We start from the raw sequence: 55419 nt of genomic DNA, 5'->3' as shown, positions 1-55419 counted from the left end.
TGGCGGCTCCCGGCGTGTCTGGTGGCAGCGCCTGGCACATGTAGTCCTCGCGGCAGAAATGCTCGGCCGAGCATGCAGGGCGGTTGCCGCGATTGACAGCCCCGCCGAGGCACTGGTCGAAATTGTTGGTCGCTACGCAGATATCGAACTTCTTGCCACCGACCAGGCCGCAGACTTCGCGGGGCATCGGCTTGCCGGCCTTGAAGCCGGTGAACGCACGATCCTTTTCGTCGCAGCCGCGATAAGCGAAGCCAGCCGGCACGCCGATCTTGGGCGGGCGGCAGGTGTAGTCCGTGCGTGAAATGCCCGGTGAGAAGGCTGCGAACTGGCCGGTGATCATGTAGCGGTCGTTGAACGGCTGCGACTGATTGCTGTGGATCGAGCCGGTCAGGCACGGGTGCCCGGAAAACATCGCGGTGCTATTCTTGGGCAGCAGGCATTGCGCGAGTTTGGTGCGCACCCCCGAGGCAGTTGCGATCGGCGTGCAGACCGTGCCGCCTTCGCATTGCCAGGTTCTGCCGAAGCGGACAGCGTCTTCCGGCATCAGGCATGGCATGGCCATCTCGGCAGAGGCGTAGTCGATCGTGCCGTCGTCCGTCCAGGCAGCGGCCGGCGCAAAGGACAGCGGCCGGAACCGGTTAGGCTCCCTGCCCTGGATCGTCGCCGCCAGCCACGCCTCGCGCCGGGGAATCTCGGCATGGAGATGCGGCGAGATGCCGACTTGGATGCGGTTGAGTGGCGAGGTCGTGCTGTCGTCGAGTCCGATGAAATGGAACCCGGCGGTCGAGCCGGCCTGATGGCACCCCTGGCAGGCGCCGTTGTCCAGCCGCTCGACCAGGGCTTCCGGCGTGCGCGCCAGGGCCAGCTTCGAATAGTCCAACCCGGCGAAATCCTCGGGCTTGAACAGCGGCGTGAACGGGTGGTTGGCCAGCCTCGCGCTGCCGAAGGTCGACCAGGAGATGACCTTTTTCGCCAGGAATTCCTCGGGGATTTCGTAGACGCCAAGATCGATCGCAGCTGCATTGGCGCGGACATAGTCGGCGAGCCGGGCCTTGAGTGCGTCGTCCTCCGAAAGCCGTGTGGGATCCGGCGTGTTTTCCAACGGCTCCTCGGTGACTGCCGTGCCGTCGATACCGAAAATGCGCATCAGATAGGCGGCCTGGCCGCCGAATTCGGTCTCCTGGCCGGATGGAAAGCGCACCACCTGGGCGTTGAGTTCGAGCTGCTTGAAGGAGAGGCTCGCCTTGTCCAGTGGTCCGCCGGTCAGCCAGCCGGCATCGACGCTCTCGTCGAGTTGCGGCATCCAGCGCCCGGCAACCCCGGTGCAGCCGCCATCGGCATCCGTAGCGGCACGGTAGACGGCGCTGAAGTTGAACGGCAGGCGGGAGGCCAGAACCTTGCCGTTCTTCTTGAAGCTGTAGGCAAGGCGATAGATGAACCGCACCTCGCCGCAACCTGCTTCGTTGGAAAGTCCGCCAAAGTCGCGGCGGTCGATCCGGTTGACGACGCCGACCAGCCGGAAGCGCGCCGCATCGGTCTTCAGCCAGCGCATGTCCATGATGCGACCGACGTTGCCGTCGGTCACTTCGTAGAGCGGCCGGCCGCCGGCCTTCATGTCGGCGCGGAGCGCCGCGACGTCGGCGGCCACGGTCTCGACGATGGCGTGGTAGGCCGGCGCATTGTCATAGAGGGTCTTGAGGTCGTCCTTCCCATCCAAGCCGAAGATGCCGGCGAAGCCGAACCCCTTGGCATCGAGCGTGGCGAGAATGCGTGGATCATCGACGATGGTCACCGGACGGCCTTCTGCCGAGGCCGGAAGCGCTGCGAGCACCGCGGCGGCGATGGCGCCGATCAGAGGAAAAACGAGCTTCATCCGGCAGCCGCGTATCCGACAAGCTCGCGCAGCACCGGCACCAGCGCCAGAGGCAGATCCTCGGCGATCAGTCCCGGGCCGAAACGGCTGCCCGCCTCGGCATGGACCCAGACCGCGGCGCAGGCCGCCTCGAAGGCTGGCGTGCCTTGCGCCAGGAACCCGGCGATGACCCCTGCCAGCACGTCGCCTGAGCCGGCAGTGGCAAGCCAGGGCGCGCCGTTGCAATTGATCGCGGCCCAGCCTTCCGGCGACGCGATCACCGTATCGGCGCCCTTGCAGACGATCGCGGCACCGGCGCGCTGCGCGGCCGCGCGCGCCTTGCCCAGCTTGGACAAAGCCTTGTCCGCCATGATGTCAGGAAACAGCCTGGCGAACTCGCCCTCATGCGGGGTCATCACCAACGCCGGCGCATTCGGACCTCGAGCGGCTTCGAACAGACCGGTCGGGGCATCGCGGAATGAAGTGATGCCGTCGGCGTCGAGCACAAGGCCTTCGATCGCTGCAGGTTCTCTCGTGTTGAGCAGCGCCAGGGCAAATTCGCGCGCCTTTTCGCCAATCCCGAACCCTGGGCCGAGCACGAAGGCCGAGGGACGTCTTTCCCTGACGAACGTGCCGATCTCATCGACCGTATCGGCCTTGCGCAGCATGATCGAAGTGAGATGAGCGGCATTCACCTGCATGGAGTTGCCGGGAGACAGCACCGTCACCGCCCCTGCCCCGCTCCTTGCCGCACCAAGCGCCGACAGGCGAGCCGCGCCGGTTGCCGAAGGTCCGCCGGAACAGATGCCGACATGACCTCGCTCGTATTTGTGCGCATCGATTGCCGGAACCGGCATATGCCTGCGCCAGACGGCTGGTGTGTTCTCGAAGGTTCGCGGCGCGACCTGAGCGATGATCCTGTCATCGATGCCGATGTCGGCGAGTACGATCTCGCCGCATTGCTCGCGTCCGGGCAATAGGAGATGTCCGGGCTTCTTGCGTGCGAAAGTGACGGTGACATCGGCCCGAAAAGCCGCGCCGAGGATGGCGCCGCTTTCGCCCGAGACACCCGAGGGCAGGTCGACGGCCACGACCGGCAATCCCTTCGCGATATCGACGGCGCGCTTGGCCTCGCCCGACAATGGCTTCGACAGGCCTGCGCCATAAAGCGCGTCGACCACCACCGAACCCGGTTCCGCCGCGAAAGCCGACAACGGACGCCGCTCCAGAGCGCAATCCGCCGCTGCGATTGCGGCGTCGCTGCCTGCCCGCGGTTCGCCGGATACCCACAAAGCGACATCGACGCCGGACTCGGCCAGCAACCGCGCCACGACATAGCCGTCGCCGCCATTGTTGCCGGGGCCGCACAGCACGTGCACCCGCGTCGCTGCCGGGTAGCGCTCCAGCACCACCGCCGCCACCGCCTCACCGGCGCGCCGCATCAACCCATAGCCATCGAGCGGACCTTCGCTGATCGCCAGCCGGTCGGCCTCTGCCATCTCTGCCGGCGAAAGAAGTTCATTGCTCATGGGATTGCCGATCTTCATCCTATCGAGCATTGTCCGATTTGCTGTTCGAAGCAAACATCGGCGACCCAATACTCACCTGAAACGGTGGCGCCGGAGGGGAATCTGATCGCGGGTTGCGCTGTCTGCCCAATTTTTACGCAGAAGGATGGAGGGACGATGTATACGCTTTGGGCGTTCATGACGCTTCCGACGCAGCGGACGACGCGAATTTGTGTTCGGGTGCAGCATGGCGTGTAAATCGCCCGATACCGCTTCCAATCTCCGGAATTTGGCACAGTTCGTGCTTGATGGAGGCGCAAGCGGGGCACACAACCCGTCTTTTTGGCAGTGGAGGCCACTTTTTACATGAAAAAGATCGAAGCGATCATCAAGCCATTCAAGCTCGACGAAGTGAAGGAAGCGCTTCAGGAGGCCGGACTGCAGGGCATCACCGTCACCGAGGCTAAGGGCTTCGGCCGCCAGAAGGGCCATACCGAACTCTATCGCGGCGCCGAATATGTCGTCGATTTCCTGCCCAAGGTGAAGATCGAAGTGGTGCTCGGCGACGACGCCGTCGAAGGCGCCATCGAGGCGATCCGCAAGGCGGCGCAGACCGGCCGCATCGGCGACGGCAAGATCTTCGTGTCCAACATCGAGGAAGTCGTTCGCATTCGCACCGGCGAGACCGGCATGGATGCCGTCTGACACCCACCATTCTGCAACGTCATCATCAAAAAACGTCATCACACAGGGATACATGACATGACGACAGCCAAAGACATCATGAAGCAGATCAAGGACAACGACGTGAAGTTCGTCGATCTGCGCTTCACCGATCCGCGCGGCAAGCTGCAGCATGTGACCATGGATGTCGTCGAGGTCGAGGAAGACATGTTTGCCGACGGCGTCATGTTCGACGGTTCCTCGATCGCGGGCTGGAAGGCGATCAACGAGTCCGACATGGTGCTGATGCCGGATCCGGAGACGGTCCACATGGACCCATTCTTCGCCCAGTCGACCATGGTCATCCTGTGCGATATCCTCGATCCGGTTTCCGGCGAGGCCTACAACCGCGACCCGCGCGGCACCGCCAAGAAGGCCGAGGCCTACATGAAGTCGGAAGGCATCGGCGACACCATCTATGTCGGCCCGGAGGCCGAGTTCTTCGTGTTCGACGACGTCAAGTACAAGTCCGATCCCTACAATACCGGCTTCCGGCTGGACTCCACCGAGCTGCCCTCGAACGACGATACCGACTACGAGACCGGCAACCTCGGCCATCGTCCGCGCATCAAGGGCGGCTATTTCCCTGTGCCGCCGATCGATTCCTGCCAGGACATGCGCTCGGAAATGCTGACCGTTCTGGCCGAGATGGGCGTGCGCGTCGAAAAGCACCACCATGAGGTCGCCGCCGCCCAGCACGAGCTCGGCATCAAGTTCGACACGCTGGTGCGCAACGCCGACAAGATGCTGATCTACAAGTATGTCGTGCACCAGGTCGCCAATGCCTATGGCAAGACGGCCACCTTCATGCCGAAGCCCGTCTTCGGCGACAACGGCTCGGGCATGCATGTCCACCAGTCGATCTGGAAGGGCGGCAAGCCGACCTTCGCCGGCAACGAATATGCCGGCCTGTCGGAAAGCTGCCTCTACTATATCGGCGGCATCATCAAGCATGCCAAGGCGATCAACGCCTTCACCAACCCGCTGACCAACTCCTACAAGCGCCTGGTGCCGGGCTACGAAGCGCCGGTGTTGCTCGCCTATTCGGCGCGCAACCGCTCGGCCTCCTGCCGCATTCCGTTCGGCTCGTCGCCGAAGTCGAAGCGCGTCGAGGTCCGCTTCCCCGACCCGGGCGCGAACCCGTATCTCGGCTTCGCCGCCATGCTGATGGCCGGCCTCGACGGCATCAAGAACAAGATCCATCCCGGACAGCCGATGGACAAGGATCTCTACGATCTGCCGCCCAAGGAGTTGAAGAAGATCCCGACCGTCTGCGGTTCCCTGCGCGAGGCGCTGCAGAGCCTCGACAAGGACCGCGGCTTCCTGAAGGCGGGCGGCGTCTTCGACGACGATCAGATCGACTCCTACATCGAGCTGAAGATGACCGAGGTCATGCGCTTCGAGATGACCCCGCACCCGGTCGAGTACGACATGTACTACTCCGTCTGATGTCCCCAGACCCGTATTGGCGCCAACCAGAACCCCGGCGAGAGCCGGGGTTTTTTCATGGGCAGCTCATTCACCAGAGCTCAAACAGCAAGAAGCCCCGACGTTTCCGCCGAGGCTCCTTGGCAAGTTCGACAGGCGCGGAACTGATAGCTCCGCGCCGCAAGAAATCAGGCGGCGGCCGAGACCGACGCGTCGGTCGGGACCTGTGAGATCGTCTTCAGCACCTGGGAGGCGATCTGGTACGGGCACCCCTGCGAGTTCGGGCGGCGGTCTTCCAGATAGCCCTTGTAGTCGTTCTTTATGAAGGAATGCGGAACGCGGATCGAGGCGCCGCGATCGGCGACGCCGTAGCTGAACTTGTTCCACGGCGCGGTCTCGTGCTTGCCGGTCAGGCGCTTGTCATTGTCCGGACCGTAGACGGCAATGTGATCCATCAGGTTCTTTTCGAACTGCGCCATCAGCGCCTCGAAATAGGCCTTGCCGCCCACTTCACGCATGTACTTGGTCGAGAAGTTGCAGTGCATGCCCGAGCCGTTCCAGTCGGTGTCACCAAGCGGCTTGCAGTGGAACTCGATGTCGATGCCGTATTTCTCGGTCAGACGCAGCAGCAGATAGCGGGCCATCCAGATCTGGTCGGCGGCTCTCTTGGAACCCTTGCCGAAGATCTGGAATTCCCACTGCCCCTTGGCAACCTCGGCATTGATGCCTTCGTGGTTGATGCCGGCGGCGAGGCAGAGGTCGAGATGCTCCTCGACGATCTGGCGCGCGACGTCACCGACATTCTTGTAGCCGACGCCGGTATAGTAAGGGCCCTGCGGCGCCGGATATCCGCTCTCCGGGAAGCCGAGCGGGCGGCCGTCCTTGTAGAAGAAATACTCCTGCTCGAAGCCGAACCAGGCGTCCTCGTCGTCGAGGATGGTCGCACGGCTGTTCGACTCATGCGGCGTCACGCCATCGGGCATCATGACCTCGCACATGACGAGCACGCCGTTGGTGCGGGCCGGATCCGGGTAGAGCGCCACCGGCTTCAGCACGCAGTCGGAGCTGCGGCCTTCGGCTTGGTTGGTGGAGGAGCCGTCGAAACCCCACAGCGGCAGCTGCTCGAGCGTCGGGAACTCGGCAAATTCCTTGATCTGGGTCTTGCCGCGAAGATTGGGGGTCGGGGTATAGCCGTCGAGCCAGATGTACTCGAGCTTGTACTTGGTCATTCCTGTGCCTCTCGTTGCTGGGACACCGCGCGCCACGGCGGCGTCGACGCATGGCCGGACCGACCCGACCTGCCGATCGTCAAAAAGCAATTCGTATGCCACTCCCCGGTCAATGGGTGCGGCAAAATGGTCGCGACATCGTCCTGAATCCGATGAGCCGACCAGGCGATGCGCCGAGATCAATCAGAAGTGCGGTTTGCACAAATCCTAGGCAAATGCTGAGATTTTTGTAGGCATATTGCCTAAAGGACTCGCAGAATCTATGTTGTAGAAAGTTGAATCGCTCCGATCCTGGAGACGGAAGGAGGCCGCCATGGAAGTCATCACGTCGCGTCCCTCGGCAAAGATTCTGACGTTCCGGCTTGCACGACGAGCACCTGCCTCAAATTTAGGCGCAAAGGCGAAATTCGCGGCAGAACTTGCCTCGCTGCGCACTACGCAGGCCGATTTCGACAGCTGGTACCATGAGGCGGCGATCGAGGAAGAGAACCAGCAGCGCAAGAGCTGACACGCTTTTTCGATTTTCGATACGAAAGAGCCCGGCGCGATCGCTCGCGCCGGGCTTTTCATTGCGGAAGATTCGGGCGGCTATTCCTTGGCGTGCAAGTTGGTGCCGAGCGTATCCCTAACGAAGATCATGCCGATGATGAGCGACATTGCCGCGATGACCACCGGGTACCAGAGGCCGTAGTAGATGTCGCCCTTATAGGCGCTCAGCGCAAACACCGTCGCCGGCAACAGGCCGCCGAACCAGCCATTGCCGATATGATAAGGCAGCGACATGCCGGTGTAGCGGATGCGGGTCGGGAACATCTCGACCAGGATCGCCGCGATCGGACCATAGACCATGGTCACGAACACCACCAGGATGAACAGGATGCCAATCGTCATCGGCCAGTTGACGGCGGCCGGATCGGCGGTCATGGCGAAGGGCCCGCCACCTGGAATGTTGTAGACGGTGATCTCGGGCGCGCCCGCCGCCTCGTCCTTGGTCAGCAGCTTGTCGGCAACGGCCTTGTCGGCGGGAACCGTCGTCTTCTCGCCGCCGCGGATCGTTGCGGCATCGAGCTTCAGTTCCGGATTGGCCGCGATGAAGGCGTCAAGCTTCTGGTCCGGCACCTTGGCCGCGGCGCGCTTCAGCGGGTAGCCACCATCCCGCAGCGACATGTTGACGGCCTTCTGGAAGGTCGCCTCCTTGGCCTTGGCCTGGTCTCCGGCAGCGATGGCGTCGTAGGACTCGACCGTCTCGTTGCCGATCTTGACCGTGGCCGCCGTTCCGGGCGCGGCCGTCGTCACCACGTCATAAGGCACCGAGTTCTTCGTCAGGAACGAGGTCGCGATATCGCAGGAGGTGGTGAACTTCGCCGTACCGACCGGGTTGAACTGGAACCGGCAGTCGCCGGGAGCCGCCGTCACCGTCGCGCGCGTGTTCTGCTGGGCGGTGGCCAAAGCCGGATTGGCGGCCCAGGTCAGTGCCTTGAACAGCGGGAAGGTGCAGACGATTCCCAATGCGAGGCCGGCCATGATGATCGGCTTGCGGCCGATCTTGTCGGACAGCCAGCCGAACACGACGAAGAAGATCGAGCCGACGGCAAGCGCGATCGCGATCATGATGTTGACCGACTGCGGATCGACCTTGAGCACGTTCTGCAGGAAGAACAGCGCGTAGAATTGCCCGTTGTACCAGATCACGGCCTGGCCGGCGGTGAGGCCGAGCAGCGCCAGAAGGGCGATCTTGGCGTTCTTCCACTGGCCGAAGGCTTCCGACAGCGGCGCCTTGGAGCCCTTGCCCTCCTCCTTCATGCGCTGGAAGGTCGGCGACTCCGAGAGCGACAGCCGGATCCAGATCGAGATGGCGAGCAGCAGGAAGGAAACGATGAACGGAATGCGCCAGCCCCAGGAAGAGTAGGTTTCCTTGCTCATTGACCCCTGCACGATCAGGATCACGATCAGCGACAGGAACAGGCCGAGCGTCGCCGTCGTCTGGATCCAGGAGGTGTAATAGCCGCGGCGATCGTCCGGAGCGTGCTCGGCGACATAGGTCGCGGCGCCGCCATATTCGCCGCCGAGCGCCAGGCCCTGCAGCATGCGCAACCCGATCAGGATCACCGGTGCGGCAATGCCCAAGCTGGCATATCCCGGCAGCAGGCCGACCAGGAACGTCGACAGGCCCATGATGGTCATGGTGACCAGGAAGGTGTATTTGCGGCCGACAAGGTCGCCGATACGGCCGAACACCAGCGCGCCGAAGGGACGGACGAGGAAACCGGCGGCAAAGGCCAGCAGCGCGAAGATGTTGCGCGTCGCCTCCGGAATGGTCGGGCTGAAGAAGGTCGTGCCGATGAAGGCGGCCAGCGAGCCGTAGAGGTAAAAGTCGTACCATTCGAAAACGGTGCCGAGCGAAGAGGCGAAGATGACCTTCTTTTCCTCCCGCGTCATGCCGCGGCTTGTCCTGCCGGCGGTCGAAGCCATTGCCATTGATCTATCCTCCCGTGGGATTCCGTCTGTCCTCGAAAGCTGTGCGCCGCGGTCCGCAACTCCTCCGGAAGGCGGACTCAGACGCAACCAACGGGCAAAAAATGACAGAAAGCGCCGCCGAAAGGCATCGAGACGATGGGATTATGACTTTCGTATTAGGTGCGATGCGAAGGCTGCGCGCGCTGCGCTCAGGCCTGGAGCGCTTCGAGCAGACTGACCGCTGCCATCATGTCGCGCTTGCGGGCCGCGCGCCGCGCCACGGCCTCCGCATCCTGGCCCCAATGCTCGATCTGCCAGTCCTCGTCGACATGGGCGGCTGCCCACGCCTGCTCGCCGTCAAGCTCGCCGAAATCGACGGCGAGCGCCAGCAATGCCGAGCCGGTCAGCGAGGTCATGACATGGATGGCGGCCAGCCGCAGCGGTTCGGTGCGCTGGGCAAGATGCGCGCCAAGGACGGCAATCGTCTCGCGCGGCTGCTCGATATGGATTATGCCCTCGGCAAGATTGAAGCGTGCGCCCAGCTTGCTCCTCGCCCAATCGAGGACGGGATCCCAAAACCTGTTCTGCCGCTCGACCAGGCCTTGCGGGCCATCGGCGCGGTAGCAAAGCAGATCGGACGAAGCGAAGCGCAGCACGTCCTCCAGAACCGCCTGCGGGTCGCTGGCGACACCGTCGAGGGCCGTGTTGACGAGGCGCATGACCGGCATCGTCACGGGATCGATGACGTCGCCTTGCGCCGAAAACTCGTCAGCCACCAGGACCGCCGCCTTTTCGGTGGGCACCGCCAGTGGCGCTTTTCCCGGCGTGCGGACCGATTTGCCGTCGAGATGGACGGCAAAGCCCTTTTCGACCGGCACGACCGAGACAGTCTTGTAGAAGCGCTTCGGCAGCGGCGTCTTCATCTGGATCTGAGCGCGGCGGACCGGATCCGGATCGGAAAGCTGCTTTCCCGCTTCGAGGTCGTTGAGGATGTCGCGCATACCGAACTCCTTACGCTGGAACCTGCTTGCGTGACGGCCGGTTGACGATGATCAACCCGGCGGCGATCAGACCGAGCGCGAGGAAGATCCTGACCGTCAGCGGTTCGCCCAGCAGCAACGCTCCGCACAGCACGCCGAACACCGGCGATAGGAACGCAAAGCTCGACAGGCCGGCGGCAGGATAGCGCGTCAGCAGCCAGAACCACAAAACATACGTAAAAGCGACGACATAGAAAGACTGGAACAGCAACGCCAATGTCGGCAATGCGGCAAGTTGGCGGATTGGCGGGCCGGCCAAGGGCAGGACCAGCGCGCCGACGACGGCGGCGCCCGCCAGTTGATAGAGCAGAAGCTTTTCGGCGCTGGTCCCGGCCAGCTTCGAGCGCTTGATGACGATGCTGGTGAGCGCCCACAGGATGCCCGAGCCGAGACTGAGCACATCGCCCATCAGTGTCGCGTGATTGCCGGCGAAAATTCCGTCGGAGAAGACCGCCAGTAGCCCACAGAAGGCAAGAACCAGCCCGCCAAGCTTGCGCGCGTTGATGTGCTCGCCAAGCAGGAAGTGGCCGCCGATCAGTACCCAGAACGGCATGGTGTTGACGAGCAGGGTGTTGCGGGCGACGGTCGTGTATTCCAGCCCGATGTAGAGGCACAGGAACTCTACCCCGAAAAGCACGCCGACGGCGATCCCTGCGATCAGTGTCCCGTCCGCTTCGAACAGCTTGATGCCGCGTAATCGGCACCAGCCGAACACGCACAACCCGCCGAGGATGGAGCGTGCGATCGACACGAAGACCGGATCGTAACCGGCATAGGATATCTTGGCGGCGACGTAGTTCAGCCCCCAGGACAGCGTCAGCCCGACCATGATCGCGGCCGCCGCCATGTCGACCGCGTCGCGGCGGTCCATTTGGCTTGCCGTGGTCATTTCTCAGATTGGCTTTCCAGTTTCGCGAGCACCGCCTTAAGCGCTTCCGTGTTCTGCCTGACGGCCTCGGTATTCTCGCGACCAATCTCGGCCATTGATCCCTGCCTGGCAGCGATCCGGCGGGTGTAGACGAGCCACACGACAAAAATCAGCATGAACGGCAGCCATCCGGTCAACTGACTGGTGAGAGCATTTCCCTCCATAGGCTCTGCCTAGGGCTCCCCGCTTTGTTCGTCGAAGCCGAGCAGGTTCCAGCTCTGGCGCATATGCGGCGGCATTGGCGCGGTGATGTCGATCGCGCCTTGATCGGGATGCGGAATGACGATGCGGCGCGCATGGAGATGCAGGCGGTTCTGGATGCCGCCCGGGAATTCCCAGTTGGTGTCGGCTTCGAAATATTTAGGGTCGCCGATGATCGGGCAACCGATATGGGCGGCATGGACGCGAAGCTGATGTGTGCGACCCGTATACGGCTCCATCTCCAGCCAGGACAGCGCCTGCGCCGCCTGCTCGACGATGCGGTAGTAGGAGACGGCGTGGTCAGCGCCCTTCTCGCCATGCTTGGCGATCCGTACGCGGTCGCCGTCCGGCGTTGCCTCCTTGACCAGCCAGGTCGAGATCTTGTCCTCGCGCTTCGGCGGCACACCCTTGACCAGAGCCCAATAGGTCTTTTTCGTCTCACGCGCCCGGAACGCTTCCGAAAGCTTCATCGCAGCCAGCCTGGTGCGGGCGACGACCAGCACACCGGACGTGTCGCGGTCGAGGCGGTGAACAAGCCGCGGCTTCTCGCCCTTCTGGTTGCGCCAGGCCTCCAGCATGTCGTCGACATTGCGGGTGACGCCGGAGCCGCCTTGGACGGCCAGGCCCGCCGGCTTGTTGAAGACGAAGACTTTCGGATCCTCGTGCAGCAGCATCTTGGCGAGCACGTCGGCATCGCCCTGGTTGCGGATCGAGTGGCCGGTGAGCCCGGCATCGCCCTTCTTGTCGACCTCGAGCGGCGGGATGCGCACGGTCTGGCCGGGTTCGACCCGCGTATCGGCCTTCACGCGGCCGCCATCGACGCGGACCTGGCCGGAGCGCAGGAGCTTCTGCAGATGGCCGAATCCGAGTCCCGGATAGTGGACCTTGAACCAGCGGTCGAGCCGCATGCCCGCCTCGCCGGCCTCCACCGTGATCTGTTCAACACCTGCCATGACTTCGCTTTTCCGTTTGAAAGCGGCGCCATAGCACTAAGGCGAGCCTGTTGCGAGGCAAAGGCCCAACAAAGCGCGGCGATTGCCCCAATCAATCGCGTTGGCCACCAGACCACCATGCTGGCGCGGCGCAGACGGTGGATCGCGTCAGGAACCGCTTCTCGCGGCCATTGTGTCGAGCAAGAACATGCCGCCTCTGCCCGGCACAACGTCGATAGTCGGTATGCTTCCACGCCTCGAATTGCGCGGCGCTGATGTAGACCGGCGTCTCGCCGCTTCTGCTTGGTTCAGCTGACCGGCGCCTTCGGCTTGGCTGAGCCAATCATCTTCCAGTTCTTGTAGAAGACCGAGTTGATGCGCTCGACGCTGACCGAGACAATCGCCAGAAGCCCTGCGATCAGGCCAGGGAACGGGGACGGGCGGACGATGTCGACAAAGACGCAGTAGCGGCGTCCGTCATACTCGTTGACCGAGCGGTGGAAGAGCGTGTCGTCGAAGATGAACAGCGGATTGTCGTGCCAGTAGTTCTTCCTGCTGCCGCACTGGACGAAGATTTCCGCCTTTACCGGGATCAGATTATAGAGCAGGCGCAGGCTGAGCCGCAGCGGTCCGAAATGCCAGGACGTCGACTCGCGGCCGCTGAAAACCGAGACCGCGATGGTCTTGACGTATGTGAAGTCCTTGTTGAACTCGGGGACGCTGTCGATCTTGTGCTTGCCATACCACTGATAGACGTACATGCCGCGGCGGCCGCCGCCGAAATTGGCGTCGATGTCGGCGATGATCTCGTCCTTGCGCGCCTTGAAGACATCCAGCACCTCGTTGATCTCACGCTGGTACTCTTGCGGAAACTGATCGAGCGTCCAGACGCCGGGATTTCTGTAGCAGAGAAGGTCCACAACCAGATTGAACGGCGAAAGCAGCCAGGTGAACAGGCCGTTGCCGAGGAAGTAGCGCTCGAACAGCATCGCGTTCTTCTGATCGTTTCGCATGACGTCGATCAGGCCGCAGACGATGAAGACCGTCGTCACCAGGGGAATGAAATAGAAGCCGAGCGCAAGAACGAGGGCCGCGACCGCAGCCTTGCGAATTGTCTTAACCGTCTGCTTTGTCATCGTCTTTCGCGGGGAGCGCGATCCTGTTCGCACGAGCCAAATAACGGCGACCCCCGCCAGCCGTGCGCCTTAATAGGATTTTTCGTGGTCCTGCACAATCCGCGCTGCAACAGGCCCGGCGCTTACTCCCGCTCTTTGCGCAGCTTTGCCCAGTATTCCAGCCGCTTCCGGACCTCGCGCTCGAAACCGCGCTCCGGCGGATCATAGAAGGTGTGGCGGCCCATCTTTTCCGGGAAGTAGTCCTGGCCGGAAAACGCATCCGGCTCGTCATGGTCGTAGCGGTAGCCGGCGCCGTAGTCCTCCTCTTTCATCAGCTTGGTCGGCGCATTGAGGATATGTTTGGGCGGCAGCAGCGACCCATGCTCCTTGGCCGCTCGCGTCGCCGCCTTGAAGGCGGTGTAGACGGCGTTCGATTTCGGCGCCGTGGCGAGATAGACGGCCGCCTCGGCGAAGGCCAACTCGCCCTCGGGAGAGCCGAGATAATCATAAGCGTCCTTGGCGGCGTTGGCGACGACCAGCGCCTGCGGATCGGCGAGCCCGATATCCTCCACCGCCATCCGCACCAGCCGGCGGCCGAGGTAGAGCGGGTCCTCACCCGCATCGAACATGCGCGCGAGATAGTAGAGCGCTGCGTCAGGGTCCGAACCGCGCACCGATTTATGCAGCGCCGAGATCAGGTTGTAGTGACCGTCCTGGCCCTTGTCGTAGATCGGCGCGCGGCGCTGGATCACGCGCTGAAGGCCTTCCGGACCGAAGACTTCGCCGGGCTTGGCGGCGCGCCAGACTTCCTCGGCCAATGTCAGCGACGCCCGGCCGTCGCCGTCGCTCATGCGGATGAGCATGGCCCGCGCCTCGTCGTCGAGCGGGAGCGCCCTGCCCTCGGTTTCCTCGGCACGTTCGAGCAGCTTGGCGATGCTCTCCTCTCCGAGTGAGCGGAACACCAGCACTCTGGCGCGGGAGAGCAACGCCGCATTGAGTTCGAAGGATGGGTTCTCCGTGGTCGCGCCGACCAGAACCACAGTCCCGTCTTCCATCACCGGCAGGAAGCCATCCTGCTGGGCGCGGTTGAAGCGATGGATCTCGTCTACGAAGAGCAGCGTCTGGCGGCCATTGGCCCGGCGCAACCTCGCCGCCTCGAACACTTTCTTGAGGTCGGCGACACCGGAAAACACCGCCGATATCTGCTCGAAGGCAAGGTGGGTCTCGCCGGCCAGCAGCCGCGCCACGGTCGTCTTGCCGGTGCCCGGTGGGCCCCAGAAGATCATCGAGCCGAGCGAGCCGGAATTGATCAGCCGCGTCAGTGCGCCGTCGGGCCCGGTCAGATGCTCCTGGCCGACGACCTCGCCGAGGTTCTTCGGGCGCAAGCGGTCGGCAAGCGGCCGCCCGGGCGGCGGCTTCTCCGGTTCATCGGCACTGAACAGGTCGGCCATGGTACTCTTCAGCCTGGAGCGCGACCTCTCCGATCGGGCTCAGTAACGCAATACTTGCCGCAGTATCTGCCCGCCGCGTTCGACGGTAAAGCGCCACCAGCGCGTGTCCTGCTGGGCAATCTGGGCCAGCGTCGCTGCTGTGTCGATGCTCGTGCCATTCACCTCGCGCACGATGTCGCCTGGCTGGAAGCCAAAATCGGCGGCCGGGGAATCGCGGTTGATGTCGACGACGGTGACGCCTTTGATGTCGCTCCGCAGGCCAAGCCGCTGCGCCAGCCGCGGCGACAGTTCCGCCACCTTGGCGCCGGCGAACGGACTGCGGCCATGCAGCGTCACTTCCGTGGCCTTTGCCCCTTCCGGCGCACGCTCCAGCGCGATCTCCATCGTCGCCTGCTGGCCCTTGCTCAGCACTGCGAAGGTCGCCTTGGAGCCGATCGACAGCGTCGCCATCCGGTAATCGAGCGCCTCGATGCTTTCCACCGGCGTGTTGTTGAGCGACAGCACGACATCGCCGGGCTTGAGCCCTGCCTTGCCGGCCGGGCCGGTCGCGTCGACCGAGGAGACCAGCGCGCCGGTCGGCTTTTCCATCCCGAGCGATTCCGCGATCTGCGGCGTCACCGCCTCGAATTCGGCGCCGATATAGGGCCGCTCGAAGAAATCGAGACCGGCCTTGGCGGCGTCGGCGAAAGCGCGAACCATATTCGCGGGAATAGCGAAGCCGATGCCGATCGAGCCGCCGCTGCGGCTGTAGATCGCCGTGTTGATACCGACCAGCTGGCCGCCCATGTTGATCAGCGCGCCACCGGAATTGCCGGGATTGATGGCAGCGTCCGTCTGGATGAAATAGCCCGAATCCGACACACCGATATGGCTGCGCGCGAGCGCCGAAACGATGCCGCTTGTGGTGGTCTGCCCGACACCGAACGGATTGCCGATCGCCAGCACCAGATCGCCCACCTCGAGCGCGTCGGAATCGCCGATGGCGATCACCGGGAACGGCTTGTCGCCCGAGATCTTGAGCACGGCGAGATCGAGCGTCTCGTCCTTCAGCATCACCTTGCTGGCAAATTCGCGCCCATCGGCGGTTGCTACCTTCACCTCGTCGGCACCCTTGATGACGTGATAGTTGGTGACGATGACGCCGCTCGGGTCGACCAGCACGCCGGATCCGAGGGAGGACTGGGCGCGGGGCCGGGTGCGGCCGAAGAACTCCTCGAAGAAGGGGTCGCCTTCGAAAGGCGATGTCACCTTGGCGGTCTGTGATGCATAGACATTGACGACGGCCGGCGCCGTCTGCTTGACCAGCGGAGCAAAGGAAAGCTGCACCTCTTCGCGGCCGAAGGGCACGCGCTTGTCCGGACCGGAGGTGGCGTTCTCGCCTTCGACGCCGTGCAGCAGATCGGTCAGCACGTCGGACAGGCCGGGATCAGCCGGCTTGGCAGCGTCCTCGGCCAACGCCTGTCTCACGGCGGGCGCCGCGGCAAAGGCGGCCAGCGCGCAAATTGCAACCAGAAACAGACGTTTGAACTGCATTCCGAATCCTCCAGTCGGGCGCCATTGTCCCGACGATTGTGCAGAATGAAAGGCTAATGCACTGAAATGCGACAATTGTCGCGCAAAACCATACGCTTGGCAGTGTCAACACGGCTCCGTCGGGCACTGCCGCCCAAATGCAAAAAGGGGCCCGAAGGCCCCTCGATGTCATCGGCGAACGCCAAGCCTCAGGCGGCTTCGGCTTCCTCGTTGCCGCCTTCGGCCTCGAGGCGGGCGCGGTCGGCGGCACCTTTGGCCGACGTGTCGCGGTCGACGAACTCGATGACCGCCATCGCAGCGTTGTCGCCGTGGCGGAAGCCCGCCTTCATGATGCGCAGGTAGCCGCCGTTGCGGGTGGCGTAGCGGGGGGCAATGGTCTCGAACAGGCGCTTGACGACGCCTTCATTGCCGATCTGCGCGATCACCTGGCGGCGGGCGTGCAGGTCGCCGCGCTTGCCGAGCGTCACCAGCTTCTCGACGATCGGACGCAGGTCCTTCGCCTTCGGCAGGGTTGTGACGATCTGCTCGTGCTCGATGAGGGACACGGCGAGATTGGCGAACATCGACTTGCGGTGGCTTACGCTGCGGGCGAACCGGCGGCCTTTAAATCCGTGGCGCATGGCTCTTCTCCTGGTGTTATGGGCGGTTGCCCGGCTGTTTCGATTTGTGAATGGTCAATAGTGAATGGTGAATGGAAGGGCTCTACGTCTCCGAAGCCGCCGATCGGCGACCATTCACCATTTCACCATTCTCAATTCACCGCTCAGTATTGATCTTCGTAACGCTTGGCGAGGTCTTCGATGTTTTCCGGCGGCCAGTCCGGCACTTCCATGCCGAGATGCAGGCCCATTGCCGCCAGCACTTCCTTGATCTCGTTCAGCGACTTGCGGCCGAAGTTCGGGGTGCGCAGCATCTCGGCTTCGGTCTTCTGGATCAGGTCGCCGATATAGACGATGTTGTCGTTCTTCAGGCAGTTGGCCGAACGCACCGAAAGCTCGAGCTCGTCGACCTTCTTGAGCAGCGCCGGGTTGAAGGCGAGCTCGGTGACCGCCTCGGTGGCGACTTCCTTCTGCGGCTCGTCGAAGTTGACGAACAGGCTGAGCTGGTCCTGCAGGATGCGGGCAGCGAAAGCCACCGCGTCTTCGCCCGAGATCGAACCGTCGGTCTCGATGGTCATGGTCAGCTTGTCATAGTCGAGAACCTGGCCCTCGCGGGTGTTCTCGACCTTGTAGGAGACCTTCTTTACCGGCGAGTAGAGGCTATCGACCGGGATCAGGCCGATCGGCGCGTCCTCGGCGCGATTGCGTTCGGCCGGCACATAGCCCTTGCCGGTGTCGACGGTGAACTCCATGCGGATCTCGGCGCCCTCGTCCAGCGTGCAGATCACGTGGTCGGGGTTGAGGATCTCGACGTCGCCGACGGTCTGGATGTCGCCCGCGAGCACCGCGCCGGGGCCCTGCTTGCGCACGACCATGCGCTTGGGACCGTCGCCTTCCATGCGGATGGCGATTTCCTTGATGTTGAGCACGATGTCGGTCACGTCCTCGCGCACACCGGCGATGGACGAGAATTCATGCAGGACGCCGTCGATCTGCACGGCGGTGACGGCCGCGCCGCGCAGCGAAGACAGAAGCACGCGCCGCAGCGCGTTGCCGAGGGTGAGGCCGAAGCCGCGCTCGAGCGGCTCGGCGACCAGCGTGGTCAGCGTCTTCTTCTTCGACGAAAACTCGATCTTGTTCGGCTTGATCAGTTCCTGCCAGTTTTTCTGGATCATGGTGTCTTCCTTCCTTTGACCCGCCACCATCCAATCGTGGCGGGCAGCCTGGAAAAACCGCGGCTGCGCCCAAGCGCTCGCGCGGCGTTCGGTAATTTCTTAGACGCGGCGCTTCTTGCGCGGGCGGCAGCCATTGTGCGGGATTGGCGTCACGTCACGGATCGAGGTGATGGTGAAGCCGGCAGCCTGCAGTGCGCGCAACGCCGATTCGCGACCGGAGCCGGGTCCGCAGACCTCGACCTCGAGCATGCGCATGCCGTGCTCCTGCGCCTTCTTCGCAACGTCTTCGGCCGCCATCTGGGCAGCGAACGGGGTCGACTTGCGCGAACCCTTGAAGCCCTGGGCGCCGGCCGACGACCAGGCAATCGAATTGCCCTGCGCGTCGGTGATGGTGATCATCGTGTTGTTGAAGGTCGAATTGACGTGGGCAACGCCCGACGAGATGTTCTTGCGTTCGCGACGGCGAACACGAGCGGCTTCCTTGGCCATGGTAGTCCTTTCAGTTGATCTCTACACCGCCGTAATGCCAGCGGCTCCACCTGGTAAGGGAGTAGGGGAATAGGGAAGTAAGGGAGCAGGGAACAAACGATCCGATTTTCGGACTATTCCCTACTGCCTTACTCCCCTACTCCCTTATTCCCCCAATTACTTCTTCTTGCCGGCGATCGCCTTGGCCGGGCCCTTGCGGGTGCGCGCATTGGTGTGCGTGCGCTGGCCGCGGACCGGCAGCGAGCGGCGATGACGCAGGCCGCGATAGCAGCCGAGGTCCATCAGCCGCTTGATGTTCATCGAGACTTCGCGGCGCAGGTCGCCTTCGACCTGATAGTCGCGGTCGATCGTCTCGCGGATCTGCAGCACTTCCGCGTCGGTCAGCTGGTTGACGCGCCGCTCGGCCGGGATGCCGACCTTGTCGACGATCTCCTGGGCGAACTTCTTGCCAATGCCGTGAATGTACTGAAGCGCGATGACGACGCGCTTGTTGGTCGGAATGTTGACGCCGGCTATACGAGCCATCTTCTCTCATCTCCATTTGGGCCGGACGCGCCGGCGCTGTCTAAGTTCCCCGCGTCCGGTGGAGGCCGGCCCTTGCGGGAGTTTCCTGGTTCAAAGCGGCTGCCCTGCCCTTGCGGGCAAGCAAAGTTCATGCCTGATAGGAAGACGGGCCGCCATACCCCAGCGAACCCCTGCAGTCAAGCGCAATCTTCAGTTCGCCGCGGCGGCCTCCTTCACGGTCGCCGCAAGAACCGCTTCGATCTCCGCGGTCACCGCGTCGATGCTGGCCATGCCGTCAACGCCTTTCAGCTTGCGCTTGGCGTAGTAGTAGCCGGTCAGCGGGGCGGTCTTCTTGTAATACTCCCGCAGGCGCTCCTCGAACACCGCCGGGTTGTCGTCCTTGCGCACCGGCTGGCCGGCGGCCTTGGCGTCCTCGGCCCGTTTCACGATTCGGCCGACCAGCGCCTTGTCGTCAACGACGAGCTCGATGACGGTATCCAGTGCGATCCCGCGCTCGGCGAGCATGGCGTCGACCGCGTCCGCCTGCACCAGCGTGCGCGGATAACCGTCGAGGATGAACCCCCTGGCGCAGTCGGGCTGGTCGATCCGTTCGGCGACGATGGCGTTGACGATGGCATCCGACACCAGTTCACCGGCATCCATCACCGCCTTTGCCCGCTTGCCGACTTCAGTTCCGGCCTGGACGGCGGCACGCAGCATGTCACCCGTGGAAAGCTGGGGGATGCCGTGATTGTCTACCAGTCTCTGTGCTTGCGTCCCCTTGCCCGCCCCTGGCGGTCCAAGCAATATCAGCCTCATCTGCTCCTCTTTCCCCCGCGCAACTTCGACTTCTTGATCAGCCCCTCATACTGGTGCGCGATCAGGTGACCCTGAATCTGCGCCACCGTGTCGAGCGTGACACTGACCACGATCAGAAGCGATGTGCCACCGAGGTAGAAAGGTACGCCAGTCGCCGAAATCAGGAACTCGGGCAGCAGACACACCAGCACCAGGTAGATGGCGCCGATGACGGTGATACGCGTCAGAACGTAATCGATATATTCCGCAGTGCGTTCGCCCGGACGATAGCCCGGAATGAAGCCCGAATGCTTCTTCAACTGGTCGGCCGTGTCCTTCGGGTTGAAGACGATCGCCGTGTAGAAGAAAGCGAAGAAGACGATCATCGCAGCGTAGAAGGCCATGTAAAGCGGCTGGCCATGGCCGAGCGAGGCGAGGATCGCGCTAGCCCAGGTGGGCAGGTTGGTCGTCTGCGAGAAACCGGCGACGGTCGCTGGCAGAAGCAGCAGTGACGACGCGAAGATCGGCGGGATGACGCCCGAGGTGTTGAGCTTCAGCGGCAGGTGCGAGGTATCGCCCTGGAACATCCGGTTGCCGACCTGACGCTTCGGATACTGGATCAGCAGCCGGCGCTGCGCGCGCTCGAAGAACACGATCAGCCCGATCACCACGATGGCGAGCACGATGATCGCCAGGATCAGGCTTGTCGACAGCGCGCCGGTGCGGCCAAGTTCCAGCGTGCCGGAGATCGCCCGCGGCAGGCCGGCGACGATGCCGGAGAAGATGATCAGCGAAATGCCGTTGCCGATGCCGCGCGCGGTGATCTGCTCGCCGAGCCACATCAGGAACATGGTGCCGCCGACCAGCGTAACGACGGTCGAGATGCGAAAGAACATGCCGGGATCGTTGACGATGCCGTTGCCGCCCTCGAGGCCGATCGAGATGCCGTAAGCCTGCACCAGAGCCAGCAGCACGGTGCCGTAGCGCGTGTACTGGTTGATGATCTTGCGGCCCTGCTCGCCCTCCTTCTTCAGCGCCTCAAGCGACGGGATGACCGAGGTCATGAGCTGCATGATGATGGAGGCGGAAATGTAGGGCATGATGCCGAGCGCGAAGATCGCCATGCGCTGCACGGCGCCGCCGGCGAACATGTTGAACATGCCGAGCACGCCCTTGCTCTGCGAGGAGAAGGCCTGGGCAAACGCGTCGGGATTGATGCCGGGAAGCGGGATGTAGGTGCCGAGGCGGTAGACGAGCAGCGCGCCCACGGTGAACCAGATGCGTTTCTTCAGATCCTCGGCTTTGGCGAAGGCCGCAAAATTCAGATTCGAGGCTAGTTGTTCAGCAGCCGAAGCCATGCCTGATTCTCCGCTAGAGCATGATGCCGAAAAGTGTGAAGCGGTTTTCGGACAATGCTCTACTTCTTTGATTTCTTTGCCGCTCGATGCCCGCAGCTCAGGCGGCGCCTGTCGCCGATGCTGACGAGATAAGCTCCAGACCGTAAACATGCAAGCGGCCGCGTTGACGCGGCCGCTCAATTGATCAGATCAAAACGCGGCTCGACGGCAATTCATCCGTGTCGGCCGCGCTTCAATTCGCCGTTACTCGGCGGCGGCCGCTTCCGGCAGCTTCACCGAACCGCCGGCCTTCTCGATCTTCTCGATCGCGGCCTTGGAGGCGCCGGCGACGTCGAAGGAAAGCTTGGCCTTCAGCTCGCCGTCAGACAGCACGCGCACGCCGTCCTTGGCGCGGCGGATGACGCCGGCGGCAATCAGAGCCTCGGCCGTCACAGTCGCCTTGGCGTCGAGCTTCTTGGCGTCGACGGCAGCCTGGATGCGGGCGAGCGACACGACGGTGAAGCTCTTGCCGAACAGGTTGTTGAAGCCGCGCTTCGGCAGGCGCCGGTAGAGCGGCATCTGGCCACCCTCGAAGCCGTTGATGGCGACACCGGAGCGAGCCTTCTGGCCCTTGACGCCGCGACCGGCGGTCTTGCCCGAGCCGGAGCCGATGCCGCGGCCGAGGCGCTTCTTGGAATGCGTGGCGCCGTCCTTGTCACGCAGATCGTTGAGTTTCATCTTCGTTCTCCTGCGCTTCTGCTCAGCCCTCGTCCACGACGCGGACGAGATGCTGGACGGCAGCGATCATGCCGCGCACGGAAGGAGTGTCTTCCAGGGTGCGCTGCTTGTGCATCTTGTTGAGCCCGAGGCCGACCAGCGTCGCACGCTGTTCCTTCGGCCGGCGGATCGGCGAACCGATCTGCTTGACGGTGATGGTTTTGGTAGCTTTCTTGGCCATGGTCGAAATCCCTGGTCAGCGTCGACTATTCTTCGGTCGCCACGGCAGTGCCGCGGCGAGCCTGAAGGGTCGAGTACTTGATGCCGCGCGCGGCAGCCACATCCTTGGGATGCATCTGGCTCTTTAGCGCGTCGAAGGTGGCGCGAACCATGTTGTACGGGTTCGACGAACCCATCGACTTGGCGACCACGTCATGCATGCCGAGCGTCTCGAAGACGGCGCGCATCGGGCCACCCGCGATGATGCCGGTACCCTGCTTGGCGGCGCGCAACAGCACGCGTCCGGCGCCCCAGCGGCCCTCGACGTCGTGATGCAGCGTGCGGCCCGAGCGCAGCGGCACGAAAATCATGTCGCGCTTGGCCGACTCGGTCGCCTTGCGGATCGCCTCCGGCACTTCGCGTGCCTTGCCGTGGCCGAAACCGACGCGGCCCTTCTGGTCGCCGACGACGACGAGAGCGGCAAAACCGAAGCGACGGCCGCCCTTCACCACCTTGGCGACGCGGTTGATGTGGACGAGCTTGTCCACCATGCCGTCGTCACGCTCTTCGCGCTCACGCTCGCGGCCGCGGCCGCCTTCTCTACGTTCCTGTGCCATATCCTAGTCCTTGTTCTTTTCCGGAAGCACGGGTTGCTGAAATGCCGGCGCCTCTTGTGGGTCGCCGGCGGCGAAATTCATTGCCCCTTTGCATGATCTGGTCCGAAAAGTCAGCAACTTTCGCTGCGCTGACCTCCCGGACCAGGAGCAAGCTTAGAAGCTCAGACCACCCTCGCGGGCGGCCTCGGCCAGCGCCTTGACGCGGCCGTGATAGATATAGGCGCCACGGTCGAAGACGACTTCCTTGACACCAGCCTTCGTCGCACGCTCGGCGATCAGCTTGCCCACCGCGGCAGCGGCGGCAGTGTCGGCGCCGGTCTTGAGCGAACCCTTGAGGTCCTTCTCCAGGGTGGAGGCGGCAGCCAGCGTGTGGCCCTTGGCGTCGTCGATGACCTGGACGTAGATATTCTTCGAGGTGCGGTGCACCGAAAGCCGCGGGCGCTCGCCGGCGACCTTCTTCAACTGGCGGCGCACGCGCTGCGCGCGGCGTTGGGTGGTTTCTTTCGGGCTTGCCATGATGTCAGTTCCTTGCCTTCAAAAAACGGGGGCAACCTTGTGCGGTAGGCCAGGCCTCCCGCGGCCGCTCCCCGCGGCGTTGCACTTGGTCCTTTGCGAAAAGTCTGCAACTTTTCGGGGCCAAGCCTACTACTTCTTCTTGCCTTCCTTGCGGACGATCCGCTCGTTGGCATAGCGCACGCCCTTGCCCTTGTAGGGCTCCGGGCCGCGATATTCGCGGATCTCGGCGGCGACCTGGCCGACCTGCTGCTTGTCGATGCCGGTGATCGTGATTTCAGTCGGCTTCGGCACCGCGATCGTGATGCCCTGCGGCGTCTCATAGACCACGTCGTGGCTGAAGCCGAGCGCCAGCTGCAGGTTCTTGCCCTGCATGGCGGCACGATAGCCGACGCCGGTGATCTCGAGCTTCTTCTCGAAGCCGTCCTTCACGCCCTGCAGGATGTTGACGATCTGCGTGCGCGACATGCCCCACTTGGAGCGGGCGGCCTTGGTCTGGTCGCGCGGCTCAACGGAGATCTCGTTGTTCTCCAGCTTGACCAGCACTTCGTCGTTGACCACGAATTTCAGCTCGCCCTTGGGGCCCTTCGCCGTCACGGTCTGGCCGGCAACGGTCGCGGTCACGCCCTGCGGCAGCGAAACGGGTTTCTTTCCGATACGAGACATTGTTGTCTCCTCTTTCCTTAACTGCTGTGAATGCTGAATGGTGAAGTGGAGAATGGCGCGGTCACAGTCCCGTGCAGTTTCACCATTCACTATTCACCATTGACCATTCACCCTTAGAAAATCTGGCAGAGAATTTCGCCGCCGACATTCTGCTCGCGTGCCTCATGGTCGGCCATCACGCCCTTCGGCGTCGACAGGATGGCGATGCCGAGGCCGTTGGCGACCTGCGGGATCGACTTGGCCGAGACGTAGACGCGGCGGCCAGGCTTCGAGACGCGCTCGATCTCGCGCACGACCGGCGCGCCATCGAAATACTTCAGCTCGATCTCGATTTCCGACTTGCCGTTGTCGAAGTCGGTCTGGCTGTAGTCGCGGATATAGCCTTCCGACTTCAGCACTTCGAGGACGCGGGCGCGCAGCCGCGAGGCCGGGGTCGAGACGCTCGACTTCTTGCGGCCGTAGGCGTTGCGGATGCGGGTCAGCATATCGCCGAGAGGATCGCTCAATGACATCTCAATGTCCTCCTTACCAGCTCGACTTGACCAGGCCCGGGATCTGGCCGGTGTTGCCCAGATCGCGAAGCGCGATACGCGAAAGCTTGAGCTTGCGATAGTAGGCGCGCGGACGGCCGGTGACTTCGCAGCGGTTGCGGATGCGGATCTTGGCCGAGTTGCGCGGCAGCGCCGAAAGCTTCAACTGGGCACGGAACCGTTCTTCCATCGGCTTGGACTGATCCATGACGATGGCCTTGAGCGCGTTGCGCTTGGCGGCGAACTGGCCGGCAAGCTTGCGGCGCCTGTTGTTCTTCTCGACTGAGCTGGTCTTTGCCATTTCAGATTTTTCCTTTTTCGCTGCCGTTACTGGCGGAAGGGGAAGTTGAAGGCCTTGAGCAACGCCCTGGCCTCGTCGTCCGTCTTCGCCGTCGTACAAACGATGACGTCCATGCCCCAGACCTGATCAACCTTGTCGTAATTGATCTCCGGGAACACGATGTGTTCCTTGATGCCCATGGCGTAGTTGCCACGGCCGTCAAAGCTCTTCGGGTTCAGCCCGCGGAAGTCGCGGACGCGCGGCAGCGCGATGTTCACGAGGCGGTCGAGGAACTCGTACATGCGTTCCTTGCGCAGCGTGACCTTGGCGCCGATCGGCATGTTCTCGCGCACCTTGAAGCCGGCAATCGAGTTGCGGGCGCGGGTGACCACGGCCTTCTGGCCGGCAATCAGCGCTAGGTCTTCGGCCGCGACCGAAGGCTTCTTGGAATCGCCGGTCGCCTCGCCGACACCCATGTTCAGCACGATCTTGTCGATGCGCGGAACCTGCATGTCGTTGTCGTAGCCGAACTGCTCCTGCAGCGCCTTGCGGATGGTCTCGTTGTAGACCTTCTTGAGGCGCGGCTCGTTCTTGGCAGCTGCCTGCTTGGTTTCAGCCTTAGCCATTGATGACTTCTCCCGAACGCTTGGCGACGCGCACCTTCTTGCCGTCCTTCTGGATGGCGAAACCGACGCGGGTCGGCTTGCCGTCCTTGGGATCGGCCAGCGCGATGTTCGACAGGTGGATCGGCGCTTCCTTGGTGATGATCCCGCCCTCTTGGGACTGGGTCTGCTTCTGGTGACGGCGAATGAGGTTCACGCCGCGAACGACCGCGGTGTCTTCCTTCGGCTGCACCGACAGGACTTCGCCCGAGCGGCCCTTGTCCTTGCCGGCAAGCACGACGACCTTGTCGCCTTTTCTGATCTTCTGCATTGGTCCGGCTCCTTACAGCACTTCAGGCGCGAGCGAGATGATCTTCATGTGGTTCTTGGCGCGAAGCTCGCGCGGAACCGGCCCGAAGATACGCGTGCCGATCGGCTCTTTCTTATTGTCGACGAGAACGGCCGCGTTCTTGTCGAAACGGATCACGCTGCCGTCCGGGCGGCGGATGTCCTTGGCCGTGCGAACCACGACCGCCTTCATAACATCGCCCTTCTTAACGCGGCCGCGCGGGATGGCTTCCTTGATCGACACCACGATGATGTCGCCGACGGAGGCATACTTCCGCTTCGAGCCGCCCAGCACCTTGATGCACATGACACGACGAGCGCCGGAATTATCCGCGACGTCGAGGTTTGTTTGCATCTGAATCATGACTGGCCGCCTTCTTCTTTTCTAACGGGACGGGCTCGAAGCCCCTCCCCGGTCTGTCCAAAATTCGTTTCGTTCGCCCGGATCAAGCCTGATCCGAAGTGACGACGATCCAGCGCTTGTCCTTGGAAATCGGCTTCGATTCCTGGATGAACACCTGGTCGCCGACCTTGTGGGCGTTGTTCTCGTCATGCGCCTTGTACTTCTTGGTCAGGCGCACGGTCTTCTTCATCACGGGATGCGTGAAGCGCCGCTCGACCTTGACGACGACCGTCTTCTCGTTCTTGTCGCTGACGACGGTGCCCTGCAGGATGCGCTTTGGCATGGTCTTAACCCTTCTTGGCCGCGGCTTTTTCCGCGGCGATGGTCTTGATGCGCGCGATGTCCCTGCGGACCTGCTTCACGCGCGCGGTCTTCTCGAGCTGGCCGGTGGCCTTCTGGAAGCGCAGATTGAACTGCTCCTTCTTCAGGCTGGCCAGATCGTCGGTCAGCTGATCCTGGGTCTTGGTCCGGATGTCTTCGGCTTTCATGGTTCAGCCCGTCCTTATTCTGCGATGCGCTGTACGAAGCGCGTCTTGACCGAGAGCTTGGCGGCACCGAGACGCAGCGCCTCACGCGCGGTCTCTTCGCTGACGCCGTCGATCTCGAACATGATGCGGCCAGGCTTGACGCGCGCCGCCCAGTAGTCGACGCCGCCCTTGCCCTTACCCATGCGGACTTCGGTCGGCTTCGAGGTGACCGGCAGATCCGGGAACACCCGGATCCAGACGCGGCCGGCGCGCTTCATCTCGCGGGTGATCGCGCGGCGGGCCGCCTCGATCTCACGCGCGGTGACGCGGTTCGGCTCAAGCGCCTTCAGTCCGAAACCGCCGAAATCCAGATTGGTGCCGCCCTTGGCGGCACCGTGGATACGGCCCTTGAACTGCTTGCGGAACTTTGTGCGCTTTGGCTGCAGCATCGTTCTAACTCCAAATTCTCAAATGTCTCAGGCGTTCTCGCGACGACGACCGCGCTCGCGCTCGCCCGACGGACCGCCATGATCGCCTTCCGTGGCGCGGCGTTCCGAAGCCATCGGGTCGTGCTCGAGGATCTCGCCCTTGAACACCCACACCTTGACGCCGCAGATGCCGTAGGCAGTGTTCGCCTCGGCCGTGCCGTAGTCGACATCGGCGCGCAGCGTGTGCAGCGGCACGCGGCCTTCGCGGTACCACTCCATGCGGGCGATTTCGGCGCCGCCGAGACGGCCCGAACAGTTGATGCGGATGCCCTCGGCGCCGAGGCGCATGGCCGACTGCACGGCGCGCTTCATGGCGCGGCGGAACGCGATGCGGCGCTCCAGCTGCTGCGCGATCGACTGCGCGATCAGCGTGGCGTCGATTTCCGGCTTGCGCACCTCAACGATGTTGAGGTGCGTCTCCGACTTCGTCATCTCCATCAGCTTCTTGCGAAGCTTCTCGATGTCGGCGCCCTTCTTGCCGATGATCAGGCCCGGACGCGCGGCATGGATGGTGACGCGGCACTTCTTGTGCGGGCGCTCGATCACGACCTTGGAGATCGCGGCCTGCTTGAGCTCCTTCTCAAGATAGTTGCGGATCTTGATGTCCTCATGCAGCAGCTGGCCGTATTCGCCGGTGTTCGCGAACCAGCGCGAATCCCAGGTGCGGTTGATGCCGAGACGCAGCCCGATCGGATTGACTTTCTGGCCCATTATGCGGCCTCCCCTTTTTCCTCGACTTCACGAACGACGATCGTGAGGTGCGAGAACGGCTTTTCGATACGGCTGGCGCGACCACGGCCACGAGCGTGGAACCGCTTCATGACGATCGACTTGCCGACATAGGCTTCCGCCACCACCAGCGCGTCGACGTCGAGGTCGTGGTTGTTTTCCGCGTTGGCGATCGCCGACTCCAGCGTCTTCTTGACCGTGCCGGAAATCCGCTTGGCCGAGAATTCGAGGTCGGAAAGCGCTGTCGCGACCTTCTTGCCGCGGATCAGCGCGGCAACCAGGTTCAGCTTCTGCGGGCTGATACGGATCGTGCGCAGCACGGCGCGCGCTTCGTTGTCAGCAAGCCTGCGCGGAGCTTTGGCCTTGCCCATGATTATTTCCTCTTCGCCTTCTTATCCGCGCCGTGACCGTAGTAGGTCCGGGTCGGAGCGAATTCACCGAACTTGTGGCCGACCATGTCCTCGTTCACGGAGACGGGAACATGCTTCTGGCCGTTGTAGACACCGAAGGTGAAGCCGACGAACTGCGGCAGGATGGTGGAGCGGCGGCTCCACATCTTGATCACCTCATTGCGACCGCCTTCACGAACCTTGTCCACCTTCTTGAGAAGGTAGCCGTCGATGAAGGGGCCTTTCCAAATCGAACGAGTCACTTGGCGTTACCTCTTCTTAGCTCTTGCGCTGATGGCGCGAGCGCACGATGAACTTGTCGGTCGCCTTGTTGGACCGCGTCTTCTTGCCCTTGGTCGGCTTGCCCCAGGGCGAAACCGGATGGCGGCCACCCGAGGTGCGGCCTTCACCGCCGCCGTGAGGATGATCGACCGGGTTCATGGCCACGCCGCGATTGTGCGGGCGCTTGCCGCGCCACACCGTACGGCCGGCCTTGCCGTCGTTGATGTTGCCGTGGTCGGGGTTCGACACGGCGCCGACGGTGGCCATGCACGAACCGTGCACGATGCGCTGCTCGCCCGAGTTCAGGCGCAGGATCGCCATGCCCTGGTCGCGGCCGACGAGCTGGGCGTAACCGCCCGCCGAACGGGCGACCTGGCCGCCCTTGCCCGGCTTCAGCTCGATGTTGTGGACGATCGTGCCGACCGGCATCGAGGCCAGCGGCATCGCATTGCCCGGCTTCACGTCGACGGCTTCGCCGGCCACGATCTTGTCGCCGGCGGCAAGACGCTGCGGCGCCAGGATGTAGGACAGCTCGCCATCGTCATACTTGATCAGCGCGATGAAGGCGGTCCGGTTCGGATCGTATTCGATACGCTCCACCGTGCCGACGATGTCGAACTTCTTACGCTTGAAGTCGATGATGCGGTACGAGCGCTTGTGACCGCCGCCGATGAAGCGGGCCGTGATGCGGCCGTAGTTGTTTCGGCCGCCCGACTTGGTCAGGCCTTCGGTCAGGCCCTTGACGGGCTTGCCCTTGTAGAGGCCCGAGCGGTCGACGATGACCAGCTGGCGGGTGCTCGGCGTTACCGGGTTGAATTTCTTGAGTGCCATTGTCCTGTCCTCGCGGCCTTGCTCAGAGACCCGTCGCGACGTCGATCGACTGGCCGTCGGCCAGCGTCACAACCGCCTTCTTGACGTCGCCCTGGCGGCCAACCGTGCCGCGGAAGCGCTTGATCTTGCCCTTGCGGACGAGCGTGTTCACGGCCGTCACCTTGACGCCGAAGAGAGCTTCGACGGCGGCCTTGATTTCCGGCTTCGACGCCTTCTTGGCGACGTTGAAGACGACCTGGTTCTGCTCGGAAGCCATGGTCGACTTTTCGGTGATCGCCGGCGAGACGATCACGTCGTAGTGACGAAGGTCGGTCATTTGAAGCGCTCCTCGAGAGCCTCGACGGCGGCCTTCGAAAGGACCAGCGTGCCGCGGCGCAGAATGTCGTAGACGTTGATGCCCTGGATCGGCAGCACGTCGATGTTCGGAATGTTGGTCGCCGCCAGCTTGAAGTTCTGGTCGAGCTCGGCGCCGCCGATCACCAGGGCATTGGTCAGCCCCAGCGTCTCCAGGCTCGCGGCCAGCGCTTTCGTCTTGGCCTCGGCCAGCTTCAGCTCGTCGACGATGATGATCGAAGCGCTCTTGGCTTTGGCCGAGAGAGCATGCTTCAAGCCCAGCGCACGCACCTTCTTCGGCAGGTCGTGCTCATGGCTGCGCACGACCGGGCCGTGCGCCTTGCCGCCGCCGCGGAACTGCGGAGCGCGAGCCGAATGGTGACGGGCGCGGCCGGTACCCTTCTGCTTGTACATCTTGGCGCCGGTGCGCGCGATCTCGGCGCGGCCCTTGGCCTTGTGCGTGCCCTGCTGCTTCTTGGCGAGCTGCCAGCGCACGACGCGCTGCAGGATGTCCTCGCGCGGGTCAAGGCCGAAAATCTCCTCGGAGAGTTTCACCTTGCCGGCGTCCTTGCCGCCGAGCGTTGTAATCTTGAGGTCCATTATTCAGCTCCCTCGGTGGCCGGGGCGTCGTTCTTGGCGACAGCGGCAGCGCGGATTGCGGCAGGCTTCGGTGCGTTGGCGGGCAGCGCAACCTTGGCCGCGTCGCGGACCAGGATCCAGGCGCCCTTGACGCCAGGAACGGCGCCGCGGATCAGGATCAGGCCGCGGTCGGCATCGGTCGAGACGACCTCGACATTCTGCGTGGTGACGCGGACGTCGCCCATGTGGCCGGCCATCTTCTTGCCCTTGAACACCTTGCCGGGGTCCTGGCGCTGACCGGTCGAACCGTGCGTGCGGTGCGAAACCGAGTTACCGTGCGTGGCGCGGCCGCCACCCATGTTGTGCCGCTTGATCACGCCCTGGAAACCCTTGCCGGTCGAGGTGCCCGTCACGTCGACCTTCTGGCCGGCGACGAAATGCTCGACGGTCAGCTCGGCGCCGACGTCGATCATGTTGTCGGCGGAGACGCGGAACTCGGCGAGCTTCGCCTTCGGCTCGACGGAGGCGGCAGCGAAATGGCCGCGCATCGCCTTCGACGTGTTCTTCACCTTGGCAAGGCCAACGCCGAGCTGGACGGCGGTGTAGCCGTTCTTCTCCTGCGTGCGCTGCGCCACGACCTGGCAGTTCTCCATCTGGAGAACAGTGACGGGAACATGTTCCCCGGCATCGTTGTAGATGCGGGTCATTCCCACCTTCTTTGCAATCACACCTGAACGCATCGGTTCAATTCCTTTAGAGTTCCCTGTCGGGGCTAGCGCCCCTCCACGCCTCTTGTTCCTTCAGAGTTCCGGGTCGCCCCGCCCTCTTGTTCCTTAGAGCTTGATCTCGACGTCGACACCGGCGGCCAGATCGAGCTTCATCAGAGCATCGACCGTCTGCGGGGTCGGGTCGACGATGTCGAGCAGCCGCTTGTGGGTGCGCATCTCGAACTGCTCGCGGCTCTTCTTGTCGACGTGAGGCGACCGGTTGACCGTGAACTTTTCGATCCGCGTCGGCAGCGGAATGGGGCCACGGACGTTGGCGCCGGTGCGCTTGGCGGTCGACACGATTTCGCGCGTCGAGGCGTCGAGCACCCGGTGATCAAACGCCTTAAGGCGGATGCGGATATTCTGTCCGTTCATGCGTCAATTCCTTGTTCTGGCGCGGCGCGGGCATCCCGCGCCCGCGACAGATCGTTTCGGTCCAATTACTCTTTGATGGTGACGACGATGCCGGCACCGACGGTGCGGCCGCCTTCACGGATGGCGAAGCGCAGCTTCTCTTCCATCGCGATCGGCACGATCAGCTCGACGTCGACGGTGATGTTGTCGCCGGGCATCACCATCTCGGTGCCGGCCGGCAGCGTCACGATGCCGGTCACGTCCGTGGTGCGGAAGTAGAACTGCGGACGGTAGTTGGTGAAGAACGGCGTGTGGCGGCCGCCCTCGTCCTTGGTCAGGATGTAGGCCTCGGCCACGAACTTCTTGTGCGGCTTGACCGAGCCCGGCTTGGCCAGGACCTGGCCGCGCTCGACGCCCTCGCGGTCGACGCCGCGCAGCAGCGCGCCGATGTTGTCGCCGGCCTGGCCCTGGTCGAGCAGCTTGCGGAACATTTCCACGCCCGTGCAGGTCGTCTTGGTCGTCGGCCGGATGCCGACGATCTCCAGCTCCTCGCCGACCTTGACCACGCCGCGCTCGACGCGGCCGGTCACCACCGTGCCGCGGCCCGAGATCGAGAACACGTCCTCGATCGGCATCAGGAACGGCTTGTCCAGCGGACGCACCGGCGTCGGGATGTAGGCGTCGACCTGCGCCATCAGCTCGCGGATGGCGTCCTCGCCGATGGTCTTGTTGGAGTCTTCCAGCGCCGCCAGCGCCGAGCCCTTGACGATCGGAATGTCGTCGCCGGGGAACTCGTTCTTGGTCAGCAGCTCGCGCACCTCGAGCTCGACCAGCTCCAGAAGCTCGGCGTCGTCGACCTGGTCGACCTTGTTCAAGAACACCACGATCGACGGCACGCCGACCTGGCGGGCGAGCAGGATGTGCTCGCGCGTCTGCGGCATCGGGCCGTCGGCGGCCGACACCACCAGGATCGCGCCGTCCATCTGCGCGGCGCCGGTGATCATGTTCTTCACATAGTCGGCGTGGCCGGGGCAGTCGACGTGGGCATAGTGCCGGTTGGCCGTCTCGTACTCGACGTGCGCGGTCGAAATCGTGATGCCGCGCGCCTTCTCTTCCGGCGCCGCGTCGATCTGGTCATAGCGCTTGTATTCGCCAAAATACTTGGTGATCGCCGCCGTCAGCGACGTCTTGCCGTGATCGACGTGGCCGATCGTGCCAATGTTCACATGCGGCTTGGTGCGCTCGAATTTACCTTTTGCCACTGTATTTCTCCGTCTTTACTCGTCCCGCTCGGGGAAATTGATATTCGCTCCAGCCGAACCGGAAACGCGCAAGAGGCGCGGATCCGGCGGCACAGGCATTCTCACGCGTACTTTTTCTGGACTTCCTGAGCCACCGCCGTGGGGACCGGCTCGTAGTGGTCGAACTGCATCGTGTACTGGGCGCGGCCCTGCGACATCGAACGCAGATTGTCGACATACTTGAACATGTTGGCGAGCGGCACCATCGCGTTGATGACGACGGCCACGCCGCGCGCTTCCTGGCCCTGGATCTGGCCGCGACGGCCGTTGAGGTCGCCAATGACGCCACCGACATAGTCTTCCGGTGTCACCACCTCGACCTTCATGATCGGCTCGAGCAGCTGCACGCCGAGCTTCGGGGCCGCTTCCTTGAAGCAGGCGCGGGAAGCGATTTCGAAGGCGAGAACCGACGAGTCCACGTCGTGGAAGGCGCCGTCGATCAGCGTCGCCTTGACGCCGATCATCGGGAAGCCCGCGAACGGGCCGGAGCCCATGACGCTCTGGATGCCTTTCTCGACGCCGGGGATGTATTCCTTCGGCACCGCGCCGCCGACGATCTTGGACTCGAACACGAACTCCTCGCTCTCGGAGTTCGGCTCGAACACCAGCTTGACGCGGGCGAACTGGCCGGTACCGCCGGTCTGCTTCTTGTGCGTGTAGTCCTGCTCGTGGGTGCGGGTGATCGTCTCGCGATAGGCCACCTGCGGAGCGCCGACATTCGCCTCGACCTTGAACTCGCGGCGCATGCGGTCGACGATGATGTCGAGATGCAGCTCGCCCATACCGGCGATGATGGTCTGGCCGCTTTCCTCGTCGGTCTTGACGCGGAAGGACGGATCCTCGGCCGCCAGGCGATGCAGCGCCAGGCCCATCTTCTCCTGGTCGTTCTTGGTCTTCGGCTCGATGGCGATCTGGATGACCGGATCAGGGAATTCCATGCGCTCGAGAATGACAGGGTGCAGCGGATCGCAAAGCGTGTCGCCGGTGGTCGTGTCCTTGAGGCCGGCCAGGGCGACGATGTCGCCGGCGTAAGCCTCCTCGATGTCGGCGCGCGAATTCGCATGCATCTGCAGCATGCGGCCGATGCGCTCCTTCTTGCCCTTAACGGTGTTGTCGAGGGAGGCGCCCTTCGACAGCTTGCCCGAATAGATGCGGGCGAAGGTCAGCGAACCGACGAACGGGTCGTTCATGATCTTGAACGCCAGCATCGACAACGGCTCGCTGTCGGTCGCATGACGCTCGATCTCGGCATCCGTCTTGGCGTCGACGCCCTTGATCGCCGGCACGTCGATGGGCGACGGCAGGTATTCGACAACGGCGTCGAGCAGCGGCTGCACGCCCTTGTTCTTGAAGGCAGAGCCGCAGAACATCGGGAAGAACTTGACCGCGATGGTGCCCTTGCGGATCAGCGCGCGGATCTCGTCGTTCGACGGCATGTTGCCTTCGAGGTAATTCTCGAGCGCGGTCTCGTCCATCTCGACGGCGGCCTCGATCATCTTCTCGCGATACTGAGCGGCCTTCTCCTTGAGATCGGCCGGGATCTCGACGACGTCCCAGGCGGCACCCAGCGTCTCGTCGCGCCAGACAAGCGCGTTCATCTCGACGAGATCGACAACGCCCTTGAACTCGGTCTCGGCGCCGATCGGCAGCTGCATGACGACGGCCTGCGCGCCGAGGCGCGAACCGATCATTTCCACCGAGCGGTAGAAGTCGGCGCCGATCTTGTCCATCTTGTTGCAGAAGATCATGCGCGGCACGTGGTACTTGTCGGCCTGGCGCCACACGGTCTCGGTCTGCGGCTCGACGCCGGCATTGGCATCGAGCAGCGCGATCGCGCCGTCGAGCACGCGCAGCGAGCGCTCGACCTCGATGGTGAAGTCAACGTGTCCGGGAGTGTCGATGATGTTGAAGCGGCGCATCTTGCCGTCACGACCCTTCCAGAAGGTCGTGGTCGCGGCCGAGGTGATGGTGATGCCGCGTTCCTGCTCCTGCTCCATCCAGTCCATGGTGGCAGCGCCGTCATGGACTTCGCCGATCTTGTGCGACTTGCCCGTGTAGTACAGGACGCGCTCGGTCGTCGTCGTCTTGCCGGCGTCGATATGCGCCATGATACCGAAATTGCGGTAGTCTTCGATTTTGTATTCGCGGGCCATGGTAGGTGCCTCTCAGTCTCGTTCGCGCTTTACCAGCGGTAGTGCGCGAAGGCGCGGTTGGCTTCTGCCATCTTGTGGGTGTCTTCACGCTTCTTGACGGCCGTGCCGCGGTTGTTGGCCGCGTCCATCAGCTCGCCCGAGAGGCGGTCGATCATGGTGGTCTCGTTGCGGTTGCGGGCGGCGGCGATCAGCCAGCGGATGGCCAGCGCCTGGCGCCGCTCGGGGCGCACGTCGACCGGAACCTGGTAGGTGGCGCCGCCGACGCGACGCGAGCGCACTTCCACATGCGGCGCGACATTGTCGAGCGCCTGATGGAAGACGGTGACCGGCTCCTGCTTGGTCTTGGCCTGGACCTGATCCAGCGCGCCGTAGACGATCGTCTCGGCAACCGACTTCTTGCCGTCATACATGACGGCGTTCATGAACTTGGTGACGATCAGGTCGCCGAACTTCGGGTCCGGATTGATCTCACGCTTTTCTGCACTGTGACGACGGGACATGGCTTTTGTCTCTCAATCTCGTGGCACGGCGCAGTCAAAAAAAGCGCCGAAGCCGGAAACCCTTACTTCGGACGCTTCGCACCGTATTTCGAACGGCGCTGCTTGCGGTTCTTCACACCCTGCGTGTCGAGCACGCCGCGGATGATGTGGTAGCGGACACCCGGAAGGTCCTTGACGCGGCCGCCGCGGATCATGACCACGGAGTGCTCCTGCAGGTTGTGGCCTTCGCCCGGGATGTAGCCGATCACTTCGAAGCCGTTGGTCAGACGGATCTTGGCCACCTTGCGCAGCGCCGAGTTCGGCTTCTTCGGCGTCGTGGTGTAGACGCGCGTGCAGACGCCCCGCTTCTGCGGGTTCTGCTGCATGGCCGGGACCTTGTTGCGCTTCACCGGCGCCAGGCGCGGCTTGCGGATCAGCTGGTTGACGGTAGGCATTAAACCCTCTTGTCTCTCAATTCCGTGTCTCGCCCCTGTCAGGGCCGCTCAAAGCGTCGTTTCCATACGCAAATTCGGGCAACACACCGCGTCTCGCGGTCCTGCCCGAACAAATTGCAGAGGAAGCGGAAGCCGCTTCATGCGCGCCGGAAATGTCTTTTCGCTCGTAAAACGAACCCTGTTTGAGGCAAACTCCAAGGCGTGTCGCCTCGGAAAAGCAAGTCTCACATCGGTTCTGACGGGGCGGCTTCTACTCGTAAGGCCCCTGTCCGTCAACCCCGGAGCAGCAAATATTGCGGCCCAATTCGAGGCTTGGCAGCCATGCGTCCAACGCATGTAATTTTGTTGCGTCTTTTTGCAAGGGCGAGGAAGAAAGTGACCGCCTTCCGCCTGTCCTATATGGGTGCTTCATGCCAAAAGGCGGCATGAGCAGCACCAATCCCCTCGCCCGGAGGAATCAGCCCGTGAACGACAATGAAGAACGCCCGGTCACCATCATTACCGGCCGGGTGTGGAAGAAGAAGGGCGGCAAGCCGGAGGGCGTGCATGTGATGCTGGTCGCGCCGGACGACGATTCGGCCGTTCGCCGAGCGCTCGAATCGCTCGCCGCAGAAGGCTATGCGGAAGCCGAGCTCGATCAGATCGGCGACATGGATGGCGCGCCCGACGACGAGCCGCATCTGTCCGCCTATCAGGGCGCGATCGAAGGCGAGGTCTCGATCGTCACCTTCGACCAGCCGCTCTGATTCACCAGGGCGGCGGCAAAGGCGTCGGCCGGCCAGCCCTCTCCTGCCTAGAACACCCAGCTTTTCAGTCCTCCGGAGTTCCCATGACCAGCGATCCCGCCAAGCTCGGCACCATCAAACTCGACCCCATCAAGCTAGGCATCGTCGGCGTGGGAAAGATCGTCCGCGACCAGCATCTCCCTGCCCTGGCGAAGGACGCCAATTACCAGCTTGTCGCCGCCGCCAGCCGCCACGGCAAAGTCGACGGCATCCCGAACTATCCGAGCATCGAGGCCATGCTCGAAGCCGAGCCCGGCCTTGACGCCGTCTCGCTCTGTATGCCGCCCCAGTTCCGCTACGACGGCGCCCGCGCCGCGCTCGAGGCAGGCAAGCACGTCTTCCTCGAGAAGCCGCCGGGCGCCACCGTCAGCGAGGTCGAGGACCTGAAGACGCTTGCCGCAAGCCACGGCGTCTCGCTTTTCGCCAGCTGGCATTCGCGCTACGCGCCGGCGGTCGAGGCCGCGCGCGCTTTCCTCGCTTCGGCAAGCATCAGTTCGGCCGCGATCAACTGGAAGGAAGACGTGCGCCGTTGGCACCCGAACCAGGAATGGATCTGGGCGCCGGGCGGCTTCGGCGTGTTCGATCCCGGCATCAACGCGCTGTCGATCGCCACCCACATCCTGCCGCCGATGTTCATCACGTCGGCCGTGCTCGATTTTCCGGAAAACCGCGCCGCGCCGGTTGCCGCGCATGTCGTCTTCCGCACCTCGGGCGGGCTGCCGGTGACGATGGAGCTCGACTGGCTGCAGACGGGCCCGCAGAGCTGGGACATCCTGGCCGAGACCGACAAGGGCAAGATGGTGCTTTCGGGCGGCGGGGCGAAGCTCGCCATCGAGGGCAAGATCGTCCATGACGAGCCGGAAGCCGAATATCCGATGCTCTACAAGCGCTTCGCCGAGATCGTGCGCGCCGGCGTTTCGGATGTCGACCTGGCGCCGCTGCAGCATGTCGCCGACGCCTTCATGCTCGGCAAGCGCAACGTCGTCGAGGCCTTTTTCGACTGAGCGCCTTCCTTTCCCTCCGGAGGGGGAAAAGTGGCGCTGCGAAGCAGCGACGGATTGGGGGAAGCCGCTCGTCAGACGAACAGCCGGTGACAAGCGAGCTGGTCCGATATCACTGTCATTGACGGTGTCATATCACTTGACGATCGCAATCGCGAAGCCGTCATAGCCCTTGGCGCCGACGGTCTGGATGGCTGTTCCCTCCAGCCGCTCGTCTCCGCCGATGAAGGCGAACGCCGCGCGGGCGCCTTCGACATTGGCGTCGCTGCCGTCCTGGTTGAGCACGGCACCGTCGCGAACGACGTTGTCGCAGACGATCACTGTGCCGCGGCGCGACAGCCGCATGGCCCAGGACAGATAGTTCGGGATGTTCGGCTTGTCGGCATCGATGAAGATCAGGTCGAACGGACCGGCATTTTCGCTCTCCAGCTCAGCCAGCGACTGAAGCGCCGGACCGACCCGCAGTTCTACCTTGTCGGAGACCCCTGCCCGCTCGACATTCGAGCGCGCCACTTCGGCATGATGCGGTTCGAGCTCCAGCGTCACCACCGTCCCTTCATCAGGCAGTCCCCGCGCCATCCAGATCGTCGAATAGCCGCCCAGCGTACCGATCTCCAGCACTCGCTTCGCGCCGCGGATGCGCACCAGCAGCGACAGCAGCTTCCCTTGCGCCAAGGAGACGTCGATGGCAGGCAGCCCCTGCTCGCGGTTCGCCGCGAGCACCGCATCGAGAATGGGATCCGCCTCGAAAAGCGAGGAAACGATGTAGTCGTCGACAGCCGTCCAGGTCTTGCTGGTCATGGTTATTCCTCGTTTGGAGCCAGAATGAAAAAGGGGCCGCGCGGGCCCCTTTCCAGTTTTCATTTCCAGCCGCGCTTACTGCGCGGCGTTGACCATGTCGGTCAGCATCGGCTCGGCGACTTCGACGCCAGACGCCTTGCGGCGCTCGTCGATGATGAGCTCGTCGCGCGAGGTGGCGATGCGCCGGATCTGGCTCATCGTGCCGCCGGTGCCGGCCGGGATCAGGCGGCCGACGATGACGTTTTCCTTCAGGCCCTGCAGCATGTCGGTCTTGCCGGCAACCGCCGCTTCGGTCAGCACCCTGGTCGTCTCCTGGAAGGAGGCGGCCGAGATGAAGGACGGCGTCTGCAGCGAAGCCTTGGTGATGCCGAGCAGCACCGGCTGGCCTTCGGCCGGCTTCTTGCCGTCGTCGATCAGGCGTTCGTTGACCTCTTCCAGTTCGATCACGTCGACGTGGTCGCCCGGAATGTAGCTCGAGTCGCCCTGGACCGTGATCTCGACCTTCTGCAGCATCTGGCGAACGATCACCTCGATGTGCTTGTCGTTGATCGACACGCCCTGCAGGCGGTAGACCTCCTGGATCTCGTTGACGAGGTAGGACGCAAGCGCCTCCACGCCCTTGATCGCCAGGATGTCGTGCGGCGCCGGATTGCCGTCGAGGATGTAGTCGCCCTTCTCGATGACGTCGCCGTCCTGCAGATGGAACGGCTTGCCCTTCGGGATCAGGTACTCGACCGGCTCCATCGTCGAGTCATGCGGCTCGATGATGATGCGGCGTTTGTTCTTGTAGTCGCGGCCGAAGCGGACCGTGCCATCGATCTCGGCGATGATGGCGTGATCCTTCGGCCGGCGAGCCTCGAACAGTTCGGCCACGCGCGGCAGACCGCCGGTGATGTCCTTGGTCTTGGCGCTTTCCATCGGGATACGCGCCAGCACGTCGCCGGGACGGACATGCGCGCCCGGCTCGACCGAGAGGATGGCCTCGACCGAGAGCAGGAAGCGTGCATCGCCGCCCTTCGACAGCTTGCCGACCTTGCCCTTGGCATCCTGAACGACGATTGCCGGCTTCAGGTCGCTGCCGCGCGGCGTCGAACGCCAGTCGATGACCTCGCGCTTGGTGATGCCGGTCGATTCGTCGGCCGTCTCCTGCACGGAGATGCCGTCGACCAGATCCTCGAACGCCACCTTGCCCTCGATTTCGGTGAGGATCGGGCGAGTGTAGGGATCCCACTCGGCGATACGCTGGCCGCGCTTCACCTTGTCGCCGTCGTCCACAAAGATGCGCGAGCCATAGGCGACGCGGTGCGTGGCGCGTTCCTTGCCGGTCTCGTCGAGGATCAGAACCGCCATGTTGCGGCCCATCACCATCTGCTGGCCTTCGGAGTTGCGCACCACGTTGCGGTTGCGGATCTGAACCTTGCCCTCATAGGAGGCTTCAAGGAACGAGGAGTCCACCACCTGCGCCGTGCCGCCCATGTGGAAGGTACGCATGGTGAGCTGGGTGCCCGGCTCGCCGATCGACTGCGCGGCGATGACGCCGACGGCCTCGCCCTGGTTGACGGGGGTGCCGCGGGCAAGATCGCGACCGTAGCAGACCGCGCACACGCCGGTCCTGACCTCGCAGGTCAGCGCCGAGCGGATGCGCACCGACTGCACGCCGGCCTTCTCGATCTGCTCCACATCGCGCTCGTCCATCAGCTTGCCGGCCTTGACCAGCAACTCGCCGGAAACCGGATGGTTGATGTCGTCGAGTGCCGTGCGGCCAAGCACGCGCTGACCGACCGAGGCGACGATCTGACCGGCATCGACGATCGGCTGCATGGTGAGGCCCTTCTCGGTGCCGCAATCCAGCGAGTTGACGATGCAGTCCTGGGCCACGTCGACCAGGCGGCGGGTGAGGTAACCCGAGTTCGCCGTCTTCAGTGCGGTGTCGGCCAGACCCTTGCGGGCCCCGTGGGTCGAGTTGAAATACTCGAGCACGGTGAGGCCTTCCTTGAAGTTCGAGATGATCGGCGTCTCGATGATCTCGCCCGAAGGCTTGGCCATCAGGCCGCGCATGCCCGCGAGCTGGCGCATCTGGGTGGGCGAGCCGCGCGCACCCGAATGCGACATCATGTAGATCGAGTTCATCGGCTTCTGACGGCCATTGTCCTCGAACTCGACGGCCTTGATGCGGGCCATCATCTCGTCGGCGACCTTTTCCGAGCACTTGGCCCAGGCGTCGACCACCTTGTTGTACTTCTCGCCCTGGGTGATCAGGCCGTCATTGTACTGCTGCTCGTATTCCTTGGCCAAAGCCTCGGTGTCGGAGACCAGCTTCAGCTTGGTGTCCGGGATCACCATGTCGTCCTTGCCGAACGAAATGCCGGCGCGGCAGGCATGAGCGAAGCCGAGGGCCATGATGCGGTCGCAGAAGATGACCGTCTCCTTCTGACCGCAATGGCGGTAGACGGTGTCGATCATCTTGGAGATGTTCTTCTTGGTCATCTCCTGGTTGGCGATCTCATAAGGCACGTTGACGTTCTTCGGCAGAAGCTCGCCGATGATCATGCGGCCAGGCGTGGTGTCGTGAATCCTCGACACCGTCTTGCCATCGGCATCGACGGTGCGGAAACGGCCCTTGATCTTGGCGTGCAGCGTCACGGCCTTGGTCTCCAGCGCGTGCTGGAGCTCGCCCATGTCGGCAAACACCATGCCCTCGCCCGGCTCGTTCTGGTTGACGATCGAGAGATAGTAGAGACCCAGAACCATGTCCTGCGACGGCACGATAATCGGCGCGCCGGAGGCCGGGTGCAGGATGTTGTTGGTCGACATCATCAGCACGCGGGCTTCGAGCTGCGCTTCCAGCGACAGCGGCACGTGGACCGCCATCTGGTCGCCGTCGAAGTCGGCGTTGAAGGCCGTGCAGACCAGCGGATGCAGCTGGATCGCCTTGCCTTCGATCAGGATCGGCTCGAACGCCTGGATGCCGAGGCGGTGCAGCGTCGGCGCGCGGTTCAAGAGCACCGGATGCTCGCGGATGACCTCGTCGAGGATGTCCCAGACCTCCGGACGCTCCTTCTCGACCAGCTTCTTCGCCTGCTTGACGGTCGAGGAGAAGCCCTTTGCGTCGAGGCGGGCGTAGATGAAGGGCTTGAACAGCTCGAGCGCCATCTTCTTCGGCAGGCCGCACTGGTGCAGCTTGAGCTCCGGACCGGTCACGATGACCGAGCGGCCGGAATAGTCGACGCGCTTGCCGAGCAGGTTCTGGCGGAACCGGCCCTGCTTGCCCTTCAGCATATCGGACAGCGACTTCAGCGGACGCTTGTTGGCGCCGGTGATGACGCGGCCGCGACGGCCGTTGTCGAACAGCGCATCGACGGCTTCCTGCAGCATGCGCTTTTCGTTGCGCACGATGATGCCCGGCGCGCGCAGCTCGATCAGCCGCTTCAGGCGGTTGTTGCGGTTGATGACGCGGCGATAGAGATCGTTCAGGTCGGACGTGGCGAAGCGGCCGCCGTCCAGAGGGACCAGCGGGCGCAGGTCCGGCGGGATCACCGGAACCACCTTCATGATCATCCATTCCGGACGGTTGCCGGATTCCATGAAGTTCTCGACGACCTTGAGCCGCTTCAGCAGCTTCTTCTGCTTGAGCTCGGACGAGGTCGAAGCCAGCTCCGAACGCAGGTCGCCGGCGATCTTCTCTAGTTCCATGCCGGCGAGCAGGTCATGGATAGCCTCGGCGCCGATCATGGCGGTGAAGGAATCCTCGCCGTACTCGTCGACGGCCAGCATGTACTCTTCCTCGCTGAGCAGCTGGTGCTCCTTCAGCGCGGTGAGGCCCGGCTCGGTGACGATGTAGTTCTCGAAGTAGAGGACGCGCTCGATGTCCTTCAAGGTCATGTCGAGCAGCGTGCCGATGCGCGAGGGCAGCGACTTCAGGAACCAGATATGGGCGACCGGCGCGGCGAGCTCGATGTGGCCCATGCGCTCGCGGCGCACGCGCGACAGCGTGACTTCGACGCCGCACTTCTCGCAGATGACGCCCTTGTACTTCATGCGCTTGTACTTGCCGCACAGGCACTCATAGTCCTTGATCGGACCGAAGATGCGCGCGCAGAACAAGCCGTCACGCTCCGGCTTGAAGGTGCGGTAGTTGATGGTCTCCGGCTTTTTGATTTCGCCGAACGACCAGGACAGAATCTTCTCAGGGCTGGCGAGCGAGATCCGGATGGAATCGAACACCTGCGCAGGCGCCTGGGGGTTGAAGAGATTCATGACCTCTTGGTTCATGCCGTTCTCCTTTTCGGGGTCCTCGAAAACCCCTTGCATCGATCGCGGGCCGAATGCCCGCAGACTGGCCGGCCAACCGGCCGAAGAATTTGACGGGCGCGCCGCTTCTTGGGCGGCGGCGCGCCATTGCCTTGCTTGGCGTTACTCGGCCGCGTCGGGCAGCCGCACGGGGGCCTCGTCGACCTTGGTGTTCTCCAGCTCGACATTGAGGCCGAGGGAGCGCATTTCCTTGACGAGAACGTTGAAGCTCTCGGGGATGCCGGCCTCGAACGTGTCGTCGCCTCTGACGATCGCCTCATAGACCTTGGTGCGCCCGGCGACGTCGTCCGACTTAACCGTCAGCATCTCCTGCAGCGTGTAGGCGGCGCCGTAGGCTTCCAGGGCCCAGACCTCCATTTCGCCGAAGCGCTGGCCGCCGAACTGCGCCTTGCCGCCCAGCGGCTGCTGGGTGACGAGCGAGTACGGGCCGATCGAGCGCGCGTGGATCTTGTCGTCCACCAGGTGATGAAGCTTGAGCATATAGATGTAGCCCATCGTCACCTTGCGATCGAACGGCTCGCCGGTGCGGCCGTCATAGAGCTGCGACTGACCGCTGGTGTGCAGGCCCGCCTGCTCCAGCATGGTGTTGATGTCGGCTTCGTGGGCGCCGTCGAATACCGGGGTCGCGATGGAGACGCCGCGGCGCATCTGCTCGCTGAGGCGAACGATGCTCTCGTCGTCATATTCGCGGATCGGCTCGTTGCGGTCGTTGGAGGGCATGAAGCTCTCCAGCGTCTTGCGCAGCGGCTTGATGTCGCCGCCCGCCTTGTACGCGTCGATCAGCTCGCCGATCTTCCGACCCATGCCTGCGCAGGCCCAGCCCAGATGCGTTTCCAGGATCTGGCCGACATTCATGCGGCTCGGCACGCCCAGCGGGTTGAGCACGATATCGGCATGCGTGCCGTCCTCGAGGAAAGGCATGTCCTCGACCGGAACGATGCGCGACACCACACCCTTGTTGCCATGACGGCCGGCCATCTTGTCGCCCGGCTGCATCTTGCGCTTCACCGCCACGAAGACCTTGACCATCTTCATGACGCCCGGAGGCATCTCGTCGCCGCGCTGCACCTTCTCGACCTTGTCCATGAAGCGCTGCTCGAGCGCCTTCTTGGAGTCGTCATACTGGCCGCGTAGCGCTTCCAGCTCGCTCTGGAGCTTCTCGTTCTCCACCGCGAACTGCCACCACTGCGAGCGCGGATACTCGTCGAGCGTGTCCTTCGAGAGCTTCGAGCCCTTCTTGAAGCCCTTCGGCCCGGCGATCGCATCCTTGCCGACCAGCATGTCGGAAAGGCGCGAATAGACGTTGCGGTCGAGGATCGCCTGCTCGTCGTCGCGGTCCTTGGCCAGGCGCTCGATCTCCTCGCGCTCGATTGCCATGGCGCGCTCGTCCTTCTCGACGCCGTGGCGGTTGAAGACGCGCACTTCCACGACCGTGCCGAAGGTGCCCGGAGGCATGCGCATGGAGGTGTCGCGGACGTCGGAAGCCTTTTCGCCGAAGATGGCGCGCAGCAGCTTTTCTTCCGGCGTCATCGGGCTTTCGCCCTTCGGCGTGATCTTGCCGACCAGGATGTCGCCCGGCTGCACTTCCGCGCCGATATAGACGATGCCGGCCTCATCGAGGTTCTTCAGCGCTTCTTCCGAGACGTTCGGGATGTCGCGCGTGATTTCCTCCGGCCCGAGCTTGGTGTCGCGGGCCATGACCTCGAACTCCTCGATGTGGATCGAGGTGAAGACGTCGTCGGCCACGATGCGCTCGGAGAGCAGGATCGAGTCCTCGTAGTTGTAGCCGTTCCACGGCATGAACGCGACGAGCACGTTACGGCCGAGCGCGAGATCGCCGAGCTCGGTCGACGGACCGTCGGCGATGATGTCGCCCTTGTTGACCCGATCGCCCATGCGCACCAGCGGACGCTGGTTGATGCAGGTGTTCTGGTTCGAGCGCTGGAACTTCATCAACCGGTAGATGTCGACGCCGGACTTGCCGGGATCGAGATCCTCCGTGGCGCGGATGACGATACGCGTGGCGTCCACCTGGTCGACGATGCCGCCGCGGCGGGCGCCGATGGCGGCGCCCGAGTCACGGGCGACGATCGGCTCCATGCCGGTGCCGACGAACGGCGCCTCGGCGCGCACCAGCGGCACGGCCTGACGCTGCATGTTCGAGCCCATCAGCGCGCGGTTGGCGTCGTCGTTCTCGAGGAACGGGATGAGCGCAGCCGCCACCGACACCATCTGCTTCGGCGAGACGTCCATCAGGTCGACGTTCTCGCGCGGCGCCATCATCACTTCGCCAGCGTTACGGCAGATGACGAATTCGTCGACGAAACCGCCATTCTTGTCGAGCTCGGCGTTGGCCTGCGCGACGTGGTGCTTGGCCTCCTCCATCGCCGACAGATAGACGACTTCGTTGGTCAGCTTGCCGTTGACGATCTTGCGGTACGGGCTCTCGATGAAACCGTACTTGTTGACGCGCGCGAAGGTGGCGAGCGAGTTGATCAGGCCGATATTCGGGCCTTCCGGCGTCTCGATCGGGCAGATGCGGCCGTAATGCGTCGGGTGCACGTCGCGCACCTCGAAGCCGGCGCGCTCGCGGGTCAGACCGCCCGGTCCGAGCGCCGACAGGCGGCGCTTGTGGGTGATCTCCGACAGCGGGTTAGTCTGGTCCATGAACTGCGACAGCTGCGAGGAGCCGAAGAATTCGCGCACGGCGGCAGCCGCCGGCTTGGCGTTGATGAGGTCCTGCGGCATGACCGTGTCGATCTCGATCGAGGACATGCGCTCCTTGATCGCGCGCTCCATGCGCAGGAGGCCGACGCGGTACTGGTTCTCCATGAGCTCGCCGACCGAGCGCACGCGGCGGTTGCCGAGATTGTCGATGTCGTCGATCTCGCCCTTGCCATCACGCAGCTCGACCAGCGTCTTGACCACGGCCAGGATGTCTTCCTTGCGCAGGACGCGCACGGTGTCCTCGGCCTTGAGCTCGAGACGCATGTTCATCTTGACGCGGCCGACGGCCGACAAGTCGTAGCGCTCGCTGTCGAAGAACAGCGAGTTGAACATAGCCTCGGCGGTCTCGAGCGTCGGCGGCTCGCCCGGACGCATGACGCGGTAGATGTCGAACAGCGCGTCCTGGCGGCTTTCGTTCTTGTCGACCGCGAGCGTGTTGCGGATGTAGGCGCCGACATTGACGTGGTCGATGTCGAGGATCTGGATTTCATCCTCGCCCGTGCCGAGCAGCACCTTCAGCGTCTTTTCGTCGATCTCGTCGCCGGCCTCGAGGAAGATCTCGCCGGTGGCATAGTTGACGATGTCCTCCGCGAGGTAGTTGCCGAGCAGGTCCTCGTCGGTCGCCTTGATCGCCTTCAGACCCTTTTCGCCGAGCTGGCGGGCCTGGCGGGCGGTGATCTTCTTGCCGGCTTCGACGACGATCTCGCCAGTGTCGGCGTCGACCAGGTCGCCGACTGCCTTGAGGCCGCGGAACCGCTCGACGTTGAACGGAATGCGCCAGTGGTCGCCGGAGCGCTTGTAAGTGATCTTGTTGTAGAAGGTCGACAGGATCTCCTCGCCGTCCATGCCGAGCGCCATCAGAAGCGACGTCACCGGGATCTTGCGGCGGCGGTCGATGCGGGCGTGCACGACGTCCTTGGAATCGAACTCGATGTCGAGCCACGAGCCGCGATAGGGAATGACGCGCGCGGCGAACAGAAGTTTGCCGGACGAGTGCGACTTGCCCTTGTCATGGTCGAAGAAGACGCCCGGCGAGCGGTGCATCTGCGAGACGATGACGCGCTCGGTGCCGTTGACGATGAAGGTGCCGTTCGACGTCATGAGCGGCATGTCGCCCATGTAGACGTCCTGCTCCTTGATGTCCTTGATCGACTTGGCGCCGGTATCCTCGTCGATATCGAACACGATGAGGCGCAGCGTCACCTTCAGTGGCGCGGCATAGGTCAGGTCGCGCTGACGGCATTCGTCAACGTCGAATTTCGGTCCCTCGAACTCATACTTCACGAATTCCAGCATCGAGGAGCCGGAAAAATCGGAGATCGGGAAGACCGACTTGAAAACAGCCTGCAGTCCTTCGTCCGGACGTCCGCCCTTGGGCTCGTCCACCATCAGGAACTGGTCATAGGATGCCTTTTGGACCTCGATCAGGTTCGGCATCTCCGCAACTTCGGGGATCTTTCCGAAGAACTTGCGTACGCGTCTGCGGCCATTGAAAGTCTGGGTCTGGGCCATCGTCGCTCCTTAGCTCTGAACTCGGGGCGAACCTCGCCGCGGCTCGCCTTGCACCAACGGGCTGCCTTGGGGCCGCCCCTGTCTGTTTTTCCGGCCGCCCCTTCCAATCGTTTGGCGGGTGCCGGCTAAAACGGGAGAAAACCCGTTTCCGGAAGGCCGTTTGCGGCCCTCAGGAAAGAGGTTTTCAAACGTCTCGCGCTGCGAAGCCTCCCTTGGTCAAGGGAGGGGGCGGACGGCGCGAGGCCGTCCGCCCTCGCCCAAAGGCTTACTTCAGGTCGACCTTGGCGCCAGCGGCTTCCAGCTGAGCCTTGAACTTGTCGGCGTCGGCCTTGGAAACGCCTTCCTTGACCGGCTTCGGAGCCGCTTCGACCAGGTCCTTGGCTTCCTTGAGGCCAAGGCCGGTGATGGCGCGGACTTCCTTGATGACGTTGATCTTCTGGGCGCCGGCATCGGCGAGAACGACGTCGAATTCCGTCTTCTCTTCGGCCGGAGCAGCAGCGGCGGCAGCGCCACCAGCAGCAGCAGCAACCGCCACCGGAGCAGCAGCCGAAACGCCCCACTTCTCTTCCAGGAGCTTCGACAGCTCAGCCGCCTCGAGGACGGTCAGCTTCGAAAGGTCGTCTACGATCTTCGCGAGATCAGCCATTTGTGTATTCCTTCACTAGGTTCGAACGTGTGTTGTTGACAGCGAGGAACGGCCTCATGCCGCCTCGTCCTTCCGGGCGTAAGCGCCGATGACACGCGCGACCGAAGCCGCGGGCGCATTGACGATCTGGGCGATCCGGGTTGCCGGCGTGGCGATCATGCCAACCAGCTTGGCGCGCAGCTCGTCGAGCGACGGCATGGTGGCGAGTGCCTTCACACCGTCGGCGTTGAGCGAGGTCGAGCCCATCGCGCCGCCGAGAATGATCAACTTGTCATTCCCCTTGGCGAAATCGGACGCGACCTTCGGCGCCGCAACCGGATCCTCCGAATAAGCAATCAGCGTCTGTCCCTTGAACAGATCGACGATCGATGCGGAGTCCGTGCCCTGAAGAGCGATCTTGGCGAGACGGTTCTTCGCGACTTTGACGGTGCCACCGGCAGCGCGCATCTTCGACCGAAGGTCGTTCATTTGCGCGACGGTGATACCGGCGTAGTGGGCCACGACGACTGAACCGGCGTTCGAGAACGCTTCGTTCAGGCCCGTGACGAGTTCGCGTTTTTCCGCTCTGTCCACTGCCTATCTCCAGTTGACCCCCAACCTGCTGATGAGAACATTCTCATTCACGAGGTCAGGCGTCGGGTTGCCTTTTGCCGGCCGGGCTATCCCAAAAAGGATCTCCCGAACGGCGCTCGAGGATCCTGCCCCCTTTCGCCACACCGACGGCCACGCCGGCGATGTGCTGACAAAAGGCAAACACGGTTCGAACCTTTCATTGGAGCTTGTCGCTCCTTTGTCGGGTCTTCACCCGTCTCATGCAGGCCGCATGAATTAAGGCTGTTGGGCCGCCTGCAATCTCGGACAGGATATCCGGAAGCCTTTCGGCCTCCGGGGGTACCGGCCCGCCGACGGATCGGCGGCCCGGAATTCTTCCAGATCGGCTAAGCCGATCAGACGACGATTACGACGCGGCGAGCGTCGCGATGTCGAGCTTGAGGCCCGGGCCCATCGTCGAGGTGACCGACACCTTCTTGACGTAGTTGCCCTTGGCGCCGGCCGGCTTGGCCTTGTTCACCGCATCGGCGAAGGCCCGCACATTCTCTTCCAGCGCTTTGACGTCGAACGAGATCTTGCCGACGCCGGCATGGACGATGCCGGCCTTCTCGACGCGGAACTCGACGGCGCCGCCCTTCGAAGCCTTGACGGCCGCAGCCACGTCCGGGGTCACGGTGCCGACCTTTGGGTTCGGCATCATGCCGCGCGGACCGAGCACCTTACCGAGACGGCCGACCAGCGGCATCATGTCCGGGGTAGCGATGCAGCGGTCGAAGTCGATCGTGCCCTTCTGGACGATGTCGACCAGATCCTCGGCGCCCACGATATCGGCGCCGGCGGCCTTGGCTTCCTCGGCCTTGTCGCCGCGCGCGAACACGGCAACGCGCACCGAGCGGCCGGTGCCGTTCGGCAGGTTGACCACGCCGCGGACCATCTGGTCGGCATGGCGCGGGTCGACGCCCAGATTCATCGCGACCTCGACGGTCTCGTCGAACTTCACCGAAGACCGCTCCTTGAGCAGCTTCAGCGCGTCACCAAGAGCATAGGCCTTGTTCGGGTCGATGCCTTCGCGGGTCTTTGCCACGCGCTTTGCAATCTTTGCCATGATCTTCAGCCCACCACTTCCAGGCCCATCGAGCGGGCGGAGCCCTCGACCATGCGCATGGCCGCCTCGACGTCGTTTGCGTTCAGGTCCTTCATCTTCTGCTCGGCGATCTGGCGCACCTTGTCGCGCGAGATCGTGCCGGCCTTGACCTTGCCCGGCTCCTTCGAACCCGACTTTAGGTTGGCGGCCTTCTTCAGGAAGTAGCTCACCGGCGGCGTCTTCATGACGAAGGTGAACGACTTGTCCTGGTAGTAGGTGATGACGACCGGGATCGGCGACCCCTTCTCCAGCTCCTGCGTCTGCGCGTTGAACGCCTTGCAGAACTCCATGATGTTGATGCCGCGCTGACCAAGCGCCGGGCCGATCGGGGGCGACGGCGTGGCCGAACCCGCGGCAACCTGGAGCTTGAGCTGGCCTGCAACTTTCTTAGCCATCTCTATTCCTGCCTTTTCTCATGCCGGCCCCTAGCTGGGAAATACCGGCGGTTGCAGTCTGGTGGTGCGGTTCCCGCGGCCGGCTAAGCCGCGTTCGCCTCCCACCCGTTCACGGCAGCGTGCTTTCACACCGCCACCCCTCGCCTGTCGGCAAAGGGCATCCCGACACCTTGCGGCGCGGGTATCGGATCAGCCCTTTTCGACCTGACCGAATTCCAGATCGACGGGCACGGCGCGCCCGAAGATCGAAACTTCCACTTTGAGGCGAGCCCGCTCCTCGTCCACTTCCTGGACGAAGCCGTTGAAGGATGCGAACGGCCCGTCCGACACCCGGATCGCCTCGCCGATCTCGAAAGTGACCGAGGGCTTGGGCCGCTCGACGCCTTCCTGCACCTGGTTCAGGATGCGCTGCGCCTCGGTCTCCGTGATCGGCACAGGCTTGGAGTCGCCCAGGAAGCCGGTGACCTTCGGCGTGTTCTTGACCAGCGAGAACACGGCGTCCGTCAGGTTGGCCTTCAGAAGCACATAGCCTGGGAAGAACTTGCGCTCGGCATCGACCTTGCGGCCGCGACGGATCTCGACGACCTTCTCGGTCGGCACCACGATCTGCTCGATCTCGCCCGACAGACCCTTCTGCTTGGCCTTGTTCTCGATGTCCTCGGCGACCTTCTTTTCGAAGTTCGAATAGGCGTGGACGATGTACCACCGCGCAGTCATTTCAAGACGTCTCCGTAATCGCCGAACTTAGTGTCCGAGGCCCAGAATGAACTCGATCGCATAGCCCATGGCTATGTCGGCGGCGAAGAAGAAGATCATGGCGATGACCGCGAACACCAGCACCATCACCGTCGAGATCATGGTCTCTCGGCGCGAGGGCCATGTCACCTTGGCCGTCTCCGCACGCACCTGCTGGAGAAAGGTGAAAGGATTGGTGGTTTTCGAAGCCATAAGCCGCTCTGTCTTCAAGACCCGTTGGCCGGGTCTCCTGGATGATCCCGCTGGCCGGGACGTGCCGCCTGGGCTTCCTGCCGGCGCGAATCAGCGCCACCATTTCACCCACGCAAATCAGACGCGTAAAGCCGGCTTCCCAGCTCCACGCGTCGCGTGTCTGTTCAGTCTACATAAAACCGATTCTTGGTCCACGCAAGTGGCAAGTGTTCCGCTTTATGTTTTAGCGCCGCCTCGGAACCATCCAGTCGTCCCGTCCCGGCTATGCGGGGCTTATGCCCCAATTCCCGTTATTTGGCAAGCCGTGCGCCGGTTTTCAAACAGCTGGGCTAATTTTGCAATCCGCCATTTTGAGAGATGGCACGGGCAGCAGGGCTCGAACCTACGACCTGCGGTTTTGGAGACCGCCGCTCTACCAACTGAGCTATGCCCGTACACGCGCGCTGCTATTTCACAAAGACGACGAGAACTCAAGTGCCGTTTTGAGGCGGGGCGCTGCCGACCGGAGGGTGCAGCCAGCATCCCCGGTTCTGGCGGCCACTAAAGCTTCGGCGGCGATTCCGCCTGGGCGTTGGCGGACGGCAGGGCGCGGCAGTTGTCCGGTTTCGGCGACGACCTGCAGATTGTCGCGCCCGTCAGCGCGTCCACCGACTGGCGGCCCGTGGTGAGCCCGAACTTCGCCAATTCGTCCTGGCTGAGTTCCCTGTGCTTGGCATATTGGGCCGACTGCATCGCGGCGAACAGGCCCGAGCCGATCGCCATCTCCTCGAGATACGCCCTGACCTTTTCTTCCATGCCCATGGAGTGCACGAGGAAATGCGCATCGGCACCCACGAAGCGCCTGGCGCCGCCGGCAATCATCACCGCGCAGGCCGCATCGCATTCGGCGCCGGCATCGACGGTGAGGCCGGTATGGAAGCCGTCCTTGGCGGCACAGCCTGCCGCGCCTGGGTCGCAATCGAGAAAATCCGTTCGGCCCACCGCGACGTCCAGCCCGCGCTCACGGATCAACCGGCCGGCGGCGAGCGCACCCCGAATGTCGCCACCCGGCGAGTTGATCACCACCGGCAGCCTGCGCCCGCCTACCGTATCCAGCACCGCGCGCAGCCTGTCGGGCGTGCCGGCGGTGATCGTGCCTTCCGCCGCGATCCAATCCGGGCAGTCGGGATTGCAGAGCGGGTTGCTGCCGCGAACCAAGACAAAGCGCATTTCTTGCGCCTGCTTCGGCGGCGCGGCCAGAGCCTGGGCGGCTTGTGTCTCGGCGGCCGCCATCTCAGCCGGTTTCGCATTCCCGTCTGCCGGTATTTCCCGGCAGTTCGCCGGCACCGGATTTGCTCTACAGGTAGTCGCGGCCGCAAAGAGCTCGAGCGAGTCCAAGCTGGTGACCAGGTTCATGCGCAACATGTTTTCCGGAACCAGCTGGTGGATATCGCTCGCTGGCGTGTTCTTCATCGTGACCAGCACGCCCTCGCCTATTCCCATCTCCCTCAGATAGGCCGAAAGCCGCTTCTCGACCGCCTTGCTCATCTCATAGGTCTTGTAGCTGCCCGCGTTCTTTCGGCTGACCAGCTTCGTGCCTATGACCTTCTTCTTGCCGTTCACGACCCGGTAGGTGGTGCGGTAAAGCAGCTTTTCCCGACGGTATGTGGTGGTGATCTGGTGGACACCGAGAAAGGCCCACTCGCCGACAACGCGGCGGATGCCTCCGGCAAACATCAGCGGGCAGGCCGAATTGCACATGGCGCCGCTGTCATAGGCGACACCGAAATACGGAGCGCCCCTGCCGTCATTGTCCCGGCAGTTCTTCATCTGCGGCTCGCAGCCGAAAAACACCGTCGTGCCGACGGCGATGTCGAGCTTGTTCTTGCGAATGATGCGGCCGAGCTGGAGGGCGGCATCGACATTGCCACCCGGCGAATTGACGATGATCGGCAGTTGCCGGCCTTTCAGCGACTTCAGCGTCCGCTTGAGCAGGGCCGGCGTGCCCGCCTCGATCGTGCCTTCCGCCGAGATCCATTCCGGGCAGTTGGGCTCACAGCCCGGCGCGCTGCTGCGCACGACGGCAAAGCGCATGGTCGGGCCTAGGTCGGACTCGGGCTTTTTCGCGGCGGCGGCGGGACCAGCATTGCCCATGACAAAGAGCAGCACCAGGCAGATCAGCCCCGGTGACCACCATGCCCGACTGTTGAAACGGCACCCTGCAACCACGTCCGGCAAGCCCCTTGATGCAACCCACACTATTTGCAACGCCGGGGCTTGCAACAGATCCCATGAGAGCGGCCGACCAAAACGGGTAGCCGGAGGGTACCATTCTGTCGAGCTCCGGCTAGCGCAACCAGTCGTATGCCCCTGCTGATCATGGCTTCATGTCCGACGATGTGTACGGACCGTTCGTCACACCCCAAGCCGGCCATGGGCCTATCCCACTAGGGCCACCACAGGCCTCACCGAGGTTTGGATCGGTCGCAACCACCTGCAATTTGCCATCTATGTCGGTGCAAGCCGTCAAGGTCAGGCTCGATTCACGATCTCGCTGCGGTCTCTGGTCGGCAGGGTCGGTCGCCTGCCCGGGTGACGGAGACGGTTCGGGCTTCGCCTTGACTGCTGCCACCTCGGCCGGCTTGGCGGGAGGCGTTTGTCCGTCGGCCGGCCTGGACGCCGGTATTTCTCGGCAATTCGGGGCCAACTTATCGAGCACGCACAGGCTCGCCCTGGTAAACAGCTCTAGGGTGTCCGTGCTGGTAGCCAATTTCATCGTCAGCATATCGTGGAGGGTGATCCGCTTGATATCGCTGGCCGGCGTTGCCTTCATAGTGTCCAGCACCCCCTGCCCGACCCCCATCTCCCTGAGATAGGCCGAGAGCTTCCTCGCAAACGCCTTGCTCATTTCGTAGGTCTTGTAACTTTTGCCCTCAGTGACGGTCTCCGTGGTCACCTGATATCTCTTGCCTCGGATTGTTCGATAGGTGGTTCGAAAATGCCTTGTGGAGGGGAACCAAGTGGTGGTGATCTGATGAACACCGAGATAGGCCCAGCCGCCAGCCACGCGGCGAACGCCACCCGCAAACATCAGGGGACATGCAGAGTTGCACATGGCGCCGCCGTCAGACGCCACGCCGAAATAGGCGACACCCTTGCCGAATCTCGCCCCGCAACCCTCCGTCCCCGGCCAACAATCGGAAAACTCAGTCTTGCCGATGGCTATGTCGAGCCCGTTCTTGCGTATGATGCGACCGAGCTGAAGCGCGGCGGCGACATCGCCGCCTGGGGAATTAACGATGATCGGCAGTTTGCGAGTGCCGAGCGTCTTCAATATGCGCTTGAGCTGTGCTGGCGTGTCCGATGCGATGGCGCCCTCTGCCGAAATCCATTCCGGACAATTCGGCTCGCAGCCGGCCGCGCTGCTGCGAACAACGACGAACTGCATCTCCGAAAAACCATCGGACGACATGCCCGGCATGTACCACGTACCCGGATTCCACGACTTCGGATTGGACAATATCTTCGGGTCGAAATCCTCGGCCTTTGCGGCGAAGCCAACCGTTGCAATCGCGACCACAAGCGCCATGACGACCAGTTCACGCCACGACCTTGCGATAGCGTCTGAACGTCTTCCTGAAACCACGCTTGGCAACGCCCCCGTTGATACAACCAATAATAGCTGCGGCAACGGTACTTGCAACAGATTTGAAACGACCGGGCAATACTTGTGCCGCGATGCGCCGGAAACAAAAAAGGGCGGCCCGTCGGACCGCCCTTTCCCTTCTCACCGGCAATGCCGGATCGATTATTCCTTGATGGTGACGACGATGCCGGCACCGACGGTGCGGCCGCCTTCACGGATGGCGAAGCGCAGCTTCTCTTCCATCGCGATCGGCACGATCAGCTCGACGTCGACGGTGATGTTGTCGCCGGGCATCACCATCTCGGTGCCGGCCGGCAGCGTCACGATGCCGGTCACGTCCGTGGTGCGGAAGTAGAACTGCGGACGGTAGTTGGTGAAGAACGGCGTGTGGCGGCCGCCCTCGTCCTTGGTCAGGATGTAGGCCTCGGCCACGAACTTCTTGTGCGGCTTGACCGAGCCCGGCTTGGCCAGGACCTGGCCGCGCTCGACGCCCTCGCGGTCGACGCCGCGCAGCAGCGCGCCGATGTTGTCGCCGGCCTGGCCCTGGTCGAGCAGCTTGCGGAACATTTCCACGCCCGTGCAGGTCGTCTTGGTCGTCGGCCGGATGCCGACGATCTCCAGCTCCTCGCCGACCTTGACCACGCCGCGCTCGACGCGGCCGGTCACCACCGTGCCGCGGCCCGAGATCGAGAACACGTCCTCGATCGGCATCAGGAACGGCTTGTCCAGCGGACGCACCGGCGTCGGGATGTAGGCGTCGACCTGCGCCATCAGCCCGCGGATGGCGTCCTCGCCGATGGTCTTGTTGGAATCTTCCAGCGCCGCCAGCGCCGAGCCCTTGACGATCGGAATGTCGTCGCCGGGGGACTCGTTCTTGGTCAGCAGCTCGCGCACCTCGAGCTCGACCAGCTCCAGAAGCTCGGCGTCGTCGACCTGGTCGACCTTGTTCAGGAACACCACGATCGACGGCACGCCGACCTGGCGGGCGAGCAGGATGTGCTCGCGCGTCTGCGGCATCGGGCCGTCGGCGGCCGACACCACCAGGATCGCGCCGTCCATCTGCGCGGCGCCGGTGATCATGTTCTTCACATAGTCGGCGTGGCCGGGGCAGTCGACGTGGGCATAGTGCCGGTTGGCCGTCTCGTACTCGACGTGCGCGGTCGAAATGGTG

At 63.4% G+C, this 55419-nt stretch carries 59 protein-coding genes, 1 tRNA gene and 1 pseudogene (1 of these 61 only partly in view); 5 read left to right on the top strand and 56 right to left on the bottom strand.

The genetic code is table 11. The annotated features are described in order from the left end of the window. Both EN818_RS02360 and EN818_RS02355 read right to left on the bottom strand, forming a co-directional pair. Window positions 1-1873, bottom strand: the 5' portion of a protein-coding gene (locus EN818_RS02360) for a hypothetical protein (RefSeq protein WP_129552756.1). 134 nt of this gene lie to the left of the window's left edge; only the first 1873 of its 2007 coding nucleotides appear in the window; its start codon is at window positions 1871-1873; its stop codon lies beyond the left edge, outside the window. Beyond that, the gene (locus EN818_RS02355; protein WP_129552755.1) at window positions 1870-3381 is read right to left on the bottom strand and encodes an NAD(P)H-hydrate dehydratase; all 1512 of its coding nucleotides are present in this window, start codon (window positions 3379-3381) and stop codon (window positions 1870-1872) included. Before EN818_RS02355 ends, EN818_RS02360 begins: the two co-directional genes overlap by 4 nt. Before the next feature lie 345 nt (window positions 3382-3726). Between EN818_RS02355 and EN818_RS02350 the strand changes: the two genes are divergently transcribed. Both EN818_RS02350 and glnA read left to right on the top strand, forming a co-directional pair. Beyond that, window positions 3727-4065 carry a P-II family nitrogen regulator gene (locus EN818_RS02350; protein WP_006205430.1) on the top strand — a complete coding sequence of 113 codons (339 nt, stop codon included), beginning with the start codon at window positions 3727-3729 and terminating at the stop codon, window positions 4063-4065. Between the two features lie 57 nt (window positions 4066-4122). After that, complete coding sequence (gene glnA / locus EN818_RS02345; RefSeq protein WP_095807463.1) at window positions 4123-5532, top strand: type I glutamate--ammonia ligase; 1410 nt, start codon at window positions 4123-4125, stop codon at window positions 5530-5532. Window positions 5533-5699: 167 nt separating this feature from the next. Here glnA and EN818_RS02340 read toward each other — a convergent pair whose 3' ends face one another. Next, complete coding sequence (locus EN818_RS02340) at window positions 5700-6740, bottom strand: glutamine synthetase beta-grasp domain-containing protein (protein ID WP_095807510.1); 1041 nt, start codon at window positions 6738-6740, stop codon at window positions 5700-5702. 313 nt (window positions 6741-7053) lie between these two features. Between EN818_RS02340 and EN818_RS02335 the strand changes: the two genes are divergently transcribed. Continuing rightward, window positions 7054-7248 carry a DUF2735 domain-containing protein gene (locus EN818_RS02335; RefSeq protein WP_095807464.1) on the top strand — a complete coding sequence of 65 codons (195 nt, stop codon included), beginning with the start codon at window positions 7054-7056 and terminating at the stop codon, window positions 7246-7248. 80 nt (window positions 7249-7328) lie between these two features. Here the strand turns inward: EN818_RS02335 and EN818_RS02330 are convergent, their stop codons facing one another. The 40 genes and pseudogenes from EN818_RS02330 to rpsL all read right to left on the bottom strand — a co-directional run bounded on the left by EN818_RS02330 (window position 7329) and on the right by rpsL (window position 35801). After that, complete coding sequence (locus EN818_RS02330; RefSeq protein ID WP_095807465.1) at window positions 7329-9218, bottom strand: MFS transporter; 1890 nt, start codon at window positions 9216-9218, stop codon at window positions 7329-7331. Between the two features lie 188 nt (window positions 9219-9406). Next, the gene (locus tag EN818_RS02325) at window positions 9407-10198 is read right to left on the bottom strand and encodes an ATP12 family chaperone protein (RefSeq protein ID WP_095807466.1); all 792 of its coding nucleotides are present in this window, start codon (window positions 10196-10198) and stop codon (window positions 9407-9409) included. Window positions 10199-10208: 10 nt separating this feature from the next. Then, complete coding sequence (locus tag EN818_RS02320) at window positions 10209-11126, bottom strand: DMT family transporter (protein ID WP_095807467.1); 918 nt, start codon at window positions 11124-11126, stop codon at window positions 10209-10211. Then, a complete protein-coding gene (locus EN818_RS02315) occupies window positions 11123-11329 on the bottom strand; it encodes a hypothetical protein (RefSeq protein ID WP_095807468.1) in 207 nt (68 codons plus the stop codon). Before EN818_RS02315 ends, EN818_RS02320 begins: the two co-directional genes overlap by 4 nt. 9 nt (window positions 11330-11338) lie before the next feature. Beyond that, a complete protein-coding gene (locus EN818_RS02310) occupies window positions 11339-12319 on the bottom strand; it encodes an RluA family pseudouridine synthase (RefSeq protein ID WP_095807469.1) in 981 nt (326 codons plus the stop codon). 91 nt (window positions 12320-12410) lie between these two features. After that, window positions 12411-12590: pseudogene (locus tag EN818_RS33475) on the bottom strand (DUF779 domain-containing protein); the annotation flags it as partial. A gap of 16 nt (window positions 12591-12606) precedes the next feature. Further along, entirely contained in the window at window positions 12607-13434 is an 828-nt protein-coding gene (locus EN818_RS02300) for an aspartyl/asparaginyl beta-hydroxylase domain-containing protein (protein WP_095807470.1), read from the bottom strand. Window positions 13435-13556: 122 nt separating this feature from the next. Continuing rightward, window positions 13557-14864, bottom strand: a complete 1308-nt coding sequence (locus tag EN818_RS02295; RefSeq protein WP_095807471.1) for a replication-associated recombination protein A — start codon at window positions 14862-14864, stop codon at window positions 13557-13559. A 39-nt stretch (window positions 14865-14903) separates the two neighbouring features. Continuing rightward, the gene (locus tag EN818_RS02290) at window positions 14904-16397 is read right to left on the bottom strand and encodes a DegQ family serine endoprotease (RefSeq protein WP_095807472.1); all 1494 of its coding nucleotides are present in this window, start codon (window positions 16395-16397) and stop codon (window positions 14904-14906) included. Window positions 16398-16585: 188 nt separating this feature from the next. After that, complete coding sequence (rplQ, locus tag EN818_RS02285) at window positions 16586-17017, bottom strand: 50S ribosomal protein L17 (RefSeq protein WP_095807473.1); 432 nt, start codon at window positions 17015-17017, stop codon at window positions 16586-16588. Window positions 17018-17160: 143 nt separating this feature from the next. Next, the gene (locus EN818_RS02280; RefSeq protein ID WP_059188661.1) at window positions 17161-18171 is read right to left on the bottom strand and encodes a DNA-directed RNA polymerase subunit alpha; all 1011 of its coding nucleotides are present in this window, start codon (window positions 18169-18171) and stop codon (window positions 17161-17163) included. A 99-nt stretch (window positions 18172-18270) separates the two neighbouring features. Then, a complete protein-coding gene (gene rpsK, locus EN818_RS02275) occupies window positions 18271-18660 on the bottom strand; it encodes a 30S ribosomal protein S11 (protein ID WP_006205444.1) in 390 nt (129 codons plus the stop codon). Window positions 18661-18816: 156 nt separating this feature from the next. Beyond that, a complete protein-coding gene (gene rpsM, locus EN818_RS02270; protein WP_024924780.1) occupies window positions 18817-19185 on the bottom strand; it encodes a 30S ribosomal protein S13 in 369 nt (122 codons plus the stop codon). A gap of 189 nt (window positions 19186-19374) precedes the next feature. Next, complete coding sequence (locus EN818_RS02265) at window positions 19375-19983, bottom strand: adenylate kinase (protein WP_129552753.1); 609 nt, start codon at window positions 19981-19983, stop codon at window positions 19375-19377. After that, window positions 19980-21320 carry a preprotein translocase subunit SecY gene (gene secY, locus EN818_RS02260; RefSeq protein ID WP_095807475.1) on the bottom strand — a complete coding sequence of 447 codons (1341 nt, stop codon included), beginning with the start codon at window positions 21318-21320 and terminating at the stop codon, window positions 19980-19982. The genes EN818_RS02265 and secY overlap by 4 nt, the downstream gene beginning before the upstream one ends. 243 nt (window positions 21321-21563) lie before the next feature. Next, window positions 21564-22037, bottom strand: coding sequence for a 50S ribosomal protein L15 (rplO, locus tag EN818_RS02255; RefSeq protein ID WP_095807476.1), 474 nt, complete (start codon window positions 22035-22037; stop codon window positions 21564-21566). A 22-nt stretch (window positions 22038-22059) separates the two neighbouring features. Further along, window positions 22060-22257: a 50S ribosomal protein L30 gene (gene rpmD, locus EN818_RS02250; protein ID WP_095807477.1), complete on the bottom strand. Its 198-nt coding sequence runs from the start codon at window positions 22255-22257 to the stop codon at window positions 22060-22062. Window positions 22258-22282: 25 nt separating this feature from the next. Next, window positions 22283-22852 carry a 30S ribosomal protein S5 gene (rpsE, locus tag EN818_RS02245; RefSeq protein WP_095807478.1) on the bottom strand — a complete coding sequence of 190 codons (570 nt, stop codon included), beginning with the start codon at window positions 22850-22852 and terminating at the stop codon, window positions 22283-22285. A gap of 153 nt (window positions 22853-23005) precedes the next feature. Then, window positions 23006-23368 carry a 50S ribosomal protein L18 gene (rplR, locus tag EN818_RS02240; RefSeq protein ID WP_095807479.1) on the bottom strand — a complete coding sequence of 121 codons (363 nt, stop codon included), beginning with the start codon at window positions 23366-23368 and terminating at the stop codon, window positions 23006-23008. 129 nt (window positions 23369-23497) lie between these two features. After that, window positions 23498-24031 (bottom strand): 50S ribosomal protein L6, encoded by a 534-nt coding sequence (rplF, locus tag EN818_RS02235; RefSeq protein WP_095807480.1) that lies wholly within the window; start codon window positions 24029-24031, stop codon window positions 23498-23500. 113 nt (window positions 24032-24144) lie between these two features. Beyond that, complete coding sequence (gene rpsH / locus EN818_RS02230) at window positions 24145-24543, bottom strand: 30S ribosomal protein S8 (RefSeq protein ID WP_059188496.1); 399 nt, start codon at window positions 24541-24543, stop codon at window positions 24145-24147. Window positions 24544-24556: 13 nt separating this feature from the next. Continuing rightward, a complete protein-coding gene (gene rpsN, locus EN818_RS02225; RefSeq protein ID WP_095807481.1) occupies window positions 24557-24862 on the bottom strand; it encodes a 30S ribosomal protein S14 in 306 nt (101 codons plus the stop codon). Between the two features lie 26 nt (window positions 24863-24888). Further along, window positions 24889-25467: a 50S ribosomal protein L5 gene (rplE, locus tag EN818_RS02220; RefSeq protein WP_095807482.1), complete on the bottom strand. Its 579-nt coding sequence runs from the start codon at window positions 25465-25467 to the stop codon at window positions 24889-24891. Continuing rightward, window positions 25460-25774, bottom strand: coding sequence for a 50S ribosomal protein L24 (rplX, locus tag EN818_RS02215; RefSeq protein WP_095807483.1), 315 nt, complete (start codon window positions 25772-25774; stop codon window positions 25460-25462). Before rplX ends, rplE begins: the two co-directional genes overlap by 8 nt. Window positions 25775-25786: 12 nt before the next feature. Beyond that, window positions 25787-26155 carry a 50S ribosomal protein L14 gene (rplN, locus tag EN818_RS02210; protein ID WP_006205457.1) on the bottom strand — a complete coding sequence of 123 codons (369 nt, stop codon included), beginning with the start codon at window positions 26153-26155 and terminating at the stop codon, window positions 25787-25789. 82 nt (window positions 26156-26237) lie between these two features. Then, on the bottom strand, window positions 26238-26477 hold the full coding sequence (gene rpsQ, locus EN818_RS02205) for a 30S ribosomal protein S17 (protein ID WP_059188492.1): 240 nt from the start codon (window positions 26475-26477) through the stop codon (window positions 26238-26240). A 4-nt stretch (window positions 26478-26481) separates the two neighbouring features. Next, entirely contained in the window at window positions 26482-26682 is a 201-nt protein-coding gene (rpmC, locus tag EN818_RS02200; RefSeq protein ID WP_095807484.1) for a 50S ribosomal protein L29, read from the bottom strand. 14 nt (window positions 26683-26696) lie between these two features. After that, window positions 26697-27110 (bottom strand): 50S ribosomal protein L16, encoded by a 414-nt coding sequence (gene rplP / locus EN818_RS02195; RefSeq protein WP_040994621.1) that lies wholly within the window; start codon window positions 27108-27110, stop codon window positions 26697-26699. 27 nt (window positions 27111-27137) lie between these two features. Beyond that, window positions 27138-27860, bottom strand: a complete 723-nt coding sequence (gene rpsC / locus EN818_RS02190) for a 30S ribosomal protein S3 (protein WP_095807485.1) — start codon at window positions 27858-27860, stop codon at window positions 27138-27140. After that, on the bottom strand, window positions 27860-28249 hold the full coding sequence (rplV, locus tag EN818_RS02185) for a 50S ribosomal protein L22 (RefSeq protein ID WP_010909277.1): 390 nt from the start codon (window positions 28247-28249) through the stop codon (window positions 27860-27862). Before rplV ends, rpsC begins: the two co-directional genes overlap by 1 nt. Before the next feature lie 2 nt (window positions 28250-28251). Further along, the gene (gene rpsS, locus EN818_RS02180; protein ID WP_006205463.1) at window positions 28252-28530 is read right to left on the bottom strand and encodes a 30S ribosomal protein S19; all 279 of its coding nucleotides are present in this window, start codon (window positions 28528-28530) and stop codon (window positions 28252-28254) included. A 16-nt stretch (window positions 28531-28546) separates the two neighbouring features. Then, a complete protein-coding gene (rplB, locus tag EN818_RS02175) occupies window positions 28547-29380 on the bottom strand; it encodes a 50S ribosomal protein L2 (protein ID WP_095807486.1) in 834 nt (277 codons plus the stop codon). 22 nt (window positions 29381-29402) lie between these two features. Next, window positions 29403-29696, bottom strand: coding sequence for a 50S ribosomal protein L23 (locus EN818_RS02170; RefSeq protein WP_040983033.1), 294 nt, complete (start codon window positions 29694-29696; stop codon window positions 29403-29405). Further along, on the bottom strand, window positions 29693-30313 hold the full coding sequence (gene rplD, locus EN818_RS02165; RefSeq protein WP_095807487.1) for a 50S ribosomal protein L4: 621 nt from the start codon (window positions 30311-30313) through the stop codon (window positions 29693-29695). The genes EN818_RS02170 and rplD overlap by 4 nt, the downstream gene beginning before the upstream one ends. Continuing rightward, on the bottom strand, window positions 30313-31032 hold the full coding sequence (rplC, locus tag EN818_RS02160) for a 50S ribosomal protein L3 (RefSeq protein WP_095807488.1): 720 nt from the start codon (window positions 31030-31032) through the stop codon (window positions 30313-30315). Before rplC ends, rplD begins: the two co-directional genes overlap by 1 nt. A 93-nt stretch (window positions 31033-31125) precedes the next feature. Beyond that, complete coding sequence (rpsJ, locus tag EN818_RS02155) at window positions 31126-31434, bottom strand: 30S ribosomal protein S10 (RefSeq protein WP_006205468.1); 309 nt, start codon at window positions 31432-31434, stop codon at window positions 31126-31128. 65 nt (window positions 31435-31499) lie between these two features. Further along, window positions 31500-32675 carry an elongation factor Tu gene (gene tuf / locus EN818_RS02150; RefSeq protein WP_095805843.1) on the bottom strand — a complete coding sequence of 392 codons (1176 nt, stop codon included), beginning with the start codon at window positions 32673-32675 and terminating at the stop codon, window positions 31500-31502. Window positions 32676-32776: 101 nt separating this feature from the next. Next, window positions 32777-34867, bottom strand: a complete 2091-nt coding sequence (gene fusA / locus EN818_RS02145) for an elongation factor G (RefSeq protein WP_095805834.1) — start codon at window positions 34865-34867, stop codon at window positions 32777-32779. Window positions 34868-34896: 29 nt separating this feature from the next. Then, window positions 34897-35367 carry a 30S ribosomal protein S7 gene (gene rpsG, locus EN818_RS02140; protein WP_059189563.1) on the bottom strand — a complete coding sequence of 157 codons (471 nt, stop codon included), beginning with the start codon at window positions 35365-35367 and terminating at the stop codon, window positions 34897-34899. Between the two features lie 62 nt (window positions 35368-35429). Beyond that, window positions 35430-35801: a 30S ribosomal protein S12 gene (gene rpsL, locus EN818_RS02135; protein ID WP_006202128.1), complete on the bottom strand. Its 372-nt coding sequence runs from the start codon at window positions 35799-35801 to the stop codon at window positions 35430-35432. A 464-nt stretch (window positions 35802-36265) separates the two neighbouring features. On the opposite strand from rpsL, the gene EN818_RS02130 reads away from it, so the two are divergent. Further along, entirely contained in the window at window positions 36266-36547 is a 282-nt protein-coding gene (locus tag EN818_RS02130; protein WP_095806133.1) for a transcriptional regulator, read from the top strand. A gap of 83 nt (window positions 36548-36630) precedes the next feature. Next, window positions 36631-37590 carry a Gfo/Idh/MocA family oxidoreductase gene (locus EN818_RS02125; protein ID WP_095805835.1) on the top strand — a complete coding sequence of 320 codons (960 nt, stop codon included), beginning with the start codon at window positions 36631-36633 and terminating at the stop codon, window positions 37588-37590. A gap of 132 nt (window positions 37591-37722) precedes the next feature. On the opposite strand, the gene EN818_RS02120 is transcribed toward EN818_RS02125, so the two are convergent. The 13 genes from EN818_RS02120 to tuf (EN818_RS02060) form a co-directional block, all read right to left on the bottom strand. Continuing rightward, window positions 37723-38388, bottom strand: coding sequence for an O-methyltransferase (locus tag EN818_RS02120; protein WP_095805836.1), 666 nt, complete (start codon window positions 38386-38388; stop codon window positions 37723-37725). 75 nt (window positions 38389-38463) lie between these two features. Next, complete coding sequence (gene rpoC, locus EN818_RS02115; RefSeq protein ID WP_095806134.1) at window positions 38464-42660, bottom strand: DNA-directed RNA polymerase subunit beta'; 4197 nt, start codon at window positions 42658-42660, stop codon at window positions 38464-38466. Between the two features lie 141 nt (window positions 42661-42801). Next, window positions 42802-46938, bottom strand: a complete 4137-nt coding sequence (gene rpoB / locus EN818_RS02110) for a DNA-directed RNA polymerase subunit beta (protein ID WP_095805837.1) — start codon at window positions 46936-46938, stop codon at window positions 42802-42804. Between the two features lie 265 nt (window positions 46939-47203). Further along, window positions 47204-47584: a 50S ribosomal protein L7/L12 gene (gene rplL, locus EN818_RS02105; RefSeq protein ID WP_095805838.1), complete on the bottom strand. Its 381-nt coding sequence runs from the start codon at window positions 47582-47584 to the stop codon at window positions 47204-47206. Window positions 47585-47638: 54 nt separating this feature from the next. After that, window positions 47639-48157 carry a 50S ribosomal protein L10 gene (rplJ, locus tag EN818_RS02100; protein WP_095805839.1) on the bottom strand — a complete coding sequence of 173 codons (519 nt, stop codon included), beginning with the start codon at window positions 48155-48157 and terminating at the stop codon, window positions 47639-47641. Window positions 48158-48542: 385 nt separating this feature from the next. Then, window positions 48543-49241 carry a 50S ribosomal protein L1 gene (gene rplA / locus EN818_RS02095; RefSeq protein WP_095805840.1) on the bottom strand — a complete coding sequence of 233 codons (699 nt, stop codon included), beginning with the start codon at window positions 49239-49241 and terminating at the stop codon, window positions 48543-48545. Between the two features lie 5 nt (window positions 49242-49246). Then, entirely contained in the window at window positions 49247-49675 is a 429-nt protein-coding gene (gene rplK, locus EN818_RS02090; protein ID WP_059189557.1) for a 50S ribosomal protein L11, read from the bottom strand. Between the two features lie 189 nt (window positions 49676-49864). Beyond that, window positions 49865-50392, bottom strand: a complete 528-nt coding sequence (nusG, locus tag EN818_RS02085) for a transcription termination/antitermination protein NusG (RefSeq protein ID WP_059189556.1) — start codon at window positions 50390-50392, stop codon at window positions 49865-49867. A 27-nt stretch (window positions 50393-50419) separates the two neighbouring features. Continuing rightward, window positions 50420-50623, bottom strand: coding sequence for a preprotein translocase subunit SecE (gene secE / locus EN818_RS02080; RefSeq protein ID WP_095805841.1), 204 nt, complete (start codon window positions 50621-50623; stop codon window positions 50420-50422). Between the two features lie 358 nt (window positions 50624-50981). Continuing rightward, window positions 50982-51057 (bottom strand) — tRNA-Trp (locus EN818_RS02075). A 106-nt stretch (window positions 51058-51163) separates the two neighbouring features. Beyond that, the gene (locus EN818_RS02070; protein ID WP_245420347.1) at window positions 51164-52756 is read right to left on the bottom strand and encodes a hypothetical protein; all 1593 of its coding nucleotides are present in this window, start codon (window positions 52754-52756) and stop codon (window positions 51164-51166) included. A 223-nt stretch (window positions 52757-52979) separates the two neighbouring features. Continuing rightward, window positions 52980-54191 (bottom strand): hypothetical protein, encoded by a 1212-nt coding sequence (locus EN818_RS02065; protein ID WP_095805842.1) that lies wholly within the window; start codon window positions 54189-54191, stop codon window positions 52980-52982. Window positions 54192-54410: 219 nt separating this feature from the next. Then, on the bottom strand, window positions 54411-55419 hold a 1009-nt coding region (gene tuf / locus EN818_RS02060; RefSeq protein ID WP_135906521.1), incomplete at its 5' end, for an elongation factor Tu.

Origin of the sequence: Mesorhizobium sp. M3A.F.Ca.ET.175.01.1.1 (assembly GCF_004791945.1) — a bacterium.
Taxonomy (GTDB): Bacteria; Pseudomonadota; Alphaproteobacteria; order Rhizobiales; family Rhizobiaceae; genus Mesorhizobium.
The sequence above is the reverse complement of the archived record's forward strand: the minus strand, read 5'-3'. Positions and strand labels throughout refer to the sequence as shown.

Excerpts from the sequence above, each read along its gene's own strand:
- EN818_RS02355 (WP_129552755.1), bottom strand. The coding sequence starts at position 3,381 with ATGAGCAATGAACTTCTTTCGCCGGCAGAGATGGCAGAGGCCGACCGG.
- EN818_RS02350 (WP_006205430.1), top strand. The coding sequence starts at position 3,727 with ATGAAAAAGATCGAAGCGATCATCAAGCCATTCAAGCTCGACGAAGTG.
- glnA (WP_095807463.1), top strand. The coding sequence starts at position 4,123 with ATGACGACAGCCAAAGACATCATGAAGCAGATCAAGGACAACGACGTG.
- EN818_RS02340 (WP_095807510.1), bottom strand. The coding sequence starts at position 6,740 with ATGACCAAGTACAAGCTCGAGTACATCTGGCTCGACGGCTATACCCCG.
- EN818_RS02335 (WP_095807464.1), top strand. The coding sequence starts at position 7,054 with ATGGAAGTCATCACGTCGCGTCCCTCGGCAAAGATTCTGACGTTCCGG.
- EN818_RS02330 (WP_095807465.1), bottom strand. The coding sequence starts at position 9,218 with ATGGCAATGGCTTCGACCGCCGGCAGGACAAGCCGCGGCATGACGCGG.
- EN818_RS02325 (WP_095807466.1), bottom strand. The coding sequence starts at position 10,198 with ATGCGCGACATCCTCAACGACCTCGAAGCGGGAAAGCAGCTTTCCGAT.
- EN818_RS02320 (WP_095807467.1), bottom strand. The coding sequence starts at position 11,126 with ATGACCACGGCAAGCCAAATGGACCGCCGCGACGCGGTCGACATGGCG.
- EN818_RS02315 (WP_095807468.1), bottom strand. The coding sequence starts at position 11,329 with ATGGAGGGAAATGCTCTCACCAGTCAGTTGACCGGATGGCTGCCGTTC.
- EN818_RS02310 (WP_095807469.1), bottom strand. The coding sequence starts at position 12,319 with ATGGCAGGTGTTGAACAGATCACGGTGGAGGCCGGCGAGGCGGGCATG.
- EN818_RS02300 (WP_095807470.1), bottom strand. The coding sequence starts at position 13,434 with ATGACAAAGCAGACGGTTAAGACAATTCGCAAGGCTGCGGTCGCGGCC.
- EN818_RS02295 (WP_095807471.1), bottom strand. The coding sequence starts at position 14,864 with ATGGCCGACCTGTTCAGTGCCGATGAACCGGAGAAGCCGCCGCCCGGG.
- EN818_RS02290 (WP_095807472.1), bottom strand. The coding sequence starts at position 16,397 with ATGCAGTTCAAACGTCTGTTTCTGGTTGCAATTTGCGCGCTGGCCGCC.
- rplQ (WP_095807473.1), bottom strand. The coding sequence starts at position 17,017 with ATGCGCCACGGATTTAAAGGCCGCCGGTTCGCCCGCAGCGTAAGCCAC.
- EN818_RS02280 (WP_059188661.1), bottom strand. The coding sequence starts at position 18,171 with ATGATCCAGAAAAACTGGCAGGAACTGATCAAGCCGAACAAGATCGAG.
- rpsK (WP_006205444.1), bottom strand. The coding sequence starts at position 18,660 with ATGGCCAAGGAAGCCGCTCGTGTTCGCCGTCGCGAACGCAAGAACATC.
- rpsM (WP_024924780.1), bottom strand. The coding sequence starts at position 19,185 with ATGGCTCGTATAGCCGGCGTCAACATTCCGACCAACAAGCGCGTCGTC.
- EN818_RS02265 (WP_129552753.1), bottom strand. The coding sequence starts at position 19,983 with ATGAGGCTGATATTGCTTGGACCGCCAGGGGCGGGCAAGGGGACGCAA.
- secY (WP_095807475.1), bottom strand. The coding sequence starts at position 21,320 with ATGGCTTCGGCTGCTGAACAACTAGCCTCGAATCTGAATTTTGCGGCC.
- rplO (WP_095807476.1), bottom strand. The coding sequence starts at position 22,037 with ATGAAACTCAACGATCTGCGTGACAAGGACGGCGCCACGCATTCCAAG.
- rpmD (WP_095807477.1), bottom strand. The coding sequence starts at position 22,257 with ATGGCCAAGAAAGCTACCAAAACCATCACCGTCAAGCAGATCGGTTCG.
- rpsE (WP_095807478.1), bottom strand. The coding sequence starts at position 22,852 with ATGGCACAGGAACGTAGAGAAGGCGGCCGCGGCCGCGAGCGTGAGCGC.
- rplR (WP_095807479.1), bottom strand. The coding sequence starts at position 23,368 with ATGGCAAGCCCGAAAGAAACCACCCAACGCCGCGCGCAGCGCGTGCGC.
- rplF (WP_095807480.1), bottom strand. The coding sequence starts at position 24,031 with ATGTCTCGTATCGGAAAGAAACCCGTTTCGCTGCCGCAGGGCGTGACC.
- rpsH (WP_059188496.1), bottom strand. The coding sequence starts at position 24,543 with ATGTCATTGAGCGATCCTCTCGGCGATATGCTGACCCGCATCCGCAAC.
- rpsN (WP_095807481.1), bottom strand. The coding sequence starts at position 24,862 with ATGGCAAAGACCAGCTCAGTCGAGAAGAACAACAGGCGCCGCAAGCTT.
- rplE (WP_095807482.1), bottom strand. The coding sequence starts at position 25,467 with ATGGCTAAGGCTGAAACCAAGCAGGCAGCTGCCAAGAACGAGCCGCGC.
- rplX (WP_095807483.1), bottom strand. The coding sequence starts at position 25,774 with ATGCAGAAGATCAGAAAAGGCGACAAGGTCGTCGTGCTTGCCGGCAAG.
- rplN (WP_006205457.1), bottom strand. The coding sequence starts at position 26,155 with ATGATTCAGATGCAAACAAACCTCGACGTCGCGGATAATTCCGGCGCT.
- rpsQ (WP_059188492.1), bottom strand. The coding sequence starts at position 26,477 with ATGCCAAAGCGCATCCTGCAGGGCACCGTCGTCAGCGACAAGAACGAG.
- rpmC (WP_095807484.1), bottom strand. The coding sequence starts at position 26,682 with ATGAAAGCCGAAGACATCCGGACCAAGACCCAGGATCAGCTGACCGAC.
- rplP (WP_040994621.1), bottom strand. The coding sequence starts at position 27,110 with ATGCTGCAGCCAAAGCGCACAAAGTTCCGCAAGCAGTTCAAGGGCCGT.
- rpsC (WP_095807485.1), bottom strand. The coding sequence starts at position 27,860 with ATGGGCCAGAAAGTCAATCCGATCGGGCTGCGTCTCGGCATCAACCGC.
- rplV (WP_010909277.1), bottom strand. The coding sequence starts at position 28,249 with ATGGGCAAGGCCAAAGCTCCGCGCAGGCTTGCTGACAACGAAGCGCGC.
- rplB (WP_095807486.1), bottom strand. The coding sequence starts at position 29,380 with ATGGCACTCAAGAAATTCAACCCGGTAACGCCGAGCACCCGCCAGCTG.
- EN818_RS02170 (WP_040983033.1), bottom strand. The coding sequence starts at position 29,696 with ATGACCGACCTTCGTCACTACGACGTGATCGTCTCGCCGGCGATCACC.
- rplD (WP_095807487.1), bottom strand. The coding sequence starts at position 30,313 with ATGGACCTCAAGATTACAACGCTCGGCGGCAAGGACGCCGGCAAGGTG.
- rplC (WP_095807488.1), bottom strand. The coding sequence starts at position 31,032 with ATGCGTTCAGGTGTGATTGCAAAGAAGGTGGGAATGACCCGCATCTAC.
- rpsJ (WP_006205468.1), bottom strand. The coding sequence starts at position 31,434 with ATGAACGGACAGAATATCCGCATCCGCCTTAAGGCGTTTGATCACCGG.
- fusA (WP_095805834.1), bottom strand. The coding sequence starts at position 34,867 with ATGGCCCGCGAATACAAAATCGAAGACTACCGCAATTTCGGTATCATG.
- rpsG (WP_059189563.1), bottom strand. The coding sequence starts at position 35,367 with ATGTCCCGTCGTCACAGTGCAGAAAAGCGTGAGATCAATCCGGACCCG.
- rpsL (WP_006202128.1), bottom strand. The coding sequence starts at position 35,801 with ATGCCTACCGTCAACCAGCTGATCCGCAAGCCGCGCCTGGCGCCGGTG.
- EN818_RS02125 (WP_095805835.1), top strand. The coding sequence starts at position 36,631 with ATGACCAGCGATCCCGCCAAGCTCGGCACCATCAAACTCGACCCCATC.
- EN818_RS02120 (WP_095805836.1), bottom strand. The coding sequence starts at position 38,388 with ATGACCAGCAAGACCTGGACGGCTGTCGACGACTACATCGTTTCCTCG.
- rpoC (WP_095806134.1), bottom strand. The coding sequence starts at position 42,660 with ATGAACCAAGAGGTCATGAATCTCTTCAACCCCCAGGCGCCTGCGCAG.
- rpoB (WP_095805837.1), bottom strand. The coding sequence starts at position 46,938 with ATGGCCCAGACCCAGACTTTCAATGGCCGCAGACGCGTACGCAAGTTC.
- rplL (WP_095805838.1), bottom strand. The coding sequence starts at position 47,584 with ATGGCTGATCTCGCGAAGATCGTAGACGACCTTTCGAAGCTGACCGTC.
- rplA (WP_095805840.1), bottom strand. The coding sequence starts at position 49,241 with ATGGCAAAGATTGCAAAGCGCGTGGCAAAGACCCGCGAAGGCATCGAC.
- rplK (WP_059189557.1), bottom strand. The coding sequence starts at position 49,675 with ATGGCTAAGAAAGTTGCAGGCCAGCTCAAGCTCCAGGTTGCCGCGGGT.
- nusG (WP_059189556.1), bottom strand. The coding sequence starts at position 50,392 with ATGACTGCGCGGTGGTACATCGTCCACGCCTATTCGAACTTCGAAAAG.
- secE (WP_095805841.1), bottom strand. The coding sequence starts at position 50,623 with ATGGCTTCGAAAACCACCAATCCTTTCACCTTTCTCCAGCAGGTGCGT.
- EN818_RS02070 (WP_245420347.1), bottom strand. The coding sequence starts at position 52,756 with ATGGGCAATGCTGGTCCCGCCGCCGCCGCGAAAAAGCCCGAGTCCGAC.
- EN818_RS02065 (WP_095805842.1), bottom strand. The coding sequence starts at position 54,191 with ATGGCGCTTGTGGTCGCGATTGCAACGGTTGGCTTCGCCGCAAAGGCC.